The following is a 56856-nucleotide window of genomic DNA, read 5'->3' on the forward strand; positions in this document are numbered from 1 at the left end:
ATATTCTTGCTTCAGATAAATTGGGTAAGTTATCTGTTTCAGAGGAGGGTTGTCAGCAGCGGGATTCGTTGGTATTTCAGTATTGTAAAGAATATAAAGTACCTGTACAAGTAAGTATGGGAGGGGGTTATTCCCCTCAGCTTCGGGCAATTGTAGATGCACATTGCAATACATTTAAGCAGGCTTTAAGGGTTTTTTAAAAATGCATTAAAATATTTTGTTAATGCATTTCGTTTAAGTATATTTGCGCCCTAATTAGCAGAGAACAAGTATACAATCATATAAAAAATACAATGAAAAAAGATTTGCATCCATCAAGCTATAGACCAGTTGTTTTTAAGGACATGTCAAATGAATATGCCTTCTTAACCAAGTCTTGCATTGATACCAAAGAGACTATTCAGTGGGAAGACGGAAATGAATATCCATTGGTTAAATTAGAAATTTCTCACACTTCACATCCATTCTACACTGGAAAAATGAAGTTAATTGATACCGCGGGACGTATTGATAAATTCCGTACTCGTTACAATAAAAAGTAAACGCATTTTTGAATAAAAGGAGAGTCCCGGTTAATGTTTCCGGGACTTTTTTAATTTTATTGAAATCCGATTAGTTATTACTCAATAGATAATGGCATGCAAATAGTTCTTTATGATAACGATTTAAGTCGTAAAAAGCTCTATCCTTTAGCATTGACCCGCCCTGTTTCTAATTTAAGGGTAGGTATATTAACTATTGACGAAAAATGGAGAAAATATTTTAATGTACCTGTATCTTTTGTTACAGAAGATCATCTAATAGAAAAATATCCATTAAATAAAGATGTGACGGGTGCCGTTTTACTTATCCGGGGAAATATTCTTCCAGATGAAAAGCTTTGTGAACATATCCGTGCTTTGAGCTTAGGTGAAGCATTGGTTTGGCAGGAAGAGCTTATTGCATTTAAAACGGAAGTATCTGACCTTGCTGTGCTTTCATCTTTCCATTTTAAAGATCTGGATACAGAGGATATTAAACTGGTTTATTATCAGGAATCAATAAATAGGATTGAACATCCTGAAGATATTTTTAAGAATAACGGAGAGGCGATTAAAAATGATTTCGAGCTTTTAACAAAGGGGAGAGTTTCTGCTCCTTTAAGTAAAACGAATCATGTTTTAGGAGATTATCCAATCTTTTTGGAAGAGGGTGTTAATGCTGAATTTGCAAGTTTTAACACCAGTAATGGTCCTATATACCTGGGTAATTCCAGTCAGGTATGGGAAGGAAGTCATATTCGCGGTCCTTTTGCTTTAGGCGATCATTCCATTGTAAAAATGGGTACCCGGATTTATAGCAATGTTAGTGTCGGACCTTATTGCACGGTGGGAGGTGAGTTAAATACCAGCGTTATTTGGGGGAATTCAAATAAAGGACACGATGGTTATATGGGAAGTTCTGTTGTTGGAGAATGGTGTAACTGGGGCGCAGATAGCAACAATTCCAATATGAAAAACAACTTCAAGAATGTGCGTTTGTATGACTATGAGCTGGAGGATTTTCGGGATACAGGCTTGCAGTTTTGCGGTGTTATTATGGGCGATTATGGCCGCTGTGCTATTAATACGGCCTTTAATACAGGTACTGTTATTGGGGTGAGTGTGAGTGTGTTTGGTGTCGGCATACCACCTGCTTTTATTCCTGATTTTTCATGGGGAAGCAGAGATGGCTTTACAAGCTATGAGATGGAAAAAATGTTTCAGACAGCTGAATTGTTTTTTCAAAGGCGTAGTTGTAAATTTGACGAAATTGAAAAAAATCTGCTTAAATCAGTATATGACTTAACAGAAAACTATAGAAATTATTAAATTATTTAAAACATGAGAAATAAAATCGTTGCTGGTAATTGGAAAATGAATCTTGACTATCAAGAAGGAATTAGTTTGTTTTCAGAAATTCTTAATATGGTAGGAGATGAAACAAGAGGCAATCAACAAGTAATTGTTTGCAGTCCTTTTATCCATTTATACAACATTGCCCAACAATCGAAGGACTCTAGCAATGTTTTTGTAGGAGCACAAAACATTCATCAAAACGATAGTGGTGCTTATACAGGAGAAATTTCTGCAAGTCAGGTTAAGTCTACCGGCGCCTCCTATGTTATTTTGGGCCATTCAGAACGTCGTGCATATTTCGGTGAAGATGAAAAATTGCTTGAAGTAAAATTGAATCAAGCTTTAAAGAACGGGTTGAATCCTATTTTCTGTATCGGTGAAACAAAAGACGAAAGGGAATCAGGTGAATTCTGGGATATTTTGGCGAAACAATTAAAAGAAACGGTATTTCTTTTATCGAATGAAGACTTTGCAAAGGTTGTACTTGCTTATGAGCCGGTTTGGGCTATCGGTACTGGTTTAACAGCTACACCAGAACAAGCACAAGAAGTTCATGCTTTTATTCGCGAAGAAATTGCCAAAAACTTTAATCAGGAGATTGCGGATAATACAAGCATCTTATATGGAGGAAGTTGTAATCCTAAGAATGCTGCTGAGTTGTTCTCGCAAGCTGATATTGATGGGGGCTTAATTGGCGGAGCTTCTTTAAAATCAAGAGATTTTCTTGATATTATAAACGTATTTAACGGCCGTTAAAACGGTCATACATAATCGATGAAATACTTAGAATTCGATTTTAATTGTAATCCCTCACAGGGCTGGCAACAAGATCTATTGATCGATAGACTTGGTGATACTGGATTTGATACTTTTGAGCAAACGGAGGAGGGGTTTAAAGCTTACATTCCGGAGCCTAATTTTAATCCCATTGATCTGGAAACCGTTCTATTGAATTTAGACAGTGACTTTCAGGTAAGCTATAAATTGTCTTCGATTGCTCCGCAGAATTGGAATACATTGTGGGAGAGTAACTTTCAGCCAATCTTTATTAAAGATCAGGTATATGTTCGAGCAACTTTCCATGACGTTCGGCCAGATTATCCCATTGAGATTTTAATAGATCCGAAAATGGCTTTCGGAACAGGCCATCATCAAACAACAAGTTTGATGATGGAATATATTCTGGAGGAAAGCTTGGAAGGTAAATCTATATTGGATATTGGATGTGGGACCGGCATACTCGGGATACTTGCGTCAAAACTTTTGGCGAAGAACATTGTTTCCATTGATAACGATTCAATTTGTGTGGAAAGTTCGAAGGAAAATAAGCAACTAAATAATATCAGCAATATGAAAGTTCTGGAAGGATCTGTTTCGGCAATTCCTAACCAGCACTTTGATGTTATATTGGCTAATATTAACAGAAATATATTATTAGAACATCTTTATTATTATTCGCAGGCCATGGTGCCAGGGGGTAACTTGTTTCTAAGTGGTTTTTATCAAGGTGAAGATCTCGATCTATTGGAAAAAGAGGCGAGTAAATACGGTTTTGAATTTTTAGGTTATAAGACACGCGACAATTGGGTTGCAGCAAAATTTATATTTAATAAAGAAAATTAACTCTATGCGTGTTCATTTTATTGCTATTGGTGGAAGTATTATGCATAACCTGGCGATAGCTCTGAGTAATAAGGGTTATATAGTTAGCGGTTCTGACGATTATATTTACGAACCAGCCCATTCAAATTTGTTTGAACAGGGTTTATTACCTCGTGATAAGGGGTGGTTTCCAGAAAAGATTACCAGTGAGTTAGATGCAGTTATTTTAGGAATGCATGCAAAGGCAGATAATCCTGAATTAATTAAAGCGAAGGAATTAGGATTAACAGTTTATTCTTATCCTGAATTTATATACGAACAATCTGTTAATAAGTTGCGGGTGGTAATAGGTGGTAGTTATGGAAAAACTACAATTACTTCCATGATTATGCATGTTCTGAATGAATTAGGGCGCGAATTTGATTATGTGGTAGGAGCAAAGCTTAAGGGCTTTGAAAATATGGTGCGTATATCGAAAGATGCCCCGATTATTATTATCGAAGGTGATGATAATTTCGCATCTGTTGAAGATAAAAGACCTAAATTTCTACTGTATAAGGCTAATATTGCTTTAATAAGTGGGATAGCCTGGGATCATGTTGATATTTACCCGACTTTTGAAAGTTACTTGGGTCAGTTTAAACTCTTTATGGAGAGTATAGCACCAAAAGGAACTTTAATTTACAATAAGGAAGATAAACGTGTTCAGGAATTGGTTTCTGAGAATAACTCACGGATCAATAAACATGGTTATCGTACGCCGGAATTTACGATCAATAAGGGTCAGACGTCTGTAAGTACACCTGAGGGTGAAATTCCAATTCAGGTATTTGGCCGACATAATCTTTCGAATTTAGCAGCTGCTTATACTGTTTGTGAATGGTTAGGGATTAGTCGAAAGGACTTTTTTAGAATAATCCAGTCTTTTAAAGGTGCTTCCAGGAGGTTGGAATTTGTAACAAGTAATAGCGAGAGTGTAGTTTATAAAGATTTTGCTCATACACCATCGAAAGTAAAAGCTTCCATTCAAGCAGTAAAAGAGCAATATCCAGATAAAACGCTGGTAGCTATTATGGAACTGCCATCTAACGTGAATCTAAATGAGGATTTTCTATCCGAATATAAGGATACTATGAATAAGGCGGATATTCCTTTGATTTTTATTAATCAGGAAACATTCAAACAAAAGAATCTGATTCCTCTTAGTGATAGTTTATTAAGAGGTGCTTTTAATAATGAAGACATTGTTTGCTTTAATACGATTCATAGTTTGAAGAGATATTTGCAAGGAATCGATTCTAAAGGTAAGAACTTGCTCATTATGAGTTCAGGTAATTTCGGAGGAATTAGCTTAGTTAACTTTGCAGAAGAATTTATTTCTTAATTCGAGTAGTTTATTTCTCAATTAGTTAATAGTATCTTTGTAAAGATATTATGTGAATTGACGCGAGTATAACAAAAACACACATAAAGGTTAAAATATGAAAAGTCTAGGAAAAAAAATAAGGCTATTAAGACATCAACGTGGCTGGAGCCAAGAGGATGTTGCGAAACGCTTGGATATCTCAATTCCTGCATTTTCTAAAATAGAAACCGGTATAACAGACGTGAATCTATCACGATTAGATCAAATTTCTCAATTATTTGATTTGAGTATTGTACAGCTTCTTACTTATAATGATGCGGAGGACCAGAAAAAGTATAATACAGAACTTGAGCTGGCAAAAGGGAAGATTAAAGACTGTGAAGATCAGATTATCGGTCTACAAAAAAAGATAATCGACCTTTACGAAGAGCTTCGTAAGGTTAAAGGAAATTAATCTAAAAGAACCTAGGGTATAATTTCCCATTATTCTAGGTTCTTTTAAAGATTCTTGATGGATTAAAAATCGTCGTCATCGTCGTCATCGAATCCACCTAGGTCATCGAATTCGTCAAAATCCTCTAATTCCATTTCGTCGTCAAATTCATTGAATGAATCGATGTTCGAATCTTTTTTTTTGAACACCTCTGATTTTTTATCAGCTTGTACAGTCTTTCCCGGCGTTTTCATAAATTAGTCAAATTTTTTATTGTTACCTGTTTCGATTATAAAAGTACAAAGTATTTAAAATATTTTCCTAAAATATTATTGATTTTTATTCTTCAGAATTTCCAATAAAATTCTCCTCTGAAACGATCTCTTTTAGCTTTGGTAAGTCAGCTTTTGAATGGATTCCAAAGTGGTCTAAAAATAAAGGACTTGTGCCATAAAGAATGGGTTTGCCTAGGGCATCCGACTTCCCCAGAATGATGATCAGTTCTTTTTCTAAAAGCATTCTGATTGAATAATCGCAGTTAACTCCTCTGATCTGTTCAACTTCAAGCTTGGTAATAGGTTCTCGGTAGGCAATAATGGCCAGAGTTTCTAAGGCTGCCTGACTTAATTTTTTCTTAGAACGATGTATTTGTAATTGATTGATAACCGGATAATACGTGGCTTTGCTTAAGAATTGGAAGCCATTATTTAAACGGAATAAGCCGATTGCCAGGTCTTCCTGACTGTATTTGCTTTCAATCCTATCGATATGCTTATCGATTTCTTCAACAGCTAGATCTGTATTGAATGTATTTTGAAGGATGGTTTGTATCTCTGAAGAAGAAATACTTTGCTCTGAGGCAAAGATTAAGGCTTCGATATGCTGCTCTAGCTGATTGATCATTTAAATCAATAATCTATAACTTGTTCTTCCATATGGGCAGGTGTTTCGCGCCATTGGTATCGCTGGTTTCTTAACTGCGCCTCAAATCCGGCCTCTATTATTGCATTCTGTATGCTTTGTGAGGTAAAACGATGTGGAGCACCTGCAGCGGATACCACATTTTCCTCAATCATAATTGAACCAAAATCATTTGCGCCTGCATGCAGACAAACCTGTGCCGTTTTCTTACCAACAGTTAACCACGATGCCTGGATATTTTTAATGTTAGGCAACATAATTCTGCTTAATGCGATCATCCGGATGTATTCTTCGCTGGTTGTTGTATTGCTTATGCCACGTACTTTTTTAAGTAAAGTTCCGTCATCTTGAAATGGCCAGGGGATGAAAGCAATAAAGCCATCGCTTTCAGCAGGTTTCTTTTCTTGAACTTCACGGATCCATACAAGGTGTTCAAAGCGTTCTTCAATGGTTTCTATGTGTCCGAACATCATGGTAGCAGAAGACGATATGTTTAGCTGATGTGCTGCTTCCATGATCTTCAACCATTCTTGTCCGCCACATTTACCCTTCGAGATCAGCCTTCTAACCCGATCGTTTAATATTTCGGCTCCTGCACCCGGTAAAGAGTCAAGTCCGGATTCTTTTAACGCTTTTAATACTTCGGTATGGCTTAATCCTTCTAATTTACAAACGTGAGCCACTTCCGGAGGGCCTAAAGCATGTAATTTTAAAGTAGGATAAAGCTCTTTTAACTGCTTAAACAGATTGGTATAAAAGGATAGTCCTAAATCAGGATGATGGCCTCCCTGGAGTAATAATTGATCGCCACCAAAGCGGAATGTTTCCTCTATTTTTTGCTTATAAGTTTCTATGTCTGTAACATAGGTATCTGGATGACCCGGACGACGAAAGAAATTACAGAACTTACAGTTTGCTATGCAGACATTGGTTGTGTTCACATTTCTATCTATCTGCCAGGTTACTTTTCCGTGAGGTACCTGAATTTTACGAAGCTCATTAGCCGTAAAAGTTAATTCAGCGGTAGATGCATTATTATATAGATAAACACCCTCTTCTTGTGTTAAGAATTCAAATCTCAGGGCTCTCTCCAACAGTTGTTTTATATCCATCACTACAAATATACACAGCTTTAAATGAAAGGCAAAGCAAAAGTATTCTTAGTCTGTTATCTAAAAGTCAAGCTTTAGTTGAGTGGCAGGGCCCTTAACGGTCATTCCATTATATTTCCATGATTCATTGCGCTCTTTTTGAATCAGATCTTCAAATCTATCATTGGGTTGAAAGTCTTTTTCCATTTCGGTAGCAACCTTGGAGAGATTCTTTAATGCCTGATTCTTATCATTGAAGCCTAATTTTGCTTTTTGCAGTGCGGCTTCCAGCTGTTGTATTGTTTCGTCGTATATTTTTAAAGGAACGGGGAAGGGGTGACCATCTTTTCCTCCATGTGCAAAAGAAAATCGGGCGGGATCATCAAAACGAGTTGTTGTTCCATGAATAATTTCACTAACCAATGCTAATGACTGAATGGTTCTCGGTCCAGCCCCGTCTAATAATAATAAAGACTCCATGTCATTCACTTCAATATTCTGTGCAAGTGTTAAAATTGATCCTAAACGCTTTAGATTAACATCTTTCTCTCTGACATCATGATGTGAAGGCATGCATAATGTTTTTATTTCTTTTAATAAATGGGACGGCTCTTCCTTTAACAGTTGAAGCATTTCTGACTTTATTGATGTTGCAGCTTTATCTGTAAGGTTGAGGATTTTTCCCTGGTTCTTTCCGTAAATAAATTGGTGGGGTTCTTCTGTAAATGATTTTATACTTGGAGAATGCCAGTGATACCTTCTGGCCATCCTGTTATTTGTATTCATCCCTTGTTGAATAACAGCCCATTCTCCTTCATCAGTTAAAACAAAAGAATGTAAATAAAGCTGGAATCCATCTTGTATGGCATTATTGTCCACTCTGGCAGAAAGCCTGCTCGCACGAATAAGGTTTTCGCCTGCCAAACCCGTTCTATTTGCAATGGCCGTTATTTCTGAAGGAGTTTTCAGCGAATGTTTGCCCCTTCCGCCACAAACATAAATACCTAATTCATTTGAACGTATATTGATGGATTTCTTAAGTGCACCCATTACCGAAGTGGTGATGCCTGATGAATGCCAATCCATGCCCATAACGCAGCCTAAAGATTGAAACCAGCATGGGTCGCTTAACTTTTGCAATAAGGTGTTTTTGCCATACTCTAATACAATTGCTTCTGCAATAGCACCACCTAATTTACTCATTCTTTCGGCTAACCATATAGGTACTTTACCATAATGTAAAGGCAAGTCTGCCTGTCCGCTTCTCATGTTGTAAAATTACTAATTAAATTAGTTTTTTTGTAAAAACCTTAGTAAGAAATTTCTGTTGTTTGAAATGCCAGCATTATGAAGGTCAGAATGCTAATAAATCAAAAAACATGAAGAAGCATTATTCTTGGTTATATCGTAACAGTTTATCGTTAGTCTTTGTATGTTTATTCCTTATAACTCTTATTGCTCAGGCGATAACCGGATTTAAGGTACATAATTCAGATTTGGAAGATGCCGCTATGGCTACTTTATCTTTTAAGGAGTATTTGAATAGCGGTCACTTTATCTCAGCTACTTTTGAGAACTTTGAGAGTGAGTTCCTTCAAATGGCTTTATACGTGGTTCTCACTATTAGCTTAAGGCAGATAGGGTCATCCGAATCAAAGAAAATAGGGGTTAAGGAACCGGTTGATAGAGAGCCTAAGCCTTCACCAGATGCTCCATGGCCTGTAAGAAAAGGTGGTTGGATTTTAAAACTCTATAGCCATTCTTTATCTCTTTGTTTCTTGATATTGTTTCTCATAAGTTGGGTTATGCATTTTTACGGAAGTTGGCAAGATTACAATATCGAAGAGAAAATGGATGGAAAGGCAGAACTTACCATGTCAATGTATATTTCTGAACCAACTTTCTGGTTTGAAACCTTTCAAAATTGGCAAAGTGAATTTTTATCAGTCACAGCGATCGTGGTGTTGACCATCTTTTTACGGCAAAAAGGTTCACCGAATCTAAGCCTGTAGATACACCCTATTTGGAAACCGAAGAGTAAAGAGAATTTACATAAAATAAATTCTTATTTTTGCAACCAATTATGGATAGGAAAGTAGCTTTTTATACATTAGGTTGTAAACTTAATTTTTCAGAAACTTCTTCGATTGGCAGATTATTTCAGGATGCTGGATATGAGCCTGTTGCTTTTAATGAAAAAGCAGATGTGTATGTAATTAATACATGCTCTGTAACAGATCATGCTGATAAAAAGTGTAGAAAGGTTGTAAAAGAAGCTTTAAAGTATTCGCCGGGTGCATATATAACCATTGTAGGTTGCTATGCACAATTGAAGCCGAAAGAGATTTCAGAAATTGAAGGTGTGGATATGGTACTGGGTGCTGCAGAAAAGTTTAACATTATTGAGCATATCAATGAGCTAACGAAGCAACCCAAAGCGATTATCCATAATCAACCTATTTCTGAAACAAATATTTTTGTTCCAGCCTTTTCTATTGGCGATCGTACTCGCACCTTTTTAAAGGTTCAGGATGGTTGCGATTATTCTTGTACTTTTTGTACCATTCCTCTGGCAAGAGGAGCAAGCAGAAGTGGAAAGATTTCTGATATTGTAAAACAGGCTGAAGAAATTGCCGCATCTGGAATTAAGGAGATTGTACTAACCGGTGTAAATATTGGTGATTTTGGATTGCAGAATGGTGAACGTAAAGAAAATTTCCTAGACCTGATTAAAGCTCTGGACACAGTAGAAGGGGTTAATAGATTTAGAATATCTTCTATTGAACCTAATTTATTATCGGATGAGGTAATTCGTTTTGTTGCTTCATCTAAGCGTTTTGTTCCGCATTTTCATATGCCTCTTCAGTCTGGATCTAATAGAATATTGGGTCTGATGAGACGCAGATATAAACGTGAATTATATACAGAGCGTGTAAATACGATAAAATCTTTGATGCCTGACTGCTGCATAGGGGTTGATGTTATTGTTGGCTTCCCGGGAGAAACAAGAGAAGACTTTTTAGAGACTTATCAGTTTTTAAATGAATTACCGATTTCATATCTACATGTTTTCACCTATTCAGAAAGAGAAAATACGATAGCCGCGCAAATGGAAGGTTCTGTACCCGGTGCCAGCAGATCTGAAAGAAGTAAAATGTTGCATATACTATCTGAGAAGAAACGTCGTTTGTTTTATGAACAGCAACTTGGCAAACAGGTTGAAATACTCTTTGAAGGCGATCAAAAGAATGGTTTGATGCATGGGTTTTCATCAAACTATGTTAAGGTTGAAACTCCTTATGATCCACTTCTGATTAATGAAGTTATTGAAGCGAAACTTTTATCTATTAGTGAAGAGAACCATGTTAAGATTCAACAGCTTACTGAAACTTTTATTCATTAGCTTTTATTGATAATGGTTGCAAAGAGGTTAAATATTTGGCTAATCCTTGTAGTTACTGCAAGTGTTTTAACGAGTTGTTTATCGCGCCCTGAACGTCTTCGCACAAGCCTGCCTTCATCCTCTTCTTCTACAAAAAATCATCCTTCCTCCGGGAATATATTTCATAAATATGCTGATATTATTGGTGTGGATGCACGGAATCTTAACAATTACGAGTTATATAGATACATTGATGAATGGATGGGTACCCCTCATCGTTTAGGAGGTCAAAATAAGAAAGGAATTGATTGTTCTGCTTTTACCAATCATTTGATGCTGGATGTATATGGTAAAAACCTTCCTCGAACTGCAAAAGATATGGCGCAGGTTGTAAAACGCAAGTATGAGAACCAATTAAAAGAAGGTGATCTGGTATTTTTCAATTTTGATGGAAAAGCTTTTGATCATGTTGGAGTTTATTTGGGAAATGATAAGTTTGTGCACGTGTCAACCACTAAAGGTGTAATAATCAGTGATCTAAAAGACCCTTGGTATTGGCGATACTTTTCTCGCGCCGGGTCAGTTTTATAATCACTATAATTGCTGAATATTCATTTGATTTTTTAAATTTGTTAGATAAAACCTAAGTATACAGAAAGTAAATTTTTTCCCCTCCTTATAATATAATCATGACATTAATTTTAAAACGCCCACTTGTTATTTTTGATCTTGAAACTACGGGTGTTAATGTAGCATCCGACAGAATAGTAGAAATCTGTGCATTGAAAGTTAATCCTGATGGTACAGAAGAGACAAAGACTTTTCGGATTAATCCTGAAATGCCTATTCCGTTAGAATCTTCTCTAATTCATGGAATTTATCAAGAGGATATCGCCAATGCTCCAACTTTTAGAGAAGTAGCGCAAGAGTTAGCGGAGTTTATCGGCGACGCTGATCTGGGTGGCTTTAATTCAAATAGATTCGATATTCCGGTATTGATGGAAGAATTCCTTCGGGTTAGTGTTCCATTTGATATTGAAAATCGCTTTTTCGTTGATGTTCAGAATATCTTCCATCAAATGGAGCAACGTACATTAAAAGCTGCTTATAAATTCTATTGCGAGCAGGATTTAATAGATGCGCATTCTGCTGAAGCTGATGTGAGAGCGACATTCGAAGTATTGAAAGCTCAGATCCTTAAATATGAAAACAAAGAATGGGAAGACAAATCGGGTAAGGTTTCCATTCCTGTTAAAAATGACATTGAAGCCTTGCACAAATTTACCAATCTGAATAGAACCGTTGATTTTGCGGGAAGAATGGTTTATGATAATGATGGTATAGAAGTATTTAGCTTTGGGAAGCATAAAGGCAAGTGTGTAGAAGAAGTTTTTAAAATAGAGCCAAGTTATTATGCATGGATGATGAAAGGCGATTTCCCAATGTACACCAAGACCTGCTTAGAGAGAATCTGGAATCGTTTACGTCAAAACCAGGCTAAAGCTGCAGATGCGCAGAAGAAGAGTCCGCAGCCACCGGTAAATTCGAATCGCCCTCAGCCAAAACCTCCGGTTAGAACTGATCGAGAGAAACCAAAAGAGTCTTCAAAAGCTCCTCGTCCTATCTCTAGTGATATGTTGAAGAGTTTGCAAGATAAATTCAGTAAATAAAGATATCTATAATAACTTATGTATGCTGGTTTAAAAACGTAATGTTGCGTTTTAGACCAGCATATTTTGTTCTTTTAACAGCTGATTTCTTAAATATTTTTTTGAACGTATCCTCCGTGATTTCTTCCCAGTCTTGTTTAGTCATCCCCAGTAAATCGGGATGCGGGTTAAATAAAGGTTCCTGATGTTGGATTGAAAAACGATTCCAAGGGCACACATCCTGACAGATATCGCATCCAAACATCCAATTATCCATTTTTCCTGAGAAAGAAGTCGGAATATTTTCCTTTAATTCAATAGTAAGGTAGGAGATACATTTGCTGGCATCGACAGTTTTATTGTCCATTAAAGCATTCGTAGGGCAAGCATCAATGCATTTAGTGCAGGTTCCACAATGATCTGTCTGTATCCTTGAATCATATTCTAACTCAAGGTCAATAATTAATTCCGACAGGAAAAAGAATGAGCCCTTCTGTTTGGATAGCAATAAGCTATGTTTGCCAACCCAGCCTAATCCTGCTCTTTGAGCCCAGGCTTTGTCCAAAACCGGTGCTGAATCAACAAAGGCTCTTCCGGAAACTTCTCCAATATGTTCTTGAATAAATAAGAGCAGTTCCTTCAGTTTATCTTTGATTACGAAATGATAGTCCGTTCCGTAAGCATATTTTGACAGTTTGGGAGCTAAAGGGTCTTGCTGTTTCTCTTCGGTGAAATAGTTGTAAGAGAGGGATATAACCGACTTAGCATCATCAACCAGTAAGCGTGGATCTAAACGTTTATCAAAGTTATTCTCCATATAGTATAACTCGCCTTGATAGTTGTTTTTAAGCCAGCCCTCAAGCCTGGGAGCTTCTTCTTCAAGAAATTCTGCTTTGGATATACCGCAAGAAAGAAAGCCTAAACGTTCTGCTTCCTTTTTTATTAATAGGCTATAAGTTGAAGCAACAGACATGGTACAAAGATAAGTTTATTGTACCAGACTAGAAGTTTGGTTTAAGCAGATACTTATCGTAGAATCTGAAAATATGCTCAACAGCTTCTTCCGCCGTATCAACTAACCTATAAAGACTCAGGTCGCCTTCACTAATGTTTCCTGCTTCAAGCATGCGATTTTTTATCCAATCGAAGAGACCTCCGTAGTACTCCTTCCCAACCAAAACAATAGGGAATCTGGCCATTTTGCCTGTTTGCACCAATGTAATGGCTTCAAATAATTCATCCATGGTTCCAAAACCTCCGGGGAGTACAATATATCCTTGCGAGTATTTTGTGAAGACTACCTTTCTAACAAAGAAATAATTGAATTCGAGCAGTTTATCACGGTCGATGTATTGATTGTGAAACTGTTCAAAAGGGAGATCAATGTTTAACCCAACCGATTTTCCGCCAGCTTCAAAAGCGCCTTTATTTGCCGCTTCCATAATTCCCGGACCACCACCGGAGATAACGCCATAACCCTTTTCAGTTAATAGTCTTGCACAATCTTCAGCAAGTTTATAAGCAGCATGATCTCGTGGTGTACGGGCAGAACCGAATATTGAAACACATGGACCTATTTTAGCCATTTTTTCAAATCCTTCAACAAATTCTGCCATGATTTTAAATATCTGCCAAGAGTCGGTAACTTTGATTTCTTGCCAACTTTTATTTTCAAATGCTTGTCTGATTCTTTCTTCTCCTTGTTCTAACATAATTTTTCTCTAGAATGGCTAATTTAATAAATTTTTCGAATTAGCGGGATATTTCGAAGTAGCGGGATATGCTACATTCTGCAAACAATTTTAGGTAGAATTTCTATCTTTGTGAGATGAACTTTTCTTCCAAACTGCTTGAAAATGCGGTAAATGAGTTTAGCCGTTTACCGGGTATCGGACAAAAGAGTGCACTGCGATTGGTGTTACATCTTTTAAACCAGTCTGAACAAGATGTGAATCGCTTTAGTGAAGCAATGAGCCAACTAAAAACTAAAATTAAATATTGTTCAGAATGCTATAATATATCCGATGATCAGATCTGTGAAATCTGCGCTTCCCATAAAAGAGATAAAAGTATTATCTGTGTGGTAGAAGATACCCGCGATGTAATGGCAATCGAAAATACCAACCAGTTTCAAGGTGTATATCACGTTATTGGCGGGTTAATATCACCGATGGATGGAGTAGGGCCAGCAGACTTGCGAATTGAGCAGCTTCTTGAACGTTTAAGAAAAGGGGAGGTAGAAGAGATTATATTAGCGCTGAGTGCTACAATGGAAGGGGACACCACGATTTTCTATCTATATAAGAAGATCAAGGATTTTAATCTGAAGATTAGCACCATTGCACGTGGTATCGCCTTTGGCGGTGAACTGGAGTATGTTGATGAAGTAACCTTGGGGCGTTCTATTGTAACCAGAATTCCCTACGAACGTAATATTGCTTAGTTTTCTTAATCCCATCATAATTGAAAGATTTTAAAAATAAAACGGTCGTTATTACCGGTGCCTCTTCAGGAATAGGTTATGCTTGTGCATCCGAATTTGCATCAAGAGGAGCTAATGTAGTATTGGCTGCGAGGAATTATGAGCCTTTAAGCAAATTTGGTGCAGAACTTGAGCAGCAGTATCACATTAAAACGAAATCCATTCAATGTGATGTTAGCAAAGAAGAAGACTGCAAGAATTTAATCGAGCAGGCCCTGCTCGAGTTTTCCACAATAGATGTACTGATCAATAATGCAGGGATTAGTATGCGTGCTTTGTTTAAGGATTTAGATTTGACGGTTCTTAAGACTCTGATGGATGTGAATTTTTGGGGTACAATATATTGCAGTAAATATGCAATGTCAGCACTGCTAGCTTCGAAAGGGTCTTTGGTAGGTGTTTCATCCATCGCAGGCTATCGGGGTTTACCAGGAAGAACCGGTTATTCAGCATCTAAATTTGCAATGAATGGATTTATGGAATCTTTAAGGGTTGAGAACCTTAAAACCGGATTGCATGTGATGCTTGCTTGCCCTGGTTTTACTGCTTCAAATATTCGTAATACTGCTTTAGACACCAGTGGAAAGCAGCAGGGTGAAACCAGTATGGATGAAGGCAAAATGATGACGGCTGAAGAGGTTGCAAAGCAGATAGTTGATGGTGTTTTGAAGAGGAAAAGATCTTTAATAATGACTTCACAAGGTAAATTAGCCGTTTTTATGAATAAGTTCTTTCCTTCGTGGGTTGATATACAAGTATTTAAATTATTTGCCAAAGAAAAGAATCCTTTAATTAAATAAATCTTTTTTTTTGATTAAATTCACAGGTAAATATTAAGAGACCAAATTTTTGGAATATGGAAAATGCAATGATAACAGAACTAATAGCTAAAGAGGATATTTATCAGTATAAGATTATTAATGCTCCTGTTGATCATAGTTTAGACTTAAAGGCAAAGCTTAATAATGCACTTCGTTTAGGGAATGAGTTTAAGTCGAAATCAAGCATTACGTTTATGACACAAGAGGGTCCGAAGCGCATTGAAACGACTGTCTGGTCTTTAACAGACAAGTATTTGCAAATTAAAGGAGGTATTCTGTTGCCTTTAAATAGCTTAATTGCTGTCGACTACTAAATCCTGCATATCTACAGCAACCAATCTGGAAATACCCTGCTCTATCATGGTCACTCCATAGATAATATCTGTATTGGCGATGGTTCTTTTATTATGAGAGATGACAATAAATTGGGATCTCTTTGAGAAGGTTCTGATTATGTTGTTGAACTTATCAATATTGGTATCATCAAGCGGTGCATCCACCTCGTCAAATATGCAGAAAGGTGCAGGTTTTGATAGGTAGAGTGAAAATAGCAAGGCAGTGGCAGTCAGAGTTTTCTCACCACCAGATAGCTGATTAATCGATAGCGGTTTCTTTCCTTTTGGCCTGGCAATGATCTGTATGTCTGATTCTAAAGGGTTGTCCGGGTTGGTTAATAGAATATCGCAAGTATCTTCTTCACTGAATAAAGACCTGAATACCTGAATGAAGTTCTCACGAACATCGTTAAATGCAATCATAAACTTCTCTTGTGCGGTAGTGTCGATTTCTTTAATGGTTTTCAATAAAGTTTCTTTTGCATCCAGCAAATCATTCTTCTCTTGTTTAATGAACTGATATCGTTCATCCATTTCCTTAAAAGACTCCATAGCTATCGGATTGATAGCACCAAAATCATCCAGCTGTTTCTTTAAGCGGGTAGTTTTTTCTCTTAGTTCTTCTTCATTTCCTTCAATGCTTTGATCTGCGTTAATATCTTCTAGTTCAAGATTAAACTCTACTGATATTCGTTCAGAAAGAGCATTTAATCCCAGCCTGATTTCGTTAGCTTTATCCTTTAGTTCATTTAAAAGAACATCGGTCTGTTCTTTATTCCTCCGTGAAATAATCAGTTTATCCTCTAGGTCATTAATATCCTTCCGGAGGGCATAATATTCCTTTTCAATCTCATTCAGGCCTTTTGTAAGTGAATCCTTTTGCTCATACATCGTTTGCAAATCAACGTCAGAAAGGTCAACAAACTGAACAGTATCTTGCAGTAAAATCTTTATTTTATCAATTTCTTCCTGATGTTTGTTAATTCGGTTCTCGATATTCTCCAATTGGATCTCGCGGTATTCTAAGTCCTTTTCTAAACCTGATACCTTGTTTTTTTGTTGATGGAAGCTGATGTTTTGCTGATTGTAGAGTGCAGACTCATCTGCATATAATTGTGATGAACTTGCATATTCTTTTTGAAGATAATCGATCCGGTCATTGAATAAATCAACAGCATTACTCTTACCATCCAGTTCAATCTTTTTCTCCTGCAGTTCTATTTCAAATTCCTTTATCTTTTGGTCGATACTCTCTTTTTGACTTTGATTATGAGCGATAAAGTGCTGGTATTGCTCTTGTTTAGTTTGTACTGAAATTAATTCATTTGTAAGCTGGTTAATCTGCAGTTTAATTTCCTGAAGCTGCTCTTTGCGGGAGCTGCTTTTTAATGAAATTAATTTGTTTTGTTCAAGTTGTAAATAAGACTCAAGCGATTGTTGATTCTTAGTCAGCTTATTGATTTCAGTTTGTAAGTTAGCCAGGTTTTTGGCTCTTCCTATTCTTTTTCCTTCAAACAAGCCCACAGATCCTCCAGAGATGCTGTAGCTTTTCTTTATAAATAGCCCGTGTTTATCTAATATAACAAGATCAGTATCTGATAATTGATGATCTTGCAAAGCTGTCGTATTTTCACGTTCAAAGTATACGTTCTTTAAGAGTTGCTTACAAAGGTTTAGGTATTTCTTCTCAACATCAATAATGGTTAAGGCAGGAATTAGATTGTCGTCAATTAAGAGCGCTTCTTTATCAGCAGTTTTAACAGCATTTAGAACAAAGAAGCCAGCTTTCCCCTTGGAAGAATCGTTCAATAATTGAATAGCCGTTAAAGCATCGACTGTATCATCAACCACATAGTAATTCATATAAGGTTCCAGGTAGTTCTCAATGGCTACACGGTAGTTTTCCTGACAATATAGAATGTCAGAAAAGAGAGGAATATTGGCCTTCCACTTAGGGTTCTTTTTAAGGAAGCGAATAGACTCAGGAAAGCCCTCCAAATTATCTACCAGAGATTTGGTTAGATTGTATTCATTCTGTCTGGCATCTAAAAGTCTTATTTCCTGATTGTTTTGTGTGTTGAGCTCATCTATTCGTTGAGTAGTTTCGGTCAGTTGATTTTCCAGTGCTTCTTCCTCTTTAATAAAGAAATCATAGTCGTTTTGGAGGGATTCCAGCCTGATTTTTATTTCAGTAACCGCCTTATCGAAGGAGCTTAATTCAATTTCATGACTTTCATTGTCAGATAAGCTTTTCTGGCTCTCCTGCTTCAATGCGTCAATCTGAATCAATAATACAGCAGTCGATTTTTCTAGTTCATAGCGTTTAGTTTGTGCAATACCTTTTTGGTTTAACAGCTCATCCAACTCAGCTTTTAATTCTTTTTGTTGATTATTTAAAGTTGATACTTCTTTAGATTTCCCTTCTAAATTCTGGTTTGCAACACTCAGTTTCTCAGTTTCAATGAAAAGCTCTTCCTTGATGCGCGTTAGGTTATACTGAATATGATTATATTGCTGCTTATCCTGCAGTAAATCTTTATTCAGGCTTTCATTTTTTTCATTCAGATTACGAAGCTGCTCATTCTTAACTTTTTTTTCAGTTTCATATTGTTGAATCTGAGAGCTTTGTGCATTCAGTGCCTTCTGTTGAGTACTTAGGTTGCTCTCTTTTGTAAGAAGATCTGTTTTAAGCTTTCTTATAGCTTCTTCGACATTTAATATCTCCTTGTTAATCTGATTATTCTGTTGTTGCTGGATAGTCTCCTTTTCCTTAATACTTTCCAGATCATTTTTGAATCCTGACATTCTGATGGAAGCCAGAGCAATCCCATTTGTTTTATATTGCTCTTTTAAATGGTAAAACCGCTCCGTTTTCTTTGCTTGATATTCTAAACTTTTTAAGTTTTTCTCAATTTCAAATAAGAGATCATCTATTCTGCTTAAATCTAATTCAGTTTCTTTTAAGCGATTGAAAGTCTGCTTCTTCCGGATCTTATATTTCGATATTCCAGACGCCTCTTCAAACAGGGCACGTCGTGAATTTTCCTTGTTGTTGATAATTTCATCTACCATTTTCAGCTCAATGATCGCATAGGAGTCTGAGCCTACTCCGGTATCCAAAAATAGGTCTGTTATATCCTTTAACCGGCATTGAACATCGTTAATACGGTATTCACTTTCACCGCTTCGATATAATTTGCGGGTAATGGTAACCTGAGAGAATGAGGTGGGGAGTATGTTGTTTGTATTATTAAAGGATAACGATACCTCCGCGAGCTGTGCTGCTTTTCTTGATTTTGTACCGTTGAAAATGACGTTTTCCATCTTTTCTGAACGAAGATTTCGCGTACTTTGCTCACCCAATACCCATCTTATAGCATCCACCACATTTGATTTCCCACAACCATTCGGGCCTACAATCGCGGTTACTCCATTGTTAAAATGGATGGTGGTTTTGTCACCAAAACTTTTGAAGCCCTTTATATCAAGCCGGGTTAATTGCATTAATGATTACTTATTAAGGTAAAACTGGTGGACTGCGAATTTAATAATAAATAGTGTATCTTTAAATATGGAAACTATCATTCCCATTATTTTAGCTCTTGCCTTTTTTGTCATACAAGGCTATATGGGTGTTAAGAAAGAGCAGGAGAAGGCGGCTAAGCGAAATTTAGGAAAACCAAGCACACCTCCGGTCGCTACTAAACCTGTGCCTGCTAAGAAAGCAGCCCCAAGAAAAAGAGATTGGCTAGAAGAGCTTTTAGACCCTCAGATGCCTCATCAACAACCGGTTCCAGTTGATAGGCCACCTGTTACAGCTCCTAAAGAAGTATATGAACAAACCTATGTTGAGCCTCGTTACGAGAACTCATACAAGCGGGAAAAGTATGTCCCTACCGAAAAACCAGTGAGCTTACTTGCGGAGTATAAACGACTTTCTACTTACGATGAAAATGGAGAAGTAAAAAGAGCTAAGAAGATAAGAGCTGATAGAAGAAACGAAAATAAGCGACTTGAAACAATGGCCTTGGAAATTCAGGACATGGAGACGGAAAGAAACTCTATCCACTTTAATTTGGAAGAGGCTATTGTCATTAAGGCAATATTGGAGCGTCCTTACTCTTAATCTATTTGATTATCTTAAAGTTTTCTACATCCGCTAAGAAAGCAAATTCTTTCCTGTTGGCTATTAAATCCTTTGGGTATATGGTAAATGTATATAAATCTTCATTTTCAGGTTTGTAGTAAATTACTTCGCCGTTAGGAGATATGCACATGGAACCGCCCGAATGATAGATTTCATTTCCATCGTAACCAACCCGATTTACCCCAATAACAAAAGATTGGTTTTCAATTGCCCGTGCAGGTATTAGCTTTTGCCAATGGTCAATTCTTGAATCAGGCCAGCTTGCTATATATAGCAGAATATCATATTCTGCATCAACATTTCTGGACCATACGGGGAAGCGTAGGTCATAGCATATCATTGGACGTATTTTCCAACCTTTAAGCTCTGTTGTAATTTGTTGAGTTCCGGCTGTAAATAGCGTTTTCTCGTCAGTTAAAGAGAAAAGATGCCTTTTGTCGTATTGCTCAAAGGTTCCATCCGGCCGCATCCATATTAAGCGGTTGTAGTAATTGGAGCTCTCTTTTATAATCATACTTCCAACAACAACGCATTCATATTTCTTAGCATGGCTTTTCATCCATTGCATGGTTATTCCATCCATTTCCTCTGCACATTTTTCAACATTCATGGTATATCCTGTGTTGAACATCTCCGGCAGAATAATTATATCAGTGGAAGTACGTAATGAGGATAGTCTTAAAGAAAGATTATTTAAGTTCTTTTCAGTGTTCTCCCAAAACAGATAAGCTTGGAATGTGGTTACTTTTAATGCTTCCATATTGTAAATATACTGTTTTATTTGATGTTAGGTTAAGAGATGTGCTTTTAACTCTAATAGGAAACGGTTCTACACTCACTTAAGTATAGAAATTAATAAAACATACAAGGAGAGTTTGACTGATTTGTATGTAATAATCTAATAATTATAGTTTTAACTGAAGAATTAATTCGTGGACTTGATTAATATTTATCTTGAAGGCAATGAAGCTTTCTGAAAATATTCTTCAGTTTATTTGGAAGTATCAGCTTTTTCGGAAGGTGAAACTTCGTACGGTATCTGGAAAGGAATTGCAGATTAAGCGTGTCGGGTTACATAATTTGAATGAAGGACCTGATTTCGAAAATGCATTTCTAACAATTGACGAGATTGGGTGGGTAGGGAATATTGAGGTCCATACAATTTCTTCGGAGTGGAATAATCATAATCATCAGTTTAATCCTGCTTATAACAATGTTATTCTGCATGTTGTGAATCAATATGATGTGGAAATAAAACGGGAAGATGGTACAATTCCTGAAACATTAGTATTAGAATCATTGATTGAGTCAAAAGTGTTAAAACGTTATGATTCAATAATGAACAGTATGAACTGGATTCCCTGTGAAAAGTTGATTCATACAGTTGAGCCTTTTTATATTCAACAATGGTTCGGTAGTTTATTGTTCGAAAGGTTTATTTCAAAATCGGAGTATGTTCTTAATCTGTTGGATGAATATCGTGGAGATTGGGAGGAAGTAAGTTATATTATGCTTGCCAGGAGTTTTGGATTTGGTGTAAATGCAGATGCTTTTGAACAATTAGCAAAAATCTTACCTTCCGCATTGGTAAAAAAATATAGACATGATCCGACGGCTATAGAGTCTTTAATTTTTGGCCAGGCCGGAATGTTAGATGTTGATTTCCAAGAGGAATACCCACTAAAGTTACAGAAAGAATATAGTTATTTGCGTAAGGTACATCAGCTAAGGCCAATGGAACTTGTGAACTGGAAATTTCTCCGAATGCGGCCTTCAGGTTTTCCAACCATTCGTTTAGCACAGTTTGCTGCCTTATGCTCTTCAATTAATCACTTTTTTGCTCTTATTATTGAAATAGAAAACTTAAATTTGTGGCGAATACGATTTAATTCCTTGATAATTAACGAGTATTGGTCTACGCATTATCATTTTAAAAAGGAAACTGCCAGACATAATGCCGCATTAGGTAAAGGAGCTATCGATCTTATTCTGATAAATACGATTGCATTGCTGTTGTTTTCATACGGAAAATACATAGGTGATAGCAACTTTATGGACCGAAGTGTTTTGTTTCTTGAATCTATAAAGCCGGAAAATAATCGTATTATTCAAAAATATACCGAATTGCAAATAAGAGTTCAATCGGCAGCAGACACGCAAGCTTTAAAGCAATTAAAAGTAAGTTATTGCGATAAAAAGCGTTGTTTAAACTGTGAGATTGGCTCACAAATTATAAAAAGATAAAATATAATGAAAGGCTTAGTGGTATTTTTAGAACAACGTTCGTTTGGTGTATGTACGTATTTAGGTGAACGCTTTGGTATTTCAGTAGCAAGGATTCGCTTGTTTTTTATTTATAGCTCATTTCTTGCAGTTGGGTTTCCTGTTATTTTTTATCTTTTGGCAGGCATTGTATTAGATGTAAGAAATTATGTGAAGCGTACACATAACAGTCTTTTCGATTTCTAGAAACTTAAAATCTTTGCTATTTCATGATGACCTTTCGCTTCTGCAAAGTCTGCAGGCGTTTGTCCATTATCATCTTTAATAAGCACATTTGCGCCATTCTCCAGCAAAAGAATTAACATCTCTATATTCCCATTTTGAGCTGCTGCATGTAGAGGTGTTAAATTTCCGGCTTGTATAATATTGACTTCTGCACCACCTTCAATCAATAATTTGGCGATGCCTTCAAAGTTAGAACTAATAGCTGTGTATAAAGGATTTACGTTGTATCCGTTGTTGGATGTTTGATTAGGATCTGCACCTTTTAATAGGAGGTAGTGTACTATTTCTTCATTTCCGAAGTGGCAAGCCATCCCTAAAGCCGTAAAACCATGATTGGAATAGGATGATAATGAGGATGGATTAGCTTCAACAATTGCGGTAATTTCATTTAATAAGCCTATTGCAGCAGCCTCGTATATATCGACCGAGTTAATATGTTTTAAGATAATTTTAACAAGTTGATGTTTCTGATAGTAACAAGCAAGCAGGAGTGGGGAGATGTCGTGGCTTGTCTTTTGTGAAGCTAAGCTTGGGTTATTATGCAATAAATTATCCATTGCGAATGAATCGCCCGACTCTATATATTCTTCCAGTAAGCTTAAACTCATATTGTTGTTTTCAAATCACCTCTTTATACGAGAACGATGTTTTTTGTTAAAAAATGTAACGACAAAACTATAAAAAATCGCAATAAATTAACCAAAGGCTGTCCATAAAATTCGGATAGACACAATTAATAGTGCAAATGCCAGGCATTGAATAATTATTTTACCTTTAATGCGTGTTGAGAATATGGCACCTATCTGTGCACCCACTATTACACCTATACCCAACCAGAGGATTTGAATATATCCTTCTTGTAAATCTCCTTTAAAGTAATGGACCATACTTCCGCTTAGACCCATTAAGCTTAGTACGAAATGAGATGTTGCCGTTGCGATATGAACGGGGAAATTTAACAGATTAACCATTGCCGGAACGTGAATGATCCCTCCACCGATACCTAATAAGCTGGATGCAAAACCGACAAAAAAGCTTAATACAATTCCTAAAAGCAGATTATACCGATAGATGTATCTGACACCATCAATGTCCATCAGGTATCTTGCCATTCTCCAGAAAGATTTCTTTTCCTTTCCATCTTTTTCCGGTGCAGTCTTTGTTGGTTTGATGATTAGGATGATTGCTAATACAAATAAAACGACTCCAAATATTAAATCGAACGCTTTTCTCGAGATATAGGAAGTTGATAAAGCTCCCAGGATGGAACCAGGCAAGGTGGTGATACAAAATAACCAGGCTGATTTATAATCGATACGCTTTTTAAACGCATAAGCCAGTGATCCTGAGGTTGCATTTAGAAATACGACAGCTAGTGAAATACTGGTAATAATTTCCGGATCTTTTTCAGGGTAGAGTAAGAGAAGTATGGGTACAAGAATGAAGCCTCCGCCAGCTCCTACCATTGTTCCAAAGGTCCCAACCATTAATCCCAGAAATATTAATAAGAGGGCTGTCATATGTTATCAAAATTAAAGATTAAACAGTAGAAATACCAATGTTGTTTTTTTTATGGTTGTTAGAAAGCGTTTAAATGTGATTGTATATTTTTAGCTTTGAGTATATTTACATACTATGCAGGAAAGAAAGAAGAAGATTGTTGTTGCTGTTACGGGAGCCAGTGGTTCTGTTTACGCTAAGGTATTGTTTGATAGATTGGTTCAATTAAAGGATCAAATAGCTGACGTTGGGATTGTTATGTCGGATAATGCTAAAACGGTATGGGAATTAGAACTTGGTAATGCAGGTTATAAAGATTATCCTTTTACGTTTTATAAAACAAATGATTTCTTTGCTCCTTTTGCATCTGGTTCTGCTGGTTATGAGTGTTTAATCGTTTGCCCGTGCTCAATGGGTACTATTGGCAGAATTGCAAGTGGTATTTCGAATGATCTGGTTAGTCGGGCCGCCGATGTAATTCTAAAAGAACGTAGAAAGCTGATTTTAGTAGCTCGCGAAACTCCTTATAATTTAATTCATTTGCAGAATATGAAACAGATTACTGAAGCAGGTGGAATTATTTGTCCAGCCAGTCCCTCTTTTTATAGTTTACCTAAGAGCTTTGAAGAGCTTGCTGCCACGGTTACTGATCGTGTTTTGCAGTTGGCTGATTTTTCCCTTACAAGTTATCGCTGGGGAGAGAAATAAAAAATGGTGAGCAGATTACGCTGCCCACCATCGGTTAATTGATCTAATATAACTGTTGTTGTTTTTAATTAGTTGATAAAACCTGAATCTTCAGTTTAATATTTAAATCATCTGCACCGCCAGCCTCAACATATTGTGCATTATTCCAGCTTTGAGCTGCTGTATGGTCCTTGTTTAAAGCATGGCGTAATAGAATTTGGAAATCGAAAGGTGCACTCGTTTGTTTTAAGGCGCTTAAAATTCCTGTTAATCCAACCTGATCATCCTCGTATTTATAATCGAAAACACCTTCTGGTGAGCCCAAGAAAAAAAACTGGTGCTCATCAGCTTCGTCAATGATTTCCTGGTTAATGCTTTCGTCGTCTTGAAGGATGTTAATTTTCATACGGTATGATTCACCTTCTGTTAAGTTGATAGCCGCTGGAGTAGGAGTACCGTTTTTAGTAAAATTTATAACAGTCTCTTCATCAGATGGTGTAAATACGTTGTTAGCATAAGTTCCGTGTTCAAAGGTTAGTTGAACAGAATTGTATTCTTCCTGATCCAACTCAGGAACTGGATCGTTTTTGGAACAAGAAGTGAAGCTAACTAAGAGAACGATTGCGATTGCTGCTATGGATACTAATTGATTCTTTTTCATACTGTAAGATTTTAATGTTAGAAATTATAAGATAATCTAAGTGTTATGTTTCGCCCGATATCGTGCGCATAGTAGCGGAAACGATTCATGTATTCCTTGTAGGAAGTGTTAAGTAAGTTGTTAGCTGATACGTTTAAGCCAATTGATTGTGAGCCTATTATTAATTTTGTACCAGCGCTAATGTTTAATAAACTATAGGTAGGCGGTGCAGGTGCAAAATCGGTTTCTTTGTTATATTTTGTTTGTTTAAATACCGTAGCATATTCTACCTGTATAAAGGAACTTGATATTTTATCATTATCTATTGGCATAGAATACCGAATGCGATTCTCTAAACGATCAGAAGGGATCATAGGAAGATTTTGGTCACTTTTGGTATCATCTGCTCTTAAGATCGATCCTTTTAAAAAGTATTCGAAGCCATGAGGAAAACGATACGATGCTGAAATATCGGTACCTAAAAAGAGCGCATTGGTTTGTTTATAATCGAAAACCGGAAATGCTCCTCTCAGGCTTTCCTGTATTTCGCCTGTAGGATGTAAATAGATGTAATGATTTAGATAATGAGCATAAGCGCTGATTTCGATACTTAAGTTTTCATTGTGGAGATTGAAAGTATTGATCCATTTATAGCCCTGCTCACTTTTGAGCTCATCGTTACCCATTTCGATGGAAGCTGAACCGTGGTGCAGGCCACTGCTGTATAATTCGTTTACAGTAGGTGGCCGCCAAGATAGGCCTATATTACTACGGAGATTCCAGTTTTGTTTTGGTTTCCAAACAGCTCCTAAGGAGCCTGAAACATTATGGTACTCGTGGCTTCCACCATATAGAACTTGATTTCTATATCCGGCGGCATCTAAACTTTTATAGTCGTAACGTATTCCGGCTTCGAGTTCATATTTATCTCTTACCAGGCGTTCGATAAGAAATCCTCCTAAACCAAAGCTATCGTAGTTTGGAATTAGAGGTGTTGCCTGGGTTCCGGGCACACTATTATTTACAATTGCAGTAGCATTCAGACCTAAGACGGTTCTTAGGCTTTTTGCATTTATTCTATCATAGGTGAAATCCAGACTATGAGAATCTAAAATCAGATCCAGTGCCGGGATAGCACTCCGATCGCCTCGACGAATATCAAATTCTTGACGTGCATTGCGTTGGAAACCGTATTGTAAATCAAGTTGAGCACCATTATTTAGATCTTTATGTACCTTCAACTTTGCCAGATCGTGGGTAACGGCCTGTCTTGGAACACCGATTTTATAGGTGAATTCACCATCATCAAAAGGTCTTCCGTTCTTAATAGCAGCCTCAAGATCTTGCAGAGAGCCGATATGTGCTCCTTCAAAGATACCCAGATCGGTATTGAAATGGCTGTAATAAACATCGATGTGCGCAATGCGGGTACTGTATGATAGGGCAGCAGAATAGTTCTTTTCTTTAACTCCGGTGTTGTCTAAATAATAGTCGGCAGTTTGTAAATTCCCTCCTTGTTTTAGTGTGCCCTGGGCTCTCCATGATAATCCCGGTATACTTGTTATACTGCCTTCAAGCATGGCAGAAGCTGTACCAGTTTGTCCGTTACTGCTGCCAACCAAGTCTACATTGCCACTCAAAGCTTTATTGATGGGTAGGGGTGCAGGCTCAACCAGAATTACACCACCAATAGCCTCAGCGCCATAACGAACCGATTCTGCACCTTTAATTACGGTTATATGTGATGCTACAAATGGATCGATTTCCGGAGCATGTTCTGATCCCCATTGCTGTCCTTCTTGCTTTATTCCATTGTTAACCATCAACACTCGGTTGCTGTGCATACCATTGATTACTGGTTTCGCTATGGTTGCGCCTGTTTGCATCATGGTTACACCTGCGACATTTTGAAGTATCTCGGCAAGCACAGATCCTTTTGATTCAACTAAGTCACTATTTTTGATAGTTGTTGCCGTTGCTGTAGAACGTACCGTAGCTTGATGACCAACAACCTCTACATCATGCAAAACGATGCCTTCATGCTCTAAGAGAATATCTACCGATGAGCTCTTTTGGGGAAGTTTTATCTTATATTCCAGATCTTTAAAGCCCAATGTAGTTATATGCAATGTGTAATCTCCCTGACAAAGTTTATCGAAACTAAAGAAGCCATGACCATCTGCTTGCGTTTCTAAATTACCTTGTTGAAGGTGAATGGTTGAATTTGCTAAAGGGAGATTGGTATCAGCGTCTAAAATTCGACCCTTTATAGACAAATTGCAATTGTTTTGTGCTTGTGAATAAAACGGAACTAGTAAGATTGCAAATAATATGAATCTTTTTATATATAACATGAATATGAATTAAAGGGACATATATTATATCAGTACATACCTATATTATAATTTGATACAAGTATGTATAAATGAATGATCGTAATTTTCTGGATTACGATAGATGTAATCTATGCGGCAGGGGGACCTTTATTGGAGTATTCTTCTAGAAAACAGGATAGGATATCTGTTTTACTTTTATCAGTAGAAATATGGATCGTCTTCTCGAAGACCGTAATTTGAATAGGAACACCTAATAAAGCAGGCTCGGTTTGTCTGGTAGATGCATAATCACAAATCACACATTTTGCAGCGTAAGTATTAAGCTGATCGTTGTTTGATGAATGGTGGGAGTGTTGGATAGTACGGTGCGCCTGGTGACCTACCAGTACTGTTTGCACGTATGCAAGAGTAAATACCAGTAGAAACGCAATAGACTTATGTACTAATTTTCTGCCCAATGGTTTATGCTTTGTTTTAACAAACAAAGATTGGTTAAATTAAATGAACTTGCAAATGTTTTTTGTTTTATAATTAAGGTCTTGGATGAAAGGAGGTTATGACCGATTGCAAGTAAGCTTTATCCAAATGGGTGTATATTTCTGTTGTAGTTATGCTTTCATGGCCAAGCATTTCTTGTACGGCACGTAAATCAGCACCTCCTTCAATTAAGTGAGTTGCAAAAGAGTGTCGGAAGGTATGAGGGCTGACATTCTTTTCGATGTTTGTCTTATTCACGAGGTCTTTTATAATTATGAAGATCATTACTCTGGATAAGGCTCTTCCACGACGGTTTAGGAAAACGAAATCTTCAAATCCCGCTTTAATCGGTGTATGATTACGAATTTCCTGAAGATATAGATCTATCATTTTCTTAGCTGCACCTCCAATTGGGATTAGACGCTCTTTACTCCCTTTTCCGACAACCTTTATGAAGTCTATTTCAAAATACAGGTTTGAAATCTTTAGGTTGATTAGTTCACTTACGCGCAGGCCACATCCATACAGGGTTTCTATAATTGCTTTGTTTCGTAAACCTTCTGGTTGTGAGAGGTCTATGGCATTAATGATTTCTTCGATCTCGTATAAATGCAAAAAGTCAGGGAGTTTCCTGCTTAACCGAGGTGCTTCAATCAGCTCTGCCGGGTTGTGTTTAATTTCACCTTCAATGGCTAGAAATGTATAGAATGCCTTGACGCCAGATAATATTCTTGATTGGGAAGCAGGGGATACCTCTAGATCTTTCAGCCACACCAAAAACAGTTGAATATGTTTGGTTTCTAATTTAACAGGATTGAGGATGTCTTGTGTTAAGCTGAAGGAAAACAGCTTTTCTATATCCATTATATAGGCTATTACGGAGTTGGCAGCAAGCGATCTTTCAAGCTGTAAATATTGTTTAAAATTATTTATCGAGGCTTTCCAATCCATAATCCTCTACAAATTAACGGATAAACTTTAAAAGAATTATAGCTGTATAAAATGTTTTAATATTGGTTAAAAATAATTTGCAGATGTAGTTTTATTACGTATTTTTGCATTCCAATCAAACGGTGGTTGTAGCTCAGTTGGTTAGAGCATCGGTTTGTGGTACCGAGGGTCGTGGGTTCGAGCCCCATCATCCACCCAATTTTGAAAGCAGTTCTGAAAAGAGCTGCTTTTTTTATTTACCAATTATTGATGTGAAGAGAAGTTCGGAATCAGCTAGTTAATTATTTTTTGAATATTTACATTGCTTAACCAATATTCAATATAAATGAACGAAACCCATATTTTAAAAACCAAACAGCATTTTGAAATTCTTGATGGTTTAAGAGGTCTGGCCGCTATAGCGGTGGTTGTTTTCCATTTTATGGAATGGGCCTATTCAGATTTTACCCAAAACTTTATAGCGCATGGTTTTCTCGCAGTTGATTTCTTTTTCTGTCTTTCTGGCTTTGTTATTGGCTATGCTTATGATGATCGCATTGGCAAAATGGGTGTGATGGAGTTTTTTAAATCAAGGCTTATCAGGTTGCATCCGCTGATCGTCCTTGGTTCAATACTAGGCCTACTAGCTTTTTTGTTTGATCCGTTTAGCGATCATGCTGCATTGTACAGTGTCGGTGAAACCATATTGATATTTGTGAGTTCTATTTTTCTGATACCTTTTCCTGTAATGCAGGAGCGTGCCTTTAATTTATTCGGACTTAATGCGCCTGCGTGGTCGTTATTTTGGGAGTATGTAGCCAATATATTTTATGCGCTTATCCTTTGTCGTATTAGTCGCAAAAGTTTGCTTTTATTGATTTTGCTTGCTGCGACAATGCTCTTTTTTGTTGGCTACAGGACTGGTAATTTATTGGGTGGTTGGGATAATAATAGCTTCTGGGATGGTGGTGCACGCATTTTGTATTCATTTTTGGCGGGACTGGCCATTTACCGATTTAACCTAATCATTAAAAATAAACTGGGTTTTGTTGGTCTGTGTGTTTTGCTGTCATTGGCTTTTTTAATGCCGTATGGTGAATGGAATTGGCTTACAGAACCTTTGGTGGTACTATTGTATTTTCCGTTGCTGATAGCACTGGGAGCTGGAGCTACCCTAACAAGAGGTTTAAGGGTACTTTGTGTATTTTCCGGCAAAATATCCTACCCTTTGTATATGACACATTATGCTGTAATATGGATGTTTGGAAATTATTATACAAGTCATAATCCTTCTACCGGACAGCTTACTCTCATTATTATTGGTTCGTTGGTTCTTTTAGTAGGTTTTGCTTATCTGGTTATGACAGTATATGATATTCCGATAAGGAAATATTTAACCAATAAGAGGAAAAAGCAGATAGTGGGAAAGTAATCAATGAAAAGGTTGGAGTTAAAAAATATAGCAAGTTTCGGGTTTCATTCTATTAAAAACCTAACGATCTTTATCGTATAAAAATTGAATTAGGATGAAAGAGCAAGATTGCATCAACTATAAGCGAATTGCAGAAGCGATAGATTATATCAAGGCTAATTTTAAGCAACAACCCAATCTGGATGAGGTTGCCGAAAAAGTTCATTTAAGTTCTTTTCATTTTCAAAGACTATTTACTGAATGGGCAGGAACAAGTCCGAAGAAATTCTTGCAATATATCAGTGTTCAGCATGCCAAGAAATTACTTAAGGGAGAGCATGAAGTTACTTTATTTGATACCGCACATGAAACAGGTTTTTCGGGAGCAAGCAGGTTACATGATTTATTTATCAATATAGAAGGTATGACACCTTTTGAATATAAAAATGGTGGAATGGATCTTTCTATTAATTATAGTTTTTCAGGTAGTCCGTTTGGAAACCTGATAGTAGCATCGACATCAAAAGGCATCTGCCATATGGCTTTTGAAGATAATGAAGAAAAGGCTATTAGAGATTTGGAACTTAGGTTTCCGAATGCATCATTCCAATTTAAACTTGATCTAATACAGCAAAATGCGTTGTCCATATTTCAGAATGATTGGAGTGAGCTTTCTGAAATAAAACTTCATCTAAAAGGGACTGATTTTCAATTGAAAGTTTGGGAAGCTCTGTTAAAAATTCCAATGGGTGGTTTATCTACCTATGGTTCAATTGCCGGTAAAATTGGAAAACCAACAGCATCGAGAGCCGTTGGTACAGCTATTGGAAGTAATCCTGTTGCTTTTTTAATTCCCTGTCACCGAGTAATCCAGTCTACAGGGATCTTTGGTGGATATATGTGGGGTAATACAAGAAAAACTGCGATGATAGGTTGGGAAGGTGTAAAAGCAAATGTAGATATTTAATAATGGATTTGTTTAACAATGAGATAGACGTTAACCGTAATTTTTTGCCTAAAGATGGTACGGTTAATTATTATGGCAAATTGATTCCTTTAAAAGAAGCTGATTATTACTTGGAAGCTTTATTAAATCGGATTGAATGGAAGAATGATGAGGCTGTTATTTTTGGTAAACGCATTATAACTAAACGTAAGGTTGCCTGGTATGGTGATAAGCCTTTTGAATATACCTATTCAAATACAACTAAATCTGCTTTGCCCTGGACTAAAGAACTTCTTGAACTGAAAGCTATGGTAGAAGATCGGGTAGGAGAGAAATTCAACTCATGCTTGCTTAATTTATATCACAGCGGTGATGAAGGAATGGCATGGCATAGTGATGCTGAAAAGGATTTAAAAAAGAATGGAGCAATTGGTTCTTTGAGCTTCGGAGCAGAGAGAAAGTTTGCATTCAAGCATAAAGAAACGAAGGAAACAGTTTCTTTATACTTGGAGCATGGTAGTTTATTGATAATGAAAGATGCTACGCAGACTCATTGGTTGCATCGTTTACCGCCTTCAAAGTTAATTTCAAGGCCACGTGTAAATTTGACTTTTAGAACGATAGTAGAATAGCGTCTTTACTTTTAATGTATATCTGTTGGAATATCTACGTTCTTCTTGAACTTTTGAAGGTATAGTAGTGGGATTGAGAAAAGCATAATTAAGCCCGCGATCCAGTATGCATCGTTGTAAGTTAGTAATAAAGTTTGTTTAATAACAGTACCTTCTATTGCTTTAGCTGCCATTTGTTGTGCATCTAAACCAGAATAGCCTTTCCCCATGAAGTTGTGGATTAAGTTATTGAAACGTTCGACAAAGGCTGGATTATAATCATTAATGTTTGCTAGTAGGTTGCTGCGATGAAAACCTTGTCTGATGTGAATTAAGGTAGTTAAAGAAGCAATCCCGAATGATCCACCAAGTTGTCGCATCATGTTGTTTAATCCAGATCCCTGACCTATTTCTGGTCCTTTCAGATCTTGTATTGCTAAGGTGGTTAGAGGTACAAATAATAATGCCATACCTACTCCACGAATTACTAATGGCCAGAAGAAATCTCCTGTTCCCGAAGATAGTGTCGAATTACTTAGCATCCAGCAAAAAACGAAGAATAATAACATACCTACACTGGCCATAAATTGAGCAGGAACTCCTCTTTTAAGCATAATCCCGATAAATGGCATCATAATGATTGTACATACACCACCTGGAAAAAGGATTTCTCCGGTTTGTAATGGAGTGAAGCCAAGTAGATTCTGGCAAAAAATTGGGAATACAAATACAGAGCCATATAAACCGAAACCCAATACAAAGGAAGTAAACATACCTACTGAGAAACTTCGATGTCGCATGATTTTGAAGTTAACAATGGGATGGTCGGTACTAAGTTCTCGCCATATAAATAGTAGGACACCGAATATGGAAAGAATGGCTAATACAACGATGTAAGGGGTGGCAAACCAATCTTCACTTTCACCTTTCTCTAGCAGAGTTTGTAAACTGCCAACAGCAATTGCTAATAATCCAATACCCCACCAGTCAATAGGCATGCCTTTACCTTCTCGAGGTGTGCTTCTAACGAAAGTGTAAGTACAATAAGCCGCTAATATTCCAACTGGAATGTTAACATAAAAGATCCATGGCCAAGAACTGATTTCTATAATATAGCCACCGATAGTTGGACCTACGGTAGGGCCAACTACAGCACCCAAACCAAATAGGGCAGTTGCAATACCGACATCTTCTCTGGGCCAGGTTTCTAGTAAAATGGCTTGAGCTGTAGCTATAAGTCCACCGCCTGCGATACCTTGTAAAATTCGGAACCCAATCAGCTCTTCAAGCATGGTTGCATTTCCACATAGAAACGATGCTATTGTAAATAAAACGATGGAAGCTAGGAAGTAATTCTTTCTACCAAAACGGTTTCCGAGCCAACCTGACATAGGCAGGATGATTACATTTGCTACTGCATAACCTGTAGATAGCCAGGCAATATCTTCTAATGATGCTCCAAGATTACCTTGTATTTGGGGCAATGCCACGTTTACAATGGTCGTATCTATCAGTTCTAATAAGGAAGCTGTGATTACCGTAAACGTGATGATCCATTTTCTAAATCCTGTTTCTACCATTGAGTTATTTGGTGATTACTGATACTTGAACACTCATTCCGGGACGCAACTTTTCCATGATTTCTTGTGGTGCGTTGATTTTAATCTTGACAGGAATTCTTTGAACTACTTTTACGAAGTTTCCCGTTGCGTTATCAGGTGGCAATAAAGAGAATTTGGCACCTGTAGCAGGAGAAAAATTATAGACCGTTCCTTCAATCTTATCATCGGGATAAGCATCAACTTCAATATTAACAGGAGCACCAACTTTAATATCTTCTAATTGAGTTTCTTTAAAATTGGCAGTAACGTAAATGCTGTTTTCATTAACAATTGAAAAGAGCGTTTGCCCCGCTTGGACTAGTTGTCCTTTTTGAACGTTCTTTTTAGAAACAATACCGCTGGTAGGGGCCGTGATGTTTGTATAAGATAATTGTAGTTTAGCAAAATCTACATCTGCCTGGCGCTGGTCTAAACCAGTATTGGTGACCTCTAATTGTGATTTAGTAGTTGCTACCTGTTCGACAGCTGCTTTGTATTGATCTTGGGCTGCCTGATAAGAGGCTTGTGCTACGTCTCTTTGTACTTTCGCTTGGTCAAATTGCTGTTGTGTTATAGAACCATCTTTAATCAGATTGGCATAACGCTCGTAATCTTTATTAGCTTGCCATAATTTTGCCTTGGCAGATTCCGCTTGTGCTTTTGCGCTTGATGAATTGGCGAAAGTAGAGCTAATTTGTGATTGGGAGACATCAATCCCTGCGCTTGCACCACGTTGCGCTGCTAATGCTTGTTCTAATTTGATTCGGTAATCACGTTCGTCTAGTTTAAGCAAAATCTGATCTTGCGTTACTTTTTCGTTTTCTTCAAATAAAATAGAATCGACATAGCCACCAACGCGTGCTACCACTGGGCTGATATCTCCATCAATTTGAGCATCATCTGTATCTACGTGATTGCTATAATAGATGTATTCTTTTACTCCGAGAGCAGCACCAGCGATAATTACGAGAGCTAAGATGATTGGAATTACTTTTGATGATTTTTTTTGTTTGGTTTCCATTTAGATTCAATTTTATTTCAATGTTGCGGTTGATTTTAATAGGGTATAATAAGCAAGTATTGCATCGGCTTTTGCCAATTCCAAGTTTATTTGGGATTGAAATAATTGATTATTAGCATCGATACGATCTGTTACAGAAGCTATGGTGTTTTCATACTTTGATTCTAGTATTTTATCATTTTCCTGAGCCTGCGTAATAGAAGTTTGCAGAATTTTAATTCTTTCAACCGATTTTAAATAGTTTTGATAGTCTTGATTGACCTGCGTTTTTATTTGATCTTGAAAGATACCTTCATTGATCTGGATTTCTTCTTTTTTAATACGTGCTTCTGCTACTTTATTTTTGTTGGTCCACAGGTTGCTTAGATTCCATGTGAGGGTAGCGGCGATAGATACAGGTGCTAAGGATTGGTTAACAGGAGGTATAAATTTACCACTTGGGTTTATGAAATACATGTTAGCGCCAACTCCTAAAGTTGGTAAGAGATCGGCTTTAGCTGATTTTATATTATAATCAGCAACTTGAGTTTGTAAGCTTATTTGTTTGAGCTCTTCGCGGTTGTTTAGTGCATTGTCAATGTAGTTTGGTAACCCCACGATGATAGTTTGATCATCTGCTATTTTATTGATTATTAAGATTGTGCTTTCTGGTAAGCCTAATAATATATCCAAGTTATAGTTGACTACTTTTCGGTTATTTTCAAGATCAAGGCCAGTTAATTGAATATTGGATTTCTCTAATTGGAAACGTAATACATCGTTTTTAGTGACAATTCCTTGTTCAAAGAATCGTTCAGACTGTTTGATTTGCCGATCAATAACTCGAAGATTTTGTTCAACTACCTTTTCACTTTGTAGTACTTTGTATAAATTATAATAGGCATTGATGATATTATAAATGATATCTTGTTTGTTCTTATCGATATCAAGTCGGGCAACCTGAGTTAACAGATTGGTAGATTCTTTGGCAAATTTTAATTTGTTTCCTTGAAAAATCAGTTGCTGAATTGAAGCGGTACCTATGAATGCATTTGTGCGAGCAGGCAGGTCGAATGCTTCCTCATTACCAATCTGAAATTGATCATTTAATATTTCGGTATGATTGTAAGCAAAACTTGTACTGGCCGTAGGTAAGGCTTTATCTTTGACCTGATTATACTGTGAAATTGCTTCGTTTACACGCGATTGGGAGAGTTTGAGTTGTTTGCTGTTTTCTAAACCTAATTGAATGGCTTCATTAAGTGTTAGTACTTTTTCCTGAGCTTGTGAGTAAGTGAAAAAGCTTAGGAGAATTAATGTGATTCCAGCTCGTTTGAGCAGTTGTATTGTGTTTTTTAATAGAGAGCTTTCGATCTGCTTATTCGCTATTTTTATAGTCTTCATTGAGTAGGTAAGCTTTAAATAAGTTTTTTAAGTGATTTTTCATTCGAGGTTTAAGCTCTTCCTCCATCACTTTTTCATCTTCTACGTCTCTTTCTATTACCGCAGATGACATTTGTGGTGTATTGAGGATGTAGTACTTTGTCCCAAACAGGGTAGCAACCACCATTTCTACATCGATATCGGCTTTAAAACTGCCATTATTGATACCGTCTTTAATAATCTTTTTTACTTCTATTACGTTTTTTAAAAGAATATCTGTAATGGTTTTTGTAATTTCAGATCTTTGTGACAGGGATAGTTCACGATGTATTAATCTATGGAAACAACTATTGGGAATGATACGATCTATGTAGTAATCAACACATCGTTGGAGCTTCTCCCAAGAAGTGATATGTTCATTGTTAATATTTTGTAAGGTGGCTCTGAAAGTTGATACACGGCGTTCAAATACAGCAGTGAACAATCCATCCTTTGATCCAAAATAGTAATTTAGCATAGCCATATTAACTCCTGCTTCTTTTGAGATTATGCGGGTAGAAGCCCCGTCATACCCCAGATCGGAGAACATCCTTTCAGCAACGTCGAGAAGACGCTCTTTTTTATCTATTTTCTCTTTATCCATGTTCGTTTTTTTTGAGGATGCAAAATTAATCAAACGATTGATTAATTTTTTATTGGAATGCAAAAAAATATTGGGTTGATTGTAAGTAACTGATAAACAGTTATTTTATTTTAAGTATTCATATTGATAGCTACTTTGATTCTTACTAGGAAACACCTGGCATTAATACGGATATGAAAGGATAAATACGTGATTTTTATTTAGTTACTAACTAAAAAACCCAAAGGAGTGTTGACCTTATAGAGATAGAAATATTATATAATTTAAATATCAACATTATGAAAAAGTTATTTTTTGGTTTAGCAGCATCGCTTATATTTTGTTTTGCTGCAAGTAGTGCAAATGCGCAGGTGCAGGATACAACGAATGGACAGAAAGACGGTAATCTAGAAAAGAAAGTTCAGGCTGATACTATACAGGCTGATACTACAAAAGAAGATCCTGTTATAGTAACACCTGTACCAAATGATCCAACACCAACAACGGAGGGTACAACCGATAAGGGTTTGACTTCACCATCAAATCCGGGTATTCCAACACCTCCAGATGCACCATCAACATCTCCAGGTGTAGATCCATTCCCAAAGCCACAATCTGATATACCAAATGCGCCTCGTCCTAGTACTTCTCCAAATTCTCCAACAACACCTACTACTGGTTCGCCAATGTAAAAATACGATGTAGGTTTATGAAGATAGGGTTTTCCGGTTATTTGACCGTAGAACCCTTTTTTAGTTTATAAAAAAGCATATGTTGTTGATGTATTATAATAAATCTATTTTTGTAGATTAGATTTCTAATACCATTTATGCATACACATAAACTACAACCCAAAACTTCACAATATTCAAAAATCGTTATTCGAACTGCAGTAGCAGCTATGTTTTTTATGGCTGGACTCTGTTTCTCCAGTTGGGCATCAAGAATTGCAACCATACAACAAAAACTTTCCCTCTCTGACGTAGAGCTCGGAGGTGTATTATTTGCCCTGCCAGTAGGTTTGATGTTGTCCTTACCCTTGTCAGGTTGGGCTGTATCTAGGATAGGAAGTCGGAAATTATTAATGATAGCACTTACAGTTTATGGTTTATCGCTTATTAGCTTGGGTGCTGTTAATGAAGCTTATCAGCTTGTTATCTGTTTGGTTATTTTTGGTTTTGCAAGTAATGCAACAAATATTTCTGTTAATACACAGGCGGTAGTAACTGAAGCTTTATATGGTAGACCTATTATGGCATCGTTTCACGGTTTGTGGAGTTTGGCAGGATTTGTAGGTGCGCTTATAGGTACTTTTATGATTGGGAAAGAGATATTACCCGCTCCGCATTTTATGCTTATTGCCTTTATAACTATAATCTCTATAGTTTTCTGTTGGCGCTATTTAAATGATGATCATAACTCCGCCAGTTCTAGTCCTGCATTTGTTATACCAGATAAGTCTTTGTTGGTATTGGGGCTAATATCCTTTTGCTCAATGGTGTGTGAAGGAGCTATGTTTGATTGGAGTGTAATTTATTTCAAAAAAATAGTTTTGGCGGAAAAGGCATGGATAGCAGCAGGTTATACTGCGTTTATGTGTACAATGGCTCTGGGGCGCTTTGTTGCAGATAGTTTTGCAGCACGTTTTGGCTTAAAGCGGACTTTGCAAATTAGTGGTACCCTAACAGTAATGGGTTTGCTTGTAGCAGTTGTTTTTCCAACATTATATGCCGCTATTGTTGGGTTTTTACTTGTTGGTGCAGGGGTATCCTCAGTTGTACCGATGGTGTATAGCGTAGCTGGAAAATCAACAACCATGTCTCCAGGGGCTGCTATTGCCGCTGTTTCGACTATTGGATTTGTTGGTTTCTTAATTGGCCCACCCTTAATCGGATTTCTTTCAGGGGCATTTACACTTAGAATCGCGTTTGTTTTTATTGCACTTATGGGATCCTTTATAATTGTATTATCTACTAAAGCCAAAATTTGATATTGTAGATTCTATGAGGTTGTGATTGTAGAATCTACAATATCAAAATGTAGATATGGTCTAGATTCTATAGATGCGATCTTAACATCCAAGCTATCTTTTCATGGGTTTGAAGTATTCCTGTTATAAAGTCACTTGAACCTACATCATTCCAATCTTCTTCGTAAACAGAGATATTTGCACGTAATTCTTTAATTATAGCTTCATGGTCTTCTAATAGTTCTTTTAAGAAGCCCGCTCCGTCGTTCTTTTTACTTTTTTTCTCAGACAGATGGGTTAGTTCCAAGTAAGCCTTTAATGTAGCCTCGGCATAATGACCGATGGAGCGAATTCTTTCAGCTATATCGTCAATTAATTGTGCTAATAGACCATACTGCTCTTCTAGGAATAAATGCAATGCATGAAAATTAGGATCTTCTACATTCCAATGTGCATTTCTTGTTTTAATATACAATACTGTTTCATCGGCTAATAGTATGTTAAGAGAATGTGCAACTTTTGATAAGTTTTCTTGAGTTATACCAATATTTGATTTCATAGTTGAATTGTTTTTAAGATTTGAATTAGTATAACAGTTGAGACTTAAATAAGTTTTATACTAGAATCTTAAAATAAAAATATTAAATGTAATATTGCGAATGAAAACAAAACTTGGAGTGTATGTTTTCAAACCTCAATATAATTGCAAAACATAAACATTTCGTTTATATATAAATAGAATGGAAAGTACTTTAATTCTGATCCAATGTAAAGATAGTATTGGATTGGTTACTTCGGTTACACAAATCCTTGCTGCTCAACATTTGAATATTATTAGTATGCGGGAGTTTGTTGATGAGGCCTCATCGCGCTTCTTTGCTCGAATTGAATGCAATGGCTTACCAAAAGATAAAGAATATCTTTATAATGAACTAAAGGATGCTTTGCCTGATCAGTCAGTCATTACAATAAATCCAAGTAAAAGAAAGAAGATAGCCATCTTTGTTACAAAGGAATATCATTGTTTGGGTGATATATTGATGAGAAATTTCTTTGATACATTGGGAGCAGAGATACAATGTGTTATCGGAAATCATGAGTACTTAAGATCTATTACAGAACGCTTTTCTCTTCCTTTTTACTATATCTCACATGAGGGAAAAAGTAAAGAAGAGTTCGAAGGAGAAATTCTTTATACTCTATCAAACTACCAGCCTGACTATTTAATCTTAGCTAAGTTTATGCGGATTTTGTCGCCAGAGTTTATATCACATTACACAGGAAAAATAATCAATATTCATCATTCATTCTTACCTGCATTTATAGGAGCTAATCCTTATCGCAAGGCTTTTGAACGTGGTGTTAAGATAATTGGAGCTACTGCACACTTCGTAACTGGCGACCTGGATGAAGGTCCTATCATTAAACAGCAGATTATCCATATTAATCATAATTATGGTGTTTCCCAAATGAGAATTGCCGGAAAGGAGGTTGAAATGGCCGTATTGAGCAAAGCGATAGCCTTAGTCCTTGAGGATCGCGTTTTTATTACCGGTAATAAAACTATTGTGTTTGAATAGTTTCAAATACAATAGTTTGTTTCATATTTAAAATTCTTGAAGTTGATGTTTATTTCCCAGAATAAGTTAATTGCATTTTAGAACAAGTTCCATTAACTATAGTTATAGCAGAAGGACCCCATTTAATATTGTTACATTCTGCTGTGAAGGTATAACTTCCTTGAGGTAACGAGAATGTTGCGGTACCCACTTCATTACAATTTGGCGACGAACTAAAATAACTATCAATTACTTTCGAAACCCCGTTAATAGTGACAGTTACAGGCCCACAGTCATAGTCTGCTGAAGTCCAGAATGTGTAATTACCGGTTCCCTGGTTTCCATTTCCGTTCTCGTTGCCATTATTATTACCTGTTCCCGGGTTAGCAGTTCCACAAGAGCTTACAGGAACTAGGTCATATCCATAAAATTGTTGTTTTTTAGGAAGAAAAGTTAAAAGAGCAATCTGGATGTCTACAGGAGTTCCATTTGTACTTTCATGAATGATTCTTAATTCACCATTACTACTATAAAATTCACCTGTTGACGTGACCATAGCTCCCCATTTAATGGGTACAGTGCTTCCTGGACTAAAGGCACTGGCTTTATAAGTAATTACACCTGTTCCATCACTTTTATATTGTACACAAAAATCAAAATCATCAGAATTCCAATAACCGATAACTTCAGGAATTTTGTATGTAGTAGTAGTAGTTTGACCAGCTGCTGATAAGCACTGAAAACCACTAGGCATACTATTGCAATTTAGCTTTTGTATTTCTTCGTTTGGTGCAATACTTTTTTCGCAGGAAAAGCAAGTGATAATTAGAAATAATACTATGATTCTGAATGTTAATTTCATAAAAATTACTTAAGATTGAAACTTAACGAAGATATAACCGTCTGATTCATGAATCAATACCCACTTTTAAGTATTTAATTAGGGCAAAAGGAAATTGAGAGGTAAAAGATTTTGATTCAATGCATTGATTAAATTAAGATTAGATTTTTATTTAAACAATAACTATTAAATAGACGTTCTGATTTTAACAACTTAAAAATAGAATGTATGAAGGATAAAATCGAAAAAGGTAATAAAGCAACATTTCCACAAAGTAAAGGTAAGAGTAAAAGCAATAAGGAAAACCAAGATCAGAGTTTATTCAAACAAGATATATTGGAAAGTGCCAGCAGTCCAGATGATGCTGATTTAGGTAATCAAATGGATGATGATATTCTGATTATTGATGAAGATGCCTTGGAGAATCCTAATCCAACAAAACAGGAAGGAGAGGAAAATGAAAGACCCGGTGGCGGATTACGAAAATAATTTAACATTCAACTTTTGTAAAAAGTTATTTATTTGTTGAATGAAATTATTAATTTGCGTACGATTTATAAACAACTAAATTTTATGACAAAGAACATTATGCTATTGTTGTGCGGAACATTTTGTGCACAATATGCTTTTTCCCAAAATTCAATTTCGCTTAACAATTCAAATTTAATTGCAAGTAAAGTTGAAAAGCCTATGAGTCATGATCATATGGCCATGAATCATACATCAATGACTGATGTGCCCGCTGTAAAAGCTGTAAGAAGCGCAGACGATGCTGCTAAACGTGTGACAACAATGCCTGCGAGTTGGAAAGGTGTGGTTGACAAAACAATTAACTTGGGTACTTTACCTGGATTGAAGTTTGATGCCTCTGCGATTACAGTTAAAGCTGGAAGCAAGGTTAAATTAACTTTTAATAACAAGGACGTAATGCCTCATAATTTTGTTCTGACAGATATTAATGCTGGAACAGAAGTCGGTCAATTAGCTATGAAACTAGGAGCTAAAGGCCCCGAAATGGATTACGTACCAAGCACACCGAAAGTTTTAGAGTATACATCTATTATTGATCCTCAAAAATCAGAAACTATTTATTTCAACGCTCCTAGTAAGCCAGGTAGTTATCCTTTCATATGCTCTTTCCCTGGGCATTACATTATTATGAAGGGTGTAATTACCGTAACCCAATAAATTTTGTAAAACATTTCATACACCTCCAGTTTGTTTTAAATAAGCTGGAGGTGTGTCATTTTGAAAATTAAATTCATAAATATTGGATTAATAATTAATCACTTTTATAAAGAAAGTATTTAATTATTATTAATTCCGTATTTAATTAATCTTTTGTTTGATAATTTCAATAATAATATGGTATCTTTGTTTTGAAATTTATAAATATTAGGTAAAGAACATAAAAAAGATTTTATATGTGTGGTATCATTGGAGCTTTTGATTTAAAAGGTCGTTCGCCTGAGCTGAGAACTCGCGTTCTTAAAATGTCAAAAAAGATTCGTCATCGTGGACCGGATTGGTCTGGAATATTTAGTAACGATAATGCAATTCTTTCTCATGAACGTTTAGCAATTGTTGATCCTAAATCTGGTAATCAACCTTTATATAGTACTGATGGAAAGCTTGTTTTAGCTGTTAATGGCGAAATATACAATCACCAAGAGCTTCGCGCACAGTTTCCTGATTATGATTTTAAAACAGAAACTGATAGTGAAATACTTTTAGCTCTTTACCAAGAAAAAGGTCCAACCTTTTTGGATGAATTGAATGGTATTTTTGCTTTTGCAATTTATGATCTTGAAAAAGATGCTTATTTCATTGCAAGAGATCATATTGGTATCGTGCCACTTTATATTGGTTGGGATGACCAAGGAACATTTTATGTTGCATCTGAACTTAAGGCACTAGAAGGCGTGTGTACAACCATTGAAACTTTTAAGCCTGGACATTACATTTATAGTAAAGATGGGCAACAGTTTCAACAATGGTATAAAAGAGATTGGGAATCTTACGAAAATATAAAAGATAATGAAGCTGATATCGAAACCTTACGATTAGGTTTGGAAGCTGCGGTTCATCGTCAGTTAATGTCAGATGTTCCTTATGGTGTTTTACTATCAGGTGGATTGGATTCTTCAGTTATAGCGGCAGTTACTAAATTATTTGCATCAAAGCGTATTGAATCAAATGACAAAGAAAGTGCCTGGTATCCTCAATTGCATTCTTTTGCAGTTGGTTTACATGGGTCTCCGGATTTAATTGCTGCGCGAAAGGCGGCAGATCATATTGGTACAGTTCATCATGAAATAAACTTTAGTATACAAGAAGGTTTAGATGCAATACGTGATGTTATTTATCATTTAGAAACATACGATGTTACCACCATTAGAGCGTCTACCCCAATGTATTTATTGGCTCGCGTTATCAAATCGATGGGAATAAAGATGGTTTTATCAGGAGAGGGTTCTGATGAGTTGTTTGGAGGATATTTATACTTCCATAAGGCTCCTAATGCTAAAGAATTTCATGAAGAAACCGTTAGAAAACTTAGTAAGCTGCATTTGTACGATTGTTTAAGAGCAAATAAATCGTTAGCAGCTTGGGGTATTGAAGGTCGTGTTCCTTTCTTAGATAAAGAGTTTATGGATATTGCGATGCGTTTAAACCCAAAAGATAAAATGATTGGTGGAGGACGTATTGAGAAATGGGTTGTTAGAAAAGCATTCGAAGATTATTTACCAGAAAGTATTGTTTGGCGTCAAAAAGAACAATTCTCTGATGGAGTAGGATATAGCTGGATTGATACTTTAAAAGCGCAAGCTGAAACAAAGGTAAGTGATCAGGAATTGGCTGATGCAGATAAGAAATTCCCAATTAACCCTCCAAGAAATAAGGAAGAGTATTTATATAGAAGTATTTTCCAAGAGCATTTCCCATCCGATTCTGCGGCTCTTACCGTACCTTCAGTTCCTTCGGTAGCTTGTAGTACACCTGAGGCGTTAGCATGGGATGCGTCATTCTTGAATCAGAATGATCCTTCTGGAAGAGCAGTTGGTTCTGTTCATCAAGAGAGTTATACAAAATTACCTGTTGAGTAAACTATCTTCTTATCTTATTGTTAGAAGTATAGTATAATAGATTTGATTTAAATCCCTGAATATACTTTATATTCAGGGATTTTTTGTGTTATGTACCTTGTGATAGAAGTGTTTTCTTCCAGCGTTTGAATCCGTAAACACTCATAATAGTATAGAACACAGAGAGGATTGCGAAGAAGTATAAGCCCCGGTCTAACTGTAAGAATATAGATGCTGCGTTCAGTAGAAACCAATAATGCCAGGTAGATAGCACCTTTCTTGCTTCCATATAAGTTGCTACGAAGCTAAAAACAGTGATAACAGCATCTATATAGGGTCTTTCGGAATTTGTATAACGATGCATAATTATACCTAGTACCATACTTAATATTCCAGATGTAAGAATGGCTATTACATGATTAGTTGGCCTCCAGATTCGTATTGGTACATTCACCTTTTCGCTGGCCGCTTCTTTTTTTTGATGCCTATACCAATAGGTCCACCCATAGAAACCGGCAAGAATATAATAAATATTAAGTCCTGCTTCTAAGTAAAGTGTTACATGCACATATAGATATACCGTAATAGCAGATGCCAGTATCCCGAATACCCAACACCATATATTCTCTCGGATCATTAAAATTAAATATAAGATACCAAAGACTACAGATATTATTTCTAGGATGGTGTTTAAATTCATGGCTTGCAAAGTAAATGAAAATTTATAATGGAAAGAAGAATTAAAACTTTTATCTATAATACCTGTTTTACAAGCTCATCAGTTTTATTATACTTCTATGATTGAAACATACGAAATTGTTATTCGTTTAGGTAGTGCTGCTTTCTGTGGGGCATTAATTGGTATCGAAAGAGAACGCAAGGAATGGGCAGCCGGCATGAGAACACATATGATGGTGGCTGTGGGGTCTGCTTTATATATGATTGTTTCTTCATATGGTTTTGAGGAATTAATGAAACATCCGAATGTTTCATTAGATCCTTCTAGGGTTGCATCGCAGGTTGTAAGTGGAATTGGATTCTTAGGTGCGGGAACTATTATATTTTTGAGGCACGGCATTATTCGAGGTTTAACAACAGCATCAGGATTATGGACAGTAGCTGCCATTGGCTTAGCTGTTGGTGGTGGGATGTATTGGGCAGCATTGGCAACAACAGCTATCGTAATTACTATTTTATGGCTATTGCAGCCAGTAGAAGGTCTTTTATTCGCAAGAACAAGTAAGAGGAATTTGGTAATACATTTTGATTCTATCGAAGATTCAAACTTTATTATAGATGTTATTTTGCAAAATGAGTCGTATGATATTCATCATTTTGCATTAGATAGAAAACCTGATGGTACGCTAACTTTAAAAATAAACTCACCCAAAAATAAGGATCTCAAACAAATTGCTGCAATAATTGGTAAGGATGCCAGAGTTAAAAGTATTGATTTCGTATAATTTTTTGATAATAGAACTAAAAGATCGGACAGCCGGTTGAATTGTAAACAATATCAAAGGGTGCGTCCCGATCTCGAACTTGTCCACCGTCTTCACGAGTAAGAAATGCCTGTTGTTTTAAATTATTGCTATCTAGAAGAAATTGTGTATGAATCGTATCTATAATTCCTTCTTGCATATAGCTCCAAACAACATTTAGTGTGTCATCGCGTTTTATTCCATTGATTATTCCTCTTCTTGCATCTTTCATAGCAGGAATCCAATTATATACACCACTAATTGAGTCTCCCTTTAGACGTACATAGATATAGGTTGAGTCTTGCATTTGAGTTCCGTCTAACTTGAGAAAACACATTTCGGAGAGAGGCGTGGAGGTTGAAGAGGAGTCCTGACTTGTAACAAAAGTCGTATCCTTTCCATCAATTTTTGTTGATTCATTGAAACATGCTCCTAGAAAAGGGAGTATAAATAGTATTAAGAGGGTTCTGTTTTTCATATTTGAGAATCAAATTTAATGTATTTAATATCACAAAAATCAGTCCATGGATTTTAATTCAAGAATTGATGCGATTATATAAAACAACCTCTGAATGTAAACGTTATAATTTAAGAAACACAATAAAATTTATTATGAAAAGCAATGTAAATAAAATATTGGATTCAGTAGTTGATGTAATAATACAATCAACAGATGATGTAAACATTAGTACGTCTGAAAGAATAATATCAGTAGGGACCGGAAGTTTTATAATATGGAAGGGGATGAAAGATATTTTTTCAAAACCATCTAATTCTATTTGGGAAATCGCTTTGGGTGGTGCTTTGTTATATCGTGGCGTTACAGGTTACTGTAAGATAAAAGATAAAATATTGCCAAGAAAAGAAGAGCAAACAACAACCTATTTGGTTGAAGCTCTGTAGATAATATCAATATAAAAGAAAGAGGCCGTTATTTCTAACGGCCTCTCTTTATTTACAATGGTTAATAATCTGTTCTCGTGAGATTATTTGGCATTTTCATCGCCTTCCATTTGTTTTTTCAATTTAGCAAGAACATCTAAGTCACCTAAAGTAGATTTTTCAACTGAATCCTTTACTTTTTTAACAGCACCTGAAGATGCTTTGGCTTCTTTCTTACGAGCATTGAACTCTTCAACACGAGCTTCAGCACGTTCATCTTCCCAAATACGTGAGTGAGAGATTACGATACGTTTTGCATCTTTATTGAATTCAATGATTTTAAATTGTTCTGTGTCATCTGCTTTTAAAGCTGAACCATCTTGTTTAACACTGTGTTTGCTAGGACTGAATCCTTCAACACCATAGGCTAAAGCTACGATAGCACCTTTTTCACCAACTTTTAATACAGTTCCTTCGTGAATAGAATCAACTGTAAAAATAGTTTCGAAGGTATCCCAAGGGTTTTCTTCTAATTGCTTATGACCTAAGCTTAATTTACGATTTTGCTCATCAAGTTCAAGAACAACAACATCGATTACTTCATTTGCTTTCGTAAATTCGTTTGGATGATTGATTTTCTTAGACCATGATAAATCAGAAATATGAATTAATCCGTCAATTCCTTCTTCGATTTCAACAAAGACACCAAAGTTAGTCATGTTCTTAACAGTTGCAGTATGCTTGCTACCAATAGGGTAACGCTCAGCAATGTCTTTCCATGGATCAGGAGTTAATTGTTTAATTCCTAAGCTCATTTTTCGCTCTTCGCGATCTAGAGTTAAAATTTGTGCTTCAATCTCATCACCAGTCTTTATGAAGTCTTGTGGACTGCGTAAATTTTGTGACCAAGACATTTCTGAAACGTGAATTAACCCTTCAACACCTGGAGTAATTTCTAAGAAAGCACCGTAATCAGCTACAGTAACAATTCTTCCTTTTACTTTAGAACCTACTTCAAGAGAAGTATCTAAAGATTCCCAAGGATGTGGTGTTAATTGTTTCAAACCTAAAGCAATACGTTTTTTCTCATCATCAAAGTCAAGAACAACAACGTTCACTTTCTCATCTAATGATAAAACTTCTTTTGGGTGTTCAATACGTCCCCATGAAATATCAGTAATATGCAATAAACCATCTACTCCGCCTAAATCAATGAATACACCGAAATCAGTGATATTCTTAACAGTTCCTTCAAGAACTTGGCCTTTCTCTAGTTTAGCAACAATTTCTGTTTTTTGATTTTCTAAATCGTCTTCAATTAAGACTTTATGAGAAACAACTACATTTTTAAATTCATGATTGATTTTAACAACCTTGAATTCCATTGTTTTACCTACATAAATATCGTAATCGCGAATTGGTTTAATATCAATTTGAGATCCTGGTAAGAATGCTTCTACACCTTGGATATCAACAATTAAACCACCTTTAGTACGACTTTTTACAAAGCCTTTAATAATAATGTCATTCTCAAGAGCTTCATTAATAGCTTCCCACGAGCGTTGAGTTTTCGCACGTTTACGAGACAGTATTAATTGTCCGTTTTCATCTTCTTGAGTTTCAACAAATACGTCAACCGTATCACCAACTTTAAGATCTGGTAAATCGCGGAATTCAGTAAAAGACACAAAACCGTCTGATTTGTAACCAACGTTTAGTACTACATCTTTGCTGTTAATTGAAACCACAGTTCCTTTAACAATTTCTCCCTGATTGATTGAATTGAAAGTGCCGGAATATTGCTCTTCTAATTTTTCGCGTTCTGCGTCATTGTAGTTCCCGAAACCTTTGGTGTCTTGATCCCAGTCAAAATCACCTTCTGGGGTAATCCAAGTATTGGATTTGATTTCGTCAATGAACGATGAATCAGCTTCTGATTCGATGTTCTCTTTTTCTTTTACTGATTCTAAATCAGTGTCTTGAAGTTCGGCTTTTTTAGCCTCTAGTTCTTTTGCTGCTTCTTGTTTTTTTGCCATTAATTAATTTATCTCCTTTTCCCGACCTTGATCAGGACTGCAAATGTAGGAAATAAATTATTGAAAAAGTAAATTTTAATATATTATTGAAATAAATTGAAGAGAAAATCTTATTTTTTAGAGGACAGAACTTTTTTAACCTCATTAATTACGAAGTCTAATTGCTGTTCTTGATCTAAGTTGGTATTATCTAGTACGATGGCTTCTTCCGATTTAATTAAAGGACTCTCCTTACGGGTAGTGTCTTGATAATCGCGACGTTTCAGATTATCGAAGACTTCTTCCAGGGTTACATTCTTACCGGCAAGTTGTAATTCCTTGAAACGACGAGCAGCACGTATCTCGGGATTAGCTGTCATGAATATTTTAACTTGGGCATGAGGGAAAACTACTGTGCCAATATCTCGCCCATCCATTACTATATTCTGATCTTCTGCCATTTTTTGTTGTTGTACAACCAGTGCATTACGAACCTCTTTAATAGAACTAACTTCACTTACTAACTCTGAAACATTCATCTCTCTGATTTTAGAGCTTACATCTTTGCCATTTAGTAATACGATTGTTTTATGATCTTTCAGTTCAAATTTTATTACGATTTTAGAAAGGTTAGATTTAATCTTTTCAATATCATTAATAGAAATATGGTTTTCTATAAGATATAAGGTCAAAGCCCTATACATAGCTCCACTATCTATATATATATAATTTAACCGGTTTGCCAAAGCCTTTGCAACTGTACTTTTGCCACAAGAAGAATAGCCGTCTATGGCAATAATGATATTTCTTTTATCCATCGATAAACAAAGATAGTATTTTACTAGAAATGTATATTAACTTTGATCACATGAGCTTTTTAAAAGAGGACCTATTACCTTATATATCTTTTAAGACTTCCAGAAGCGGTGGAAGTGGTGGACAGAATGTAAATAAAGTCTCAACAAAGGTTGAGCTTTTGTTCGATCTATCGAAGGCATCTTTGTTTTCTGAAGAGGAAAAATCATTGATTTCAAAAATGTTACAATCGCGAACTCGATCTGAAAATTACATTCAAATAATTTGTCAGGAAAGCCGGTCGCAATTAGATAATAAAGAATTAGCATTAGATAAACTTGCTCTTCTTATAAAACAAGCCTTGATTGTTCGGAAACCAAGAAAAGCTACCAAGCCAAGTAAGAAATCAGTTCAGGCAAGGCTTGATAAGAAGAGAAATCAAGCTCTGAAAAAGATAAATAGGAAGATAAACTGGGATTAAAACTCAATTATTTAGAATAATTCTTAATATGAGCGTAAGTTTGTAATCTTCGTGCTTTTGACTTTGGTTTTGTATTTTTGCAGTTAAACAATTTATCGGATAACTATGAAAAAAAGTTCGATCTTAGGAATAGTAGTAATTGCTGTTTTTATCGCAATAATCATTAGTATTTACGGAGATTCAAGTACCTACGCTTCGTTTGATGAAGCCCAAGAAACAGAAGCTGAATTGCACGTTGTAGGTCAATTGAATAAGGAAAAAGAATTGGTATATAATCCAACACAAAACGCCAATTACTTCTCATTCTATATGCTTGATGAGCATGGTAAAGAATGTAAAGTCGTTTTTCAGGGATCTAAACCTCAGGATTTTGAACGTTCAGAGCAAATAGTTCTTACAGGAAAAATGGTAGGAGAGGAGTTTCATGCCAGTAAAATTTTAATGAAGTGCCCTTCAAAGTATAACGATCAGCAAATCGAAGTAACAGAAGCAGTCGCTACTTCATAAGTTTAAAATTATCGGTTTAGTATCTGCATCTAACCTGCAGATTTAAAATTATATTATTATTTAATGGATATCATTTATCAAGGTGAAAGCCTTTTGCCTGGTCAGTTGGGTCAGTTCTTTATTGTATTGACGTTCGGAACCGCTTTACTGTCATTTATAAGTTATTTTTACGCTACTATAATTAAAGGCGAGCCTGCAGCTCTTTCTTGGATGAAAATTGCCAGGATAGCTTTTTGGATTAACCTTATTGCTGTTATTGGTATTGGTACCAGTTTGTATTATATCATTTATAATCATCTTTTTGAATATAACTATGCGTGGGCACATTCGTCGACCATTCTTCCTACCCATTATATGATTGCGAGTTTTTGGGAAGGACAAGAAGGAAGTTTTTGGTTATGGATGTTCTGGCAAGCATTACTTGGTGCTGTGTTGGTGTTTAGAGCAAAGACTTGGGAAAGTCCGGTTATGACAACCGTTATGCTTTGTCAGCTTGTATTAGCGTCTATGCTATTAGGAGTAGAGTTTTTTGGAGAACGAGTAGGCAGCTCTCCATTCATTCTCTTAAGAAATGCAATGGAAGCTCCAATATTCTCGAGACCAGATTATTTGTCGATGATAGCAGATGGAGAAGGGTTGAATCCTTTGCTTCAAAATTATTGGATGGTAATTCATCCGCCAACCTTATTCTTAGGTTTCGCATCCATGATTGTTCCTTTTGCGTATGCATTTGCTGGGTTGTGGCAAAGACGTTATAATGAATGGGTAAAGGTTGCCATGCCATGGGCATTATTCGCAGTGATGATTCTGGGTGTGGGTATTATTATGGGCTCTTTCTGGGCTTATGAAGCATTAAACTTCGGTGGTTTCTGGGCTTGGGACCCTGTGGAGAATGCTTCTATTCTTCCTTGGTTTACATTAATCGCAGCGGTACACGTTCTTTTAGCGTATAAAAATTCAGGCCATTCTTATTTTACAGCTGCCTTTCTGGTAATGATTAGTTTCGTATTAGTTATCTATGCCTCTTTCTTAACAAGAAGTGGTATTCTAGGTGAAACCTCAGTACACTCATTTACGGATTTAGGTATGTTCTGGCAATTAGTATTGTTCAATTTCATCTTCTTAGGTCTGATGATCTGGGCACTTGTGAGCCGTTGGAAAGAGTTACCTATAACTAAAAAGGATGAAGAGACATACTCAAGAGAGTTTTGGATGTTTATCGGATCAATGGTGCTTTTAGTAGCTTGTATCCAAATCGTTGCAAGTACTTCTATTCCTGTATTCAATGCTATCTTTGGAACTAAAGTAGCACCTCCTGTCGATCCGATAGCTCATTATAATAAGTGGCAAGTTCCATTCGCGATTGTGATTGCAATTTTATCAGCTACTGCTCAATTCTTTAAATACCGTCGAACTGATATCCATAAATTCTATAGAAATATATTGAGTTCTTTAATAGTCGCTATAATTGCAACTATTGCGGTGGTTTTTATAACAAAGGTTTATACAAACTTCATGTATATTCTCTTAACCTTTGCAGCTGTATTCTCCATTGTGGCCAATGCAAAAGTACTTGGAGATGCTTTTAAAGGAAAGTGGAAGTTAGCTGGATCAGCTGTTGCGCATATCGGTTTTGCTTTACTTTTAATCGGAGCTTTAGTAGCAGCTTCTACTGAAAATGTAGTTTCTAAAAATAGTACAGGAGTAATTGCTGTCGAAGGTTTTGACGCAGTTGAAACGCCAGGGGATAACTTATTTATGTATATAAATGAGCCTATTCAAATGGGTGATTATACGATTACCTATGTTGGTGATAGTATAGATGGAGTAGATGTATACTATAAAGTGAACTATGTCAGAAAGGACGAGAAAGGAAATATTAAAGAAACTTTCCAATTAACTCCTCGAGCTCAACAAAACCCTAAAATGGGATTAGTGGGCACACCAAGTACAAGACATTACTTACATAGAGATATTTATACCATTGTAACTGCTGCACCAAAAATTGAGACGTTGCTAAATAAAGATGAACATGTCGATCATGAAGGACATTCAGCGTATGAGAACTATGAAGAGCCTATGACCTATGAAGTAAGTGTAGGTGATACGCTTCGGTATCGCAGTGGTTTTATAATTGTTAAAGGTGTAAACCGAAATGCCACTATTCAGAATATCCCGGTGGGAGAGAATGATATTGCTGTTGGATTAACAGTAGAGGTTCATGCCATGGATGATAAGACTTATACAGCAGAACCTGTATATCTGATAAAAGGAAACTCGGCATATGACTTTGAAAAGGATGTGGATGAAGAAGGCTTAAAATTCAGATTTACGAAAATTATTCCAGATGCTAATAAGTTGGAATTGATGATATATCAAAAACCACCAGCAGAAAAGAAATGGATTGTAATGAAAGCCATTGAATTTCCATTTATTAATTTCTTTTGGGCAGGTACAATCATTATGACAATCGGTTTTATTCTCTCCATATTCAGAAGAAATAAAGAAATAAAAGAGTAAAAAAGCATTAGATGAAAATTGTAATCCTTGGAAGTGGAAATGTGGCAACCTTATTAGGTACATCTCTTTCGGAAGCGGGTTATAATATCATACAAGTATGGAGCAGAAAACTGGAGCATGCAAAAGCTTTGGCTAAACAGCTCCATACTGAATTTACAAATGATATTGATCAAGTGATAGATTCGGCCGATTTGTATATATTATCGGTTGCTGATGATGCTATTTCCTCCGTAATTTCCAAAATGAAGCCTATCAACGGAGTAATAGTGCATACTTCGGGAAGCACTTCAATCGAAGTTTTTGCAAATAGGTTTTTACATTATGGCGTGTTTTATCCTTTTCAAACCTTTTCAATGGGCAAGGATGTTGACTTTAAAGAAATCCCTGTTCTAATAGAAGGCTCAGAACCAGAATCTATATCTACAATAAAATCTATAGCTTTATCCATCTCAGATAATGTGCAAGAATGTAGTTCCGACCAACGTAAAGTATTACACATAGCAGCCGTGTTTGCTTGTAATTTCACAAATTACTTTTATACAATCTCTCAAAATCTTTTGAAAGATCATGGCTTAGACTTTGATTTAATCCGTCCGTTGATTTTAGAGACAGCTCTTAAAGTTCAGGAGATTATGCCAAGTGAAGCTCAAACAGGACCTGCTGCCCGGAATGATGTAAATGTTATAAAGAGTCATCTACAACAGTTAGAAAATGAACCGCAGCTTTCGGCTGTGTACCGTTTATTAAGCGATCAAATTATCGCCCTCTTCAATAAAAAAAATTCCTAATTCTTGGATATTTCTTAAAAAGACCTCATTTTGTAATCATGATATTATTTGATCAACTTAAGAGAGTTAAAGCTTTCGTCTTTGATATAGACGGGGTTCTTACCAATGGAGAAGTTTTGGTTACAGAAGAAGGTGAACAGCTTAGATCTTTTTATATAAAGGATGGTTATGCTTTGCAGCTCGCAGTGAAACAAGGCTATCCTATTGCAGTTATTACCGGTGGAAAGTCTTTAGGTGTAAAATTCAGACTTGAAGGTTTAGGGATAAAAGATGTATTCATTGATATCTCAAATAAAACATTGGTTCTCGAACAATGGATGAAACAGAACAATATTCAAGCTGAAGATATACTATATATGGGAGACGATATACCAGACATACACGCGATGGAAATGGTTGGCTTAGCTAGTTGTCCTGCCGACGCTGTAGAGGATATTAAAGCCATTTCCCACTATATCTCGTCAAAAAAGGGAGGAAAAGGGGCTGTGCGCGATATCATTGAAAAGGTTTTACGCTTACAGGATAAATGGAATCTTGATTCAAAAGTTAAAAGTATATAAGCAATGAATTTATTTGATATTATACAGAATACTAAGATTATTTTAGCTACTAATTCCCCGCGAAGAAAAGAACTTCTAACACAATTAGGTATTCCTTTTGAGGTTAAATCCAAAGAAATTGATGAATCTTACCCTAAAAGCTTTCGCCCCGAAGCCGTTGCTGTTTTTATAGCAGAAAAAAAAGCCAACTCATTTCTTGAAACTTTAAAAGATGAGTTATTGATTGCAGCAGACACCATTGTTTCAATTGAAGATGAGATTTTTGGGAAACCGAAGGATCACACTGAGGCTATAAAGATGCTACATAAGCTGTCTGGTAAAGCTCATGTAGTAATTACAGGGGTTGCACTTTTATATAACCAGAAGATCTATTCCTTTTATGAAAAAACGACTGTGCATTTCAAAGAATTAACAAACGCAGAAATAGAATACTATATTAATGAATATAAGCCGTTTGATAAAGCGGGCGCATATGGAATTCAAGAGTGGATTGGAATGGTTGGTGTTACCGGAATAGAAGGATCTTACAGTAATGTTGTTGGCTTACCAACAGCCAGGTTATATCATGAGATAGGCTCTTTTCTAATGCAAAGTAAAAATTAGCTTCTAATTAAGAATTAAGAAAAAAGCTCGGTTAACCTCTTTGTCTGAAAGTCGATAAGTTTTTGTAAGGGACCTGATGCCATCATCTTCATCATCATATTCAATTCAGCATTTAATTGCAGCTTAACTTCAGTTTTTCCATCTTTTGGCTCTAATATCCAGTTTAAAGATATATCAAATGGAGTTTCACTCTCAGGTACAAATCGGATTTCTGAATTTTCTTTACGTGCTTTTACCTTTAATGCCAGTTTTGACATATTCTTGATGGTAAAATTAGCTTCGTCCTTAGTAGAGCTCCAGTCATAAACATTGTCGGTTGCAACTTCTCGTGATTGTTGCAATTTTCAAGAAATGCATACACTTCTTCGATTGGTTTAGTTAGTGTTGTCCTACTTTCGAAAGATGTCATATTTCTAATTCACTTATATTATTGCTCCAATCTTCAGGATTCAATCGCCATTCTTCTAATAAAGCTACATCTGATTCATTGATATACTGATTGTCAAATGCATATTTAATTAAAGTCTCATAATTTGAAAGACTGATTAAGCGGCATTTTGCTTCCTTAAAATTTTCTTCAGCAATGGGTAAGCTATAGGTAAATATCGAAACCAATCCTACTACATTACAACCTACATCTCGTAAAGCCTGTACTGCTTTTAAGCTGCTTTTACCTGTTGAGATTAAGTCTTCAATAACAACCACACGTTGTCCATCTACAACTTCACCTTCAATAAGATTTTGTCTGCCGTGGCTTTTTGCATCCGACCGTACATAGGTGAAAGGTACACCAAGGTCTTGTGCTACTAAAACTCCTTGAGGAATGCCGGCAGTAGCAACTCCTGAAATCATATCTATTGATCCAAATTCTTCATGAATAACCTCCGAGAACTTTTGTCGAATGTACGTTCTTATTGTTGGATAGGATAAGGTTATCCGGTTATCGCAATAGATAGGTGACTTTAAGCCAGAAGCCCACGTAAAAGGATTTTTTGGTTCTAGTTTTATTGCTTTAATTTGCAATAGAAATTCTGCTATTTTTTGTTCAATCTCACTCATGTGATCCATGCCGCAAATCTATAAAATTTATATGAACGAATCAGCTTTGATTCTAACTCATTTTCACAAAACATCTTTTAGTTTCTCTCAAAATATTGACATACAAGATTTTGATATAAAAAACCTTTTTCAACAAATTGTAGAAAATAACCTACAACAGACTTATATCCTTCGAACAAATGATCCTAAAGCAGCCCTAAAGGAAATAAAAAAAGCCGTTAGAGTCATCAAGGCTGCCGGCGGACTTGTTAAAAATGCTAATTCTGACTATTTGTTTATTAAAAGGTTAGGGAAATGGGACTTACCTAAAGGAAAAGTTGAGGAGGGTGAAAAAATGCGCGAGACAGCAGTCAGAGAAGTGGCAGAAGAATGCAGCATCGAAATCGACTTCTTAGGAAAGAAAATTCAGTCGACCTACCATGTTTATATTTTGAAGGGGGAATTTATCCTTAAAAAAACAAACTGGTATGAAATGGAGATTAATAGTGTTCCAGATTTAGTGCCACAGGCTGAAGAAGATATTACTGAAGCCAAATGGGTAGCTGTTAAGGATCTGCAATTAATTCGAGATAATACATATCCGCTGATTAAAGCCCTAATCGCTGATTTAGGTTAAACTTTCGCCATAAGGTCTATTACCTCTTTTGGAACCAGTTTACTTAAATTGCCTCCATTCCTATAAATCTCTCTTACAATTGTAGAGCTAATGTGTGAAAAGCCCGGACTGCTTATTAAAAATATAGTTTGCACCTTATCGTCTATAAGTTGGTTGTTTTGAGATATAGGTTGTTCATACTCAAAATCACTAACACTCCTCATGCCTCGTAGAATAAAATTAGCATGTACTTTTTTACAATAATCGATAGTTAGTCCTTCGTAACTATCAATTATAATTTTATCCTTCTCAGTCAGGAATATTCTCTCTAAAATCTGTCTTCTTGTCTCGTAAGAT

The 56856-nt window shown here is 36.2% G+C and carries 63 protein-coding genes and 1 tRNA gene (2 of these 64 only partly in view); 37 read left to right on the plus strand and 27 right to left on the minus strand.

The features are described 5' to 3' along the window. The 7 genes from VL047_RS05390 to VL047_RS05420 form a co-directional block, all read left to right on the plus strand. Positions 1–200 carry the 3' end of a histone deacetylase gene (locus VL047_RS05390; protein WP_325359073.1) on the plus strand. Its footprint begins 700 nt before the window's first position, so only the last 200 of its 900 coding nucleotides appear in the window; its start codon lies beyond the left edge, outside the window; the stop codon is at positions 198–200. Positions 201–293: 93 nt separating this feature from the next. Next, positions 294–542: a type B 50S ribosomal protein L31 gene (locus VL047_RS05395; protein WP_325359074.1), complete on the plus strand. Its 249-nt coding sequence runs from the start codon at positions 294–296 to the stop codon at positions 540–542. Positions 543–638: 96 nt separating this feature from the next. Continuing rightward, complete coding sequence (locus VL047_RS05400) at positions 639–1850, plus strand: putative sugar nucleotidyl transferase (RefSeq protein WP_325359075.1); 1212 nt, start codon at positions 639–641, stop codon at positions 1848–1850. Between the two features lie 12 nt (positions 1851–1862). Continuing rightward, positions 1863–2633: a triose-phosphate isomerase gene (tpiA, locus tag VL047_RS05405; RefSeq protein ID WP_325359076.1), complete on the plus strand. Its 771-nt coding sequence runs from the start codon at positions 1863–1865 to the stop codon at positions 2631–2633. An 18-nt stretch (positions 2634–2651) separates the two neighbouring features. After that, positions 2652–3500 (plus strand): 50S ribosomal protein L11 methyltransferase, encoded by an 849-nt coding sequence (gene prmA, locus VL047_RS05410; RefSeq protein ID WP_325359077.1) that lies wholly within the window; start codon positions 2652–2654, stop codon positions 3498–3500. Positions 3501–3504: 4 nt separating this feature from the next. Then, on the plus strand, positions 3505–4863 hold the full coding sequence (locus tag VL047_RS05415) for a UDP-N-acetylmuramate--L-alanine ligase (RefSeq protein ID WP_325359078.1): 1359 nt from the start codon (positions 3505–3507) through the stop codon (positions 4861–4863). Positions 4864–4960: 97 nt separating this feature from the next. Beyond that, a complete protein-coding gene (locus tag VL047_RS05420; RefSeq protein ID WP_325359079.1) occupies positions 4961–5299 on the plus strand; it encodes a helix-turn-helix transcriptional regulator in 339 nt (112 codons plus the stop codon). A gap of 62 nt (positions 5300–5361) precedes the next feature. Here the strand turns inward: VL047_RS05420 and VL047_RS05425 are convergent, their stop codons facing one another. The 4 genes from VL047_RS05425 to VL047_RS05440 all read right to left on the minus strand — a co-directional run bounded on the left by VL047_RS05425 (position 5362) and on the right by VL047_RS05440 (position 8559). Next, the gene (locus VL047_RS05425) at positions 5362–5532 is read right to left on the minus strand and encodes a hypothetical protein (RefSeq protein WP_325359080.1); all 171 of its coding nucleotides are present in this window, start codon (positions 5530–5532) and stop codon (positions 5362–5364) included. 85 nt (positions 5533–5617) lie between these two features. Beyond that, the gene (gene scpB, locus VL047_RS05430; RefSeq protein ID WP_325359081.1) at positions 5618–6181 is read right to left on the minus strand and encodes an SMC-Scp complex subunit ScpB; all 564 of its coding nucleotides are present in this window, start codon (positions 6179–6181) and stop codon (positions 5618–5620) included. Between the two features lie 5 nt (positions 6182–6186). Beyond that, positions 6187–7311, minus strand: coding sequence for a cyclic dehypoxanthinyl futalosine synthase (gene mqnC / locus VL047_RS05435; protein WP_325359082.1), 1125 nt, complete (start codon positions 7309–7311; stop codon positions 6187–6189). Positions 7312–7371: 60 nt separating this feature from the next. Beyond that, positions 7372–8559, minus strand: a complete 1188-nt coding sequence (locus tag VL047_RS05440; RefSeq protein WP_325359083.1) for a DUF763 domain-containing protein — start codon at positions 8557–8559, stop codon at positions 7372–7374. 110 nt (positions 8560–8669) lie between these two features. Here VL047_RS05440 and VL047_RS05445 point away from each other — a divergent pair, with 110 nt between their 5' ends. From VL047_RS05445 to VL047_RS05460, 4 genes are all read left to right on the plus strand, one after another. Further along, complete coding sequence (locus VL047_RS05445; protein WP_325359084.1) at positions 8670–9302, plus strand: DUF6766 family protein; 633 nt, start codon at positions 8670–8672, stop codon at positions 9300–9302. A gap of 71 nt (positions 9303–9373) precedes the next feature. Continuing rightward, on the plus strand, positions 9374–10693 hold the full coding sequence (gene mtaB, locus VL047_RS05450) for a tRNA (N(6)-L-threonylcarbamoyladenosine(37)-C(2))-methylthiotransferase MtaB (RefSeq protein WP_325359085.1): 1320 nt from the start codon (positions 9374–9376) through the stop codon (positions 10691–10693). 12 nt (positions 10694–10705) lie between these two features. Continuing rightward, positions 10706–11263: a C40 family peptidase gene (locus VL047_RS05455; RefSeq protein ID WP_325359086.1), complete on the plus strand. Its 558-nt coding sequence runs from the start codon at positions 10706–10708 to the stop codon at positions 11261–11263. A gap of 98 nt (positions 11264–11361) precedes the next feature. After that, positions 11362–12342, plus strand: a complete 981-nt coding sequence (locus VL047_RS05460) for an exonuclease domain-containing protein (RefSeq protein ID WP_325359087.1) — start codon at positions 11362–11364, stop codon at positions 12340–12342. Between the two features lie 16 nt (positions 12343–12358). Here VL047_RS05460 and queG read toward each other — a convergent pair whose 3' ends face one another. Then, a complete protein-coding gene (gene queG, locus VL047_RS05465) occupies positions 12359–13294 on the minus strand; it encodes a tRNA epoxyqueuosine(34) reductase QueG (protein ID WP_325359088.1) in 936 nt (311 codons plus the stop codon). A 28-nt stretch (positions 13295–13322) separates the two neighbouring features. Next, positions 13323–14033, minus strand: coding sequence for a TIGR00730 family Rossman fold protein (locus VL047_RS05470; RefSeq protein WP_325359089.1), 711 nt, complete (start codon positions 14031–14033; stop codon positions 13323–13325). A 116-nt stretch (positions 14034–14149) separates the two neighbouring features. Here VL047_RS05470 and recR point away from each other — a divergent pair, with 116 nt between their 5' ends. Genes recR through VL047_RS05485 form a run of 3 tightly spaced genes read left to right on the plus strand, consistent with a single transcriptional unit; the run spans position 14150 to position 15938 of the window. Next, positions 14150–14764: a recombination mediator RecR gene (gene recR, locus VL047_RS05475; protein WP_325359090.1), complete on the plus strand. Its 615-nt coding sequence runs from the start codon at positions 14150–14152 to the stop codon at positions 14762–14764. A gap of 20 nt (positions 14765–14784) precedes the next feature. Beyond that, a complete protein-coding gene (locus VL047_RS05480; RefSeq protein ID WP_325359091.1) occupies positions 14785–15603 on the plus strand; it encodes an SDR family oxidoreductase in 819 nt (272 codons plus the stop codon). A 56-nt stretch (positions 15604–15659) separates the two neighbouring features. After that, on the plus strand, positions 15660–15938 hold the full coding sequence (locus VL047_RS05485) for a hypothetical protein (protein ID WP_325359092.1): 279 nt from the start codon (positions 15660–15662) through the stop codon (positions 15936–15938). Here VL047_RS05485 and smc read toward each other — a convergent pair. Continuing rightward, entirely contained in the window at positions 15918–19463 is a 3546-nt protein-coding gene (gene smc / locus VL047_RS05490) for a chromosome segregation protein SMC (RefSeq protein ID WP_325359093.1), read from the minus strand. The two genes, VL047_RS05485 and smc, sit on opposite strands and share 21 nt — an antisense overlap. Positions 19464–19530: 67 nt before the next feature. Between smc and VL047_RS05495 the strand changes: the two genes are divergently transcribed. After that, on the plus strand, positions 19531–20085 hold the full coding sequence (locus VL047_RS05495; protein WP_325359094.1) for a hypothetical protein: 555 nt from the start codon (positions 19531–19533) through the stop codon (positions 20083–20085). 1 nt (position 20086) lies between these two features. Here the strand turns inward: VL047_RS05495 and VL047_RS05500 are convergent, their stop codons facing one another. Beyond that, entirely contained in the window at positions 20087–20866 is a 780-nt protein-coding gene (locus VL047_RS05500) for a nitrilase family protein (protein WP_325359095.1), read from the minus strand. A 203-nt stretch (positions 20867–21069) separates the two neighbouring features. Here VL047_RS05500 and VL047_RS05505 point away from each other — a divergent pair, with 203 nt between their 5' ends. Continuing rightward, positions 21070–22350, plus strand: coding sequence for a DUF2851 family protein (locus VL047_RS05505; protein WP_325359096.1), 1281 nt, complete (start codon positions 21070–21072; stop codon positions 22348–22350). A gap of 3 nt (positions 22351–22353) precedes the next feature. Continuing rightward, on the plus strand, positions 22354–22575 hold the full coding sequence (locus tag VL047_RS05510) for a PspC domain-containing protein (protein WP_325359546.1): 222 nt from the start codon (positions 22354–22356) through the stop codon (positions 22573–22575). On the opposite strand, the gene VL047_RS05515 is transcribed toward VL047_RS05510, so the two are convergent. Both VL047_RS05515 and VL047_RS05520 read right to left on the minus strand, forming a co-directional pair. Further along, on the minus strand, positions 22572–23222 hold the full coding sequence (locus VL047_RS05515) for an ankyrin repeat domain-containing protein (RefSeq protein ID WP_325359097.1): 651 nt from the start codon (positions 23220–23222) through the stop codon (positions 22572–22574). The genes VL047_RS05510 and VL047_RS05515 overlap by 4 nt on opposite strands. An 87-nt stretch (positions 23223–23309) precedes the next feature. Then, a complete protein-coding gene (locus VL047_RS05520) occupies positions 23310–24134 on the minus strand; it encodes a sulfite exporter TauE/SafE family protein (RefSeq protein ID WP_325359098.1) in 825 nt (274 codons plus the stop codon). 115 nt (positions 24135–24249) lie between these two features. Here VL047_RS05520 and VL047_RS05525 point away from each other — a divergent pair, with 115 nt between their 5' ends. After that, positions 24250–24822 carry a UbiX family flavin prenyltransferase gene (locus VL047_RS05525; protein WP_325359099.1) on the plus strand — a complete coding sequence of 191 codons (573 nt, stop codon included), beginning with the start codon at positions 24250–24252 and terminating at the stop codon, positions 24820–24822. A gap of 64 nt (positions 24823–24886) precedes the next feature. On the opposite strand, the gene VL047_RS05530 is transcribed toward VL047_RS05525, so the two are convergent. The 4 genes from VL047_RS05530 to VL047_RS05545 all read right to left on the minus strand — a co-directional run bounded on the left by VL047_RS05530 (position 24887) and on the right by VL047_RS05545 (position 29205). Further along, positions 24887–25462, minus strand: coding sequence for a hypothetical protein (locus VL047_RS05530; RefSeq protein ID WP_325359100.1), 576 nt, complete (start codon positions 25460–25462; stop codon positions 24887–24889). Between the two features lie 17 nt (positions 25463–25479). Further along, positions 25480–27717 carry a TonB-dependent receptor gene (locus tag VL047_RS05535; RefSeq protein ID WP_325359101.1) on the minus strand — a complete coding sequence of 746 codons (2238 nt, stop codon included), beginning with the start codon at positions 27715–27717 and terminating at the stop codon, positions 25480–25482. 188 nt (positions 27718–27905) lie between these two features. Beyond that, complete coding sequence (locus VL047_RS05540; RefSeq protein ID WP_325359102.1) at positions 27906–28175, minus strand: hypothetical protein; 270 nt, start codon at positions 28173–28175, stop codon at positions 27906–27908. Between the two features lie 133 nt (positions 28176–28308). Continuing rightward, on the minus strand, positions 28309–29205 hold the full coding sequence (locus VL047_RS05545) for a site-specific tyrosine recombinase (protein ID WP_325359103.1): 897 nt from the start codon (positions 29203–29205) through the stop codon (positions 28309–28311). Positions 29206–29327: 122 nt separating this feature from the next. Here VL047_RS05545 and VL047_RS05550 point away from each other — a divergent pair. The 4 genes from VL047_RS05550 to VL047_RS05565 all read left to right on the plus strand — a co-directional run bounded on the left by VL047_RS05550 (position 29328) and on the right by VL047_RS05565 (position 32173). Further along, a tRNA-His gene (locus tag VL047_RS05550) sits at positions 29328–29401 on the plus strand. A gap of 129 nt (positions 29402–29530) precedes the next feature. Next, positions 29531–30616 (plus strand): acyltransferase, encoded by a 1086-nt coding sequence (locus tag VL047_RS05555; protein ID WP_325359104.1) that lies wholly within the window; start codon positions 29531–29533, stop codon positions 30614–30616. Between the two features lie 94 nt (positions 30617–30710). Beyond that, positions 30711–31562 carry a methylated-DNA--[protein]-cysteine S-methyltransferase gene (locus tag VL047_RS05560; RefSeq protein ID WP_325359105.1) on the plus strand — a complete coding sequence of 284 codons (852 nt, stop codon included), beginning with the start codon at positions 30711–30713 and terminating at the stop codon, positions 31560–31562. A gap of 2 nt (positions 31563–31564) precedes the next feature. Further along, positions 31565–32173: an alpha-ketoglutarate-dependent dioxygenase AlkB family protein gene (locus VL047_RS05565; RefSeq protein WP_325359106.1), complete on the plus strand. Its 609-nt coding sequence runs from the start codon at positions 31565–31567 to the stop codon at positions 32171–32173. 11 nt (positions 32174–32184) lie between these two features. Here VL047_RS05565 and VL047_RS05570 read toward each other — a convergent pair whose 3' ends face one another. Genes VL047_RS05570 through VL047_RS05585 form a run of 4 tightly spaced genes read right to left on the minus strand, consistent with a single transcriptional unit; the run spans position 32185 to position 36779 of the window. Next, on the minus strand, positions 32185–33732 hold the full coding sequence (locus VL047_RS05570) for a DHA2 family efflux MFS transporter permease subunit (protein WP_325359107.1): 1548 nt from the start codon (positions 33730–33732) through the stop codon (positions 32185–32187). A 4-nt stretch (positions 33733–33736) separates the two neighbouring features. Then, positions 33737–34774 carry an HlyD family secretion protein gene (locus tag VL047_RS05575; protein WP_325359108.1) on the minus strand — a complete coding sequence of 346 codons (1038 nt, stop codon included), beginning with the start codon at positions 34772–34774 and terminating at the stop codon, positions 33737–33739. Between the two features lie 12 nt (positions 34775–34786). Next, a complete protein-coding gene (locus VL047_RS05580) occupies positions 34787–36157 on the minus strand; it encodes a TolC family protein (protein ID WP_325359109.1) in 1371 nt (456 codons plus the stop codon). Beyond that, positions 36132–36779, minus strand: a complete 648-nt coding sequence (locus VL047_RS05585) for a TetR/AcrR family transcriptional regulator (RefSeq protein WP_325359110.1) — start codon at positions 36777–36779, stop codon at positions 36132–36134. Before VL047_RS05585 ends, VL047_RS05580 begins: the two co-directional genes overlap by 26 nt. Positions 36780–37057: 278 nt before the next feature. On the opposite strand from VL047_RS05585, the gene VL047_RS05590 reads away from it, so the two are divergent. Both VL047_RS05590 and VL047_RS05595 read left to right on the plus strand, forming a co-directional pair. Further along, complete coding sequence (locus tag VL047_RS05590; RefSeq protein WP_325359111.1) at positions 37058–37450, plus strand: hypothetical protein; 393 nt, start codon at positions 37058–37060, stop codon at positions 37448–37450. Positions 37451–37587: 137 nt separating this feature from the next. Next, a complete protein-coding gene (locus VL047_RS05595; protein ID WP_325359112.1) occupies positions 37588–38748 on the plus strand; it encodes an MFS transporter in 1161 nt (386 codons plus the stop codon). 67 nt (positions 38749–38815) lie between these two features. Here VL047_RS05595 and VL047_RS05600 read toward each other — a convergent pair whose 3' ends face one another. Continuing rightward, a complete protein-coding gene (locus VL047_RS05600) occupies positions 38816–39286 on the minus strand; it encodes a DNA starvation/stationary phase protection protein (protein ID WP_325359113.1) in 471 nt (156 codons plus the stop codon). 181 nt (positions 39287–39467) lie between these two features. Here VL047_RS05600 and purU point away from each other — a divergent pair, with 181 nt between their 5' ends. After that, a complete protein-coding gene (purU, locus tag VL047_RS05605) occupies positions 39468–40307 on the plus strand; it encodes a formyltetrahydrofolate deformylase (RefSeq protein ID WP_325359114.1) in 840 nt (279 codons plus the stop codon). A gap of 49 nt (positions 40308–40356) precedes the next feature. On the opposite strand, the gene VL047_RS05610 is transcribed toward purU, so the two are convergent. Then, on the minus strand, positions 40357–41148 hold the full coding sequence (locus VL047_RS05610; RefSeq protein WP_325359115.1) for a hypothetical protein: 792 nt from the start codon (positions 41146–41148) through the stop codon (positions 40357–40359). 207 nt (positions 41149–41355) lie between these two features. On the opposite strand from VL047_RS05610, the gene VL047_RS05615 reads away from it, so the two are divergent. The 3 genes from VL047_RS05615 to asnB all read left to right on the plus strand — a co-directional run bounded on the left by VL047_RS05615 (position 41356) and on the right by asnB (position 44234). Further along, the gene (locus tag VL047_RS05615) at positions 41356–41616 is read left to right on the plus strand and encodes a hypothetical protein (protein WP_325359116.1); all 261 of its coding nucleotides are present in this window, start codon (positions 41356–41358) and stop codon (positions 41614–41616) included. Between the two features lie 201 nt (positions 41617–41817). Next, a complete protein-coding gene (locus tag VL047_RS05620; RefSeq protein ID WP_325359117.1) occupies positions 41818–42315 on the plus strand; it encodes a plastocyanin/azurin family copper-binding protein in 498 nt (165 codons plus the stop codon). A 236-nt stretch (positions 42316–42551) separates the two neighbouring features. Continuing rightward, positions 42552–44234: an asparagine synthase B gene (gene asnB, locus VL047_RS05625; RefSeq protein ID WP_325359118.1), complete on the plus strand. Its 1683-nt coding sequence runs from the start codon at positions 42552–42554 to the stop codon at positions 44232–44234. A gap of 88 nt (positions 44235–44322) precedes the next feature. On the opposite strand, the gene pnuC is transcribed toward asnB, so the two are convergent. Beyond that, positions 44323–44913, minus strand: coding sequence for a nicotinamide riboside transporter PnuC (gene pnuC, locus VL047_RS05630; RefSeq protein ID WP_325359119.1), 591 nt, complete (start codon positions 44911–44913; stop codon positions 44323–44325). Between the two features lie 97 nt (positions 44914–45010). Between pnuC and VL047_RS05635 the strand changes: the two genes are divergently transcribed. Next, on the plus strand, positions 45011–45676 hold the full coding sequence (locus VL047_RS05635) for an MgtC/SapB family protein (RefSeq protein ID WP_325359120.1): 666 nt from the start codon (positions 45011–45013) through the stop codon (positions 45674–45676). 16 nt (positions 45677–45692) lie between these two features. On the opposite strand, the gene VL047_RS05640 is transcribed toward VL047_RS05635, so the two are convergent. Further along, complete coding sequence (locus VL047_RS05640) at positions 45693–46172, minus strand: hypothetical protein (protein WP_325359121.1); 480 nt, start codon at positions 46170–46172, stop codon at positions 45693–45695. A 134-nt stretch (positions 46173–46306) separates the two neighbouring features. Here VL047_RS05640 and VL047_RS05645 point away from each other — a divergent pair, with 134 nt between their 5' ends. Continuing rightward, the gene (locus tag VL047_RS05645) at positions 46307–46597 is read left to right on the plus strand and encodes a DUF2892 domain-containing protein (RefSeq protein WP_325359122.1); all 291 of its coding nucleotides are present in this window, start codon (positions 46307–46309) and stop codon (positions 46595–46597) included. Between the two features lie 83 nt (positions 46598–46680). Here VL047_RS05645 and rpsA read toward each other — a convergent pair whose 3' ends face one another. Both rpsA and cmk read right to left on the minus strand, forming a co-directional pair. Continuing rightward, positions 46681–48612, minus strand: coding sequence for a 30S ribosomal protein S1 (gene rpsA, locus VL047_RS05650; protein ID WP_325359123.1), 1932 nt, complete (start codon positions 48610–48612; stop codon positions 46681–46683). 110 nt (positions 48613–48722) lie between these two features. Next, complete coding sequence (gene cmk / locus VL047_RS05655; protein ID WP_325359124.1) at positions 48723–49409, minus strand: (d)CMP kinase; 687 nt, start codon at positions 49407–49409, stop codon at positions 48723–48725. Positions 49410–49459: 50 nt separating this feature from the next. On the opposite strand from cmk, the gene arfB reads away from it, so the two are divergent. The 6 genes from arfB (at position 49460) to VL047_RS05685 (ending at position 54845) form a co-directional block, all read left to right on the plus strand. Continuing rightward, complete coding sequence (gene arfB, locus VL047_RS05660; RefSeq protein WP_325359125.1) at positions 49460–49867, plus strand: alternative ribosome rescue aminoacyl-tRNA hydrolase ArfB; 408 nt, start codon at positions 49460–49462, stop codon at positions 49865–49867. A 105-nt stretch (positions 49868–49972) separates the two neighbouring features. Beyond that, positions 49973–50374, plus strand: coding sequence for a cytochrome c maturation protein CcmE (locus VL047_RS05665; protein ID WP_325359126.1), 402 nt, complete (start codon positions 49973–49975; stop codon positions 50372–50374). 63 nt (positions 50375–50437) lie between these two features. Beyond that, positions 50438–52894 (plus strand): heme lyase CcmF/NrfE family subunit, encoded by a 2457-nt coding sequence (locus tag VL047_RS05670; protein WP_325359127.1) that lies wholly within the window; start codon positions 50438–50440, stop codon positions 52892–52894. An 11-nt stretch (positions 52895–52905) separates the two neighbouring features. Next, entirely contained in the window at positions 52906–53682 is a 777-nt protein-coding gene (locus tag VL047_RS05675; protein ID WP_325359128.1) for a Rossmann-like and DUF2520 domain-containing protein, read from the plus strand. 38 nt (positions 53683–53720) lie between these two features. Then, the gene (locus VL047_RS05680; RefSeq protein WP_325359129.1) at positions 53721–54242 is read left to right on the plus strand and encodes an HAD-IIIA family hydrolase; all 522 of its coding nucleotides are present in this window, start codon (positions 53721–53723) and stop codon (positions 54240–54242) included. Positions 54243–54245: 3 nt separating this feature from the next. Further along, positions 54246–54845 (plus strand): Maf family protein, encoded by a 600-nt coding sequence (locus VL047_RS05685; RefSeq protein WP_325359130.1) that lies wholly within the window; start codon positions 54246–54248, stop codon positions 54843–54845. A gap of 14 nt (positions 54846–54859) precedes the next feature. Here VL047_RS05685 and VL047_RS05690 read toward each other — a convergent pair whose 3' ends face one another. After that, a complete protein-coding gene (locus VL047_RS05690; RefSeq protein ID WP_325359131.1) occupies positions 54860–55186 on the minus strand; it encodes an SRPBCC family protein in 327 nt (108 codons plus the stop codon). A 64-nt stretch (positions 55187–55250) separates the two neighbouring features. Next, a complete protein-coding gene (gene pyrE / locus VL047_RS05695) occupies positions 55251–55913 on the minus strand; it encodes an orotate phosphoribosyltransferase (protein WP_325359132.1) in 663 nt (220 codons plus the stop codon). A gap of 22 nt (positions 55914–55935) precedes the next feature. On the opposite strand from pyrE, the gene VL047_RS05700 reads away from it, so the two are divergent. Next, a complete protein-coding gene (locus tag VL047_RS05700) occupies positions 55936–56520 on the plus strand; it encodes an NUDIX hydrolase (RefSeq protein ID WP_325359133.1) in 585 nt (194 codons plus the stop codon). On the opposite strand, the gene coaD is transcribed toward VL047_RS05700, so the two are convergent. Next, positions 56517–56856, minus strand: the 3' portion of a protein-coding gene (coaD, locus tag VL047_RS05705; RefSeq protein WP_325359134.1) for a pantetheine-phosphate adenylyltransferase. Its footprint extends 134 nt past the window's final position; the window shows 340 of its 474 coding nt (coding positions 135–474); its start codon lies beyond the right edge, outside the window — the gene reads right to left on this strand; the stop codon is at positions 56517–56519. The two genes, VL047_RS05700 and coaD, sit on opposite strands and share 4 nt — an antisense overlap.

The organism is Albibacterium sp., assembly GCF_035514885.1.
Classification (GTDB): Bacteria; Bacteroidota; Bacteroidia; order Sphingobacteriales; family Sphingobacteriaceae; genus Albibacterium.

Coding starts and splice junctions, on each gene's coding strand:
- VL047_RS05520 (WP_325359098.1), bottom strand. CDS start 24,134: ATGACAGCCCTCTTATTAATATTTCTGGGATTAATGGTTGGGACCTTT.
- VL047_RS05600 (WP_325359113.1), bottom strand. CDS start 39,286: ATGAAATCAAATATTGGTATAACTCAAGAAAACTTATCAAAAGTTGCA.
- VL047_RS05640 (WP_325359121.1), bottom strand. CDS start 46,172: ATGAAAAACAGAACCCTCTTAATACTATTTATACTCCCTTTTCTAGGA.
- VL047_RS05470 (WP_325359089.1), bottom strand. CDS start 14,033: ATGTTAGAACAAGGAGAAGAAAGAATCAGACAAGCATTTGAAAATAAA.
- asnB (WP_325359118.1), top strand. CDS start 42,552: ATGTGTGGTATCATTGGAGCTTTTGATTTAAAAGGTCGTTCGCCTGAG.
- VL047_RS05400 (WP_325359075.1), top strand. CDS start 639: ATGCAAATAGTTCTTTATGATAACGATTTAAGTCGTAAAAAGCTCTAT.
- VL047_RS05580 (WP_325359109.1), bottom strand. CDS start 36,157: ATGAAGACTATAAAAATAGCGAATAAGCAGATCGAAAGCTCTCTATTA.
- VL047_RS05555 (WP_325359104.1), top strand. CDS start 29,531: ATGAACGAAACCCATATTTTAAAAACCAAACAGCATTTTGAAATTCTT.
- arfB (WP_325359125.1), top strand. CDS start 49,460: ATGAGCTTTTTAAAAGAGGACCTATTACCTTATATATCTTTTAAGACT.
- VL047_RS05440 (WP_325359083.1), bottom strand. CDS start 8,559: ATGAGAAGCGGACAGGCAGACTTGCCTTTACATTATGGTAAAGTACCT.
- VL047_RS05575 (WP_325359108.1), bottom strand. CDS start 34,774: ATGGAAACCAAACAAAAAAAATCATCAAAAGTAATTCCAATCATCTTA.
- VL047_RS05445 (WP_325359084.1), top strand. CDS start 8,670: ATGAAGAAGCATTATTCTTGGTTATATCGTAACAGTTTATCGTTAGTC.
- mtaB (WP_325359085.1), top strand. CDS start 9,374: ATGGATAGGAAAGTAGCTTTTTATACATTAGGTTGTAAACTTAATTTT.
- VL047_RS05615 (WP_325359116.1), top strand. CDS start 41,356: ATGAAGGATAAAATCGAAAAAGGTAATAAAGCAACATTTCCACAAAGT.
- tpiA (WP_325359076.1), top strand. CDS start 1,863: ATGAGAAATAAAATCGTTGCTGGTAATTGGAAAATGAATCTTGACTAT.
- VL047_RS05675 (WP_325359128.1), top strand. CDS start 52,906: ATGAAAATTGTAATCCTTGGAAGTGGAAATGTGGCAACCTTATTAGGT.
- VL047_RS05485 (WP_325359092.1), top strand. CDS start 15,660: ATGGAAAATGCAATGATAACAGAACTAATAGCTAAAGAGGATATTTAT.
- VL047_RS05635 (WP_325359120.1), top strand. CDS start 45,011: ATGATTGAAACATACGAAATTGTTATTCGTTTAGGTAGTGCTGCTTTC.
- VL047_RS05645 (WP_325359122.1), top strand. CDS start 46,307: ATGAAAAGCAATGTAAATAAAATATTGGATTCAGTAGTTGATGTAATA.
- VL047_RS05455 (WP_325359086.1), top strand. CDS start 10,706: ATGGTTGCAAAGAGGTTAAATATTTGGCTAATCCTTGTAGTTACTGCA.
- VL047_RS05460 (WP_325359087.1), top strand. CDS start 11,362: ATGACATTAATTTTAAAACGCCCACTTGTTATTTTTGATCTTGAAACT.
- pyrE (WP_325359132.1), bottom strand. CDS start 55,913: ATGGATCACATGAGTGAGATTGAACAAAAAATAGCAGAATTTCTATTG.
- prmA (WP_325359077.1), top strand. CDS start 2,652: ATGAAATACTTAGAATTCGATTTTAATTGTAATCCCTCACAGGGCTGG.
- cmk (WP_325359124.1), bottom strand. CDS start 49,409: ATGGATAAAAGAAATATCATTATTGCCATAGACGGCTATTCTTCTTGT.
- VL047_RS05415 (WP_325359078.1), top strand. CDS start 3,505: ATGCGTGTTCATTTTATTGCTATTGGTGGAAGTATTATGCATAACCTG.
- pnuC (WP_325359119.1), bottom strand. CDS start 44,913: ATGAATTTAAACACCATCCTAGAAATAATATCTGTAGTCTTTGGTATC.
- VL047_RS05585 (WP_325359110.1), bottom strand. CDS start 36,779: ATGGATAAAGAGAAAATAGATAAAAAAGAGCGTCTTCTCGACGTTGCT.
- VL047_RS05505 (WP_325359096.1), top strand. CDS start 21,070: ATGAAGCTTTCTGAAAATATTCTTCAGTTTATTTGGAAGTATCAGCTT.
- scpB (WP_325359081.1), bottom strand. CDS start 6,181: ATGATCAATCAGCTAGAGCAGCATATCGAAGCCTTAATCTTTGCCTCA.
- VL047_RS05620 (WP_325359117.1), top strand. CDS start 41,818: ATGAGTCATGATCATATGGCCATGAATCATACATCAATGACTGATGTG.
- VL047_RS05500 (WP_325359095.1), bottom strand. CDS start 20,866: ATGGAAGCATTAAAAGTAACCACATTCCAAGCTTATCTGTTTTGGGAG.
- smc (WP_325359093.1), bottom strand. CDS start 19,463: ATGCAATTAACCCGGCTTGATATAAAGGGCTTCAAAAGTTTTGGTGAC.
- VL047_RS05565 (WP_325359106.1), top strand. CDS start 31,565: ATGGATTTGTTTAACAATGAGATAGACGTTAACCGTAATTTTTTGCCT.
- recR (WP_325359090.1), top strand. CDS start 14,150: ATGAACTTTTCTTCCAAACTGCTTGAAAATGCGGTAAATGAGTTTAGC.
- VL047_RS05420 (WP_325359079.1), top strand. CDS start 4,961: ATGAAAAGTCTAGGAAAAAAAATAAGGCTATTAAGACATCAACGTGGC.
- VL047_RS05525 (WP_325359099.1), top strand. CDS start 24,250: ATGCAGGAAAGAAAGAAGAAGATTGTTGTTGCTGTTACGGGAGCCAGT.
- queG (WP_325359088.1), bottom strand. CDS start 13,294: ATGTCTGTTGCTTCAACTTATAGCCTATTAATAAAAAAGGAAGCAGAA.
- VL047_RS05670 (WP_325359127.1), top strand. CDS start 50,438: ATGGATATCATTTATCAAGGTGAAAGCCTTTTGCCTGGTCAGTTGGGT.
- VL047_RS05495 (WP_325359094.1), top strand. CDS start 19,531: ATGGAAACTATCATTCCCATTATTTTAGCTCTTGCCTTTTTTGTCATA.
- rpsA (WP_325359123.1), bottom strand. CDS start 48,612: ATGGCAAAAAAACAAGAAGCAGCAAAAGAACTAGAGGCTAAAAAAGCC.
- purU (WP_325359114.1), top strand. CDS start 39,468: ATGGAAAGTACTTTAATTCTGATCCAATGTAAAGATAGTATTGGATTG.
- mqnC (WP_325359082.1), bottom strand. CDS start 7,311: ATGGATATAAAACAACTGTTGGAGAGAGCCCTGAGATTTGAATTCTTA.
- VL047_RS05395 (WP_325359074.1), top strand. CDS start 294: ATGAAAAAAGATTTGCATCCATCAAGCTATAGACCAGTTGTTTTTAAG.
- VL047_RS05590 (WP_325359111.1), top strand. CDS start 37,058: ATGAAAAAGTTATTTTTTGGTTTAGCAGCATCGCTTATATTTTGTTTT.
- VL047_RS05610 (WP_325359115.1), bottom strand. CDS start 41,148: ATGAAATTAACATTCAGAATCATAGTATTATTTCTAATTATCACTTGC.
- VL047_RS05595 (WP_325359112.1), top strand. CDS start 37,588: ATGCATACACATAAACTACAACCCAAAACTTCACAATATTCAAAAATC.
- VL047_RS05560 (WP_325359105.1), top strand. CDS start 30,711: ATGAAAGAGCAAGATTGCATCAACTATAAGCGAATTGCAGAAGCGATA.
- VL047_RS05685 (WP_325359130.1), top strand. CDS start 54,246: ATGAATTTATTTGATATTATACAGAATACTAAGATTATTTTAGCTACT.
- VL047_RS05425 (WP_325359080.1), bottom strand. CDS start 5,532: ATGAAAACGCCGGGAAAGACTGTACAAGCTGATAAAAAATCAGAGGTG.
- VL047_RS05700 (WP_325359133.1), top strand. CDS start 55,936: ATGAACGAATCAGCTTTGATTCTAACTCATTTTCACAAAACATCTTTT.
- VL047_RS05545 (WP_325359103.1), bottom strand. CDS start 29,205: ATGGATTGGAAAGCCTCGATAAATAATTTTAAACAATATTTACAGCTT.
- VL047_RS05680 (WP_325359129.1), top strand. CDS start 53,721: ATGATATTATTTGATCAACTTAAGAGAGTTAAAGCTTTCGTCTTTGAT.
- VL047_RS05515 (WP_325359097.1), bottom strand. CDS start 23,222: ATGAGTTTAAGCTTACTGGAAGAATATATAGAGTCGGGCGATTCATTC.
- VL047_RS05665 (WP_325359126.1), top strand. CDS start 49,973: ATGAAAAAAAGTTCGATCTTAGGAATAGTAGTAATTGCTGTTTTTATC.
- VL047_RS05530 (WP_325359100.1), bottom strand. CDS start 25,462: ATGAAAAAGAATCAATTAGTATCCATAGCAGCAATCGCAATCGTTCTC.
- VL047_RS05570 (WP_325359107.1), bottom strand. CDS start 33,732: ATGGTAGAAACAGGATTTAGAAAATGGATCATCACGTTTACGGTAATC.